We start from the raw sequence: 55,790 nt of genomic DNA on the forward strand, positions 1-55,790 counted from the left end.
GATATTGAATTTGGGCAAATTCTTTTTCTTCTTAACAGGAGGATTCTTTTTGGGGTAGATAGATAATTATTTTTTTCTATGCCACCATTGAGGGTATGATCTCTCGATCGCCCTATATATAACGTTGTTTCTCAGAATGCAAAAGTCGGTGAATTCAAGTTGCAAGTGTACCACTTGATGTCTGCCAGAACACTTCATGTGGAGACCGGTAGTTGAGGCACTTTCTTGGTCTATGATTAAGCTTTTTTACTGCAAATGCAAGATCTTCTTCAGTGATCTTTCGTAAACTGGGAAACTAAAGGACATCCCCATTCGCGCGTCCTTTTGCAAAAAATTTATCCAATTGATTGGCGAAAGCCTGCCGGTCTTTGAGGTTAAACGTGGCGGGGCCACCCGTGTTGGCGCCTTGGCTGCGCAACTGATCCATGAGATTCCGCACCGCAAGGCGGTGTTTGATCGTTTCCTCGGTATAGAAGTCGCCTCTCGGATCCAGGGCCACGGCGCCCTTGCTGACCACCCGGTCGGCCAGCGGAATATCGGCGGTCACCACGAGATCGCCCGCTTCCACCAGCTCGGCAATCTTATCATCCGCGGCATCCGGGCCGCCGGGCACGTTGATGCCGCTGATATTGGAAGCGGCCGGAACCTGCAGATTCAGATTGGAAACCATAATCAGCGGAACCTTGACCCTGGCAACCGCCCGGTAGAGTATTTCCTTAATGGCTCTGGGACAGGCATCCGCGTCGACATATAAGCGCATGAACCGGCGGCACTCCCTTTCCTCCGAATAGGCATGGGTTAGACACATATATATAACCCATACGAACCTCAAGTAAACCAATTATTACCGGTTAAAAAGCGAAGATTGTCAACGGAGATCAATTTGGATAAGATATTGGGGACAATCCTAAGCTTATAAGTTACTATCAATACTGCGCGCCAAGAGCTGACAAGGCCTGTTCGGCCAGGTCGCTTACCCGGCGGACGGTAAGCTCATCATCCAGATAAAGAGCGATTTCGGCATTATCTGCCAGAAGACCTTCGAGCAGTGGGCGGGCCGTTTCCGCCCGAAGCAGACCCATAGTCCATACGGCCAGTCCCCTGACCGTGTCATCTTTGGATTCCAGGTAAGGCAGGAGGTGGGGGATGCAATCCTGTATCAAGTCCGGCCTTGCCTGGGCCAGCCTCCCTAACGCCCAGACGGCGCCGCGTTGCAGTAATTCATGCTCCAGGAAATTTCCGTCCGGCCTGACATAGGATACCAGCATATGGGCATATTCCCTGGCCGGACCGTCGTGGCGGGCCATAATCTCGGCCATGGCCTCGGGTGCGCCCCATCCGATGCCCCCGGATTCGTCGTTCAAACTCCACATTAGACGCCGCATTATGACGCGGGCCCCTTCCATATCTCTTGCGGCCATGCGGGCTACAACCACCCCCATGGCTGTAACGGCGTGCCATCTCACGGCCGGGTCAGTGGCGGACAGGAAGGAAAAGAGAGGGTTTATCACCTGGCGGGCCGGCAACCGGCAGAGTTCAACAAGCGCCGGGTTAATATCGGTAGAGGCGAGGAGTTCCATAAGCCGACGCTTGAGATCTCTGCCTTTTTGTTTTGTAGTATCCACAGCGCTCCCTCAGGTTAACACTTATTCATAACTAATGCGGCAACGTAACACTTTAGGCGTTTGAAACCGTCCTACATTCAGAAAAGGCTATTAATCTGGAACTCATGAACTCATGAAAGAACAGAGCAACTAGGAGCCGAACTGCTGAAAATCAATTTTCCAAAATACTTTCCTGATTTTCTGAGTTCCTGATTCAAACGTCTTTCTGAATTCTTTCAAGCCCTCTCCTTCCTGATTCCCTGATTTGATATGCTTCCTTGCACTTGTTATCATGCATTTTCAAAATGCTGAATTGTTAAGTGGCAACAAGTGAGTAGTATTGCCTACTGTTTTTTAAACTGGTCCTTTGCAGCCCCGCAGACCGGGCAGGTCCAGTCATCGGGGAGGTCTTCAAACCGGGTGCCGGGCGCTATTCCGTTATCCGGGTCTCCGATGTCCGGGTCATACACATAGCCGCAGACTGTGCATTCATACTTATCCATAGCCGTAAGCCTCCTTTAAAACTGATTAGGACGCAGATTTTCGCTGATACCCGCAGATGTCATTCCTGCCCCCCATAAACAATCTTATGGATTCCCATTTCCCGATCAGGTCGAGGATAGGTTTCGCGGGAATGACAAAAACGGCAATATAACATCTGCGTAAATCTGCGTTCATCTGCGTCCAAAATAGGAACGCATCCATAATCTCCTCAGGCGCAGAGAGTTCCCCACTACGGAGACCGAGCTCATGGCCATGGCCGCCGCCGCAAACACAGGATTCAAGAGTATTCCAAAGAAGGGATACAATATCCCGGCTGCGATGGGGATCCCGAGGCTATTGTAGAAAAATGCCCAGAAGAGGTTCTGTTTGATTACCTTCATGGTCTGGGATGACAGCTTGATGGCCGTGGGCACCAGCCGCAGGTCGTCAGTGATGAGCGTGATGTCGCTGGCCTCTATAGCCACATCCGTCCCGGCGCCGATGGCAATCCCGATGTCTGCTGTAGTCAGGGCCGGGGCATCGTTGATGCCGTCTCCAACCATGGCCACTACCTGGCCTTGCTCCTGCAAACGCCGTATCTCTCTGGCTTTGTCGGCAGGCAGTATCTCGGCCATAACCTGATCGATGCCCACGGCCCGGCCTATGGCGCGGGCGGTCTTCTCATTATCTCCGGTAATCATGGCCACATGCAGCCCCATACGCTTAAGGGCCGAAACCGTATCCCGGGCAGATTCCCTGGGGACATCGGAAAGGGCAATAAGGCCGGCCGCTGTTTCTTCTTCGACCACGAAAACACAGGTCTTTCCTTCGCCAGCGAGCCTTTTGGCGTTCTGATCCAAACCTTGCATCGCTACTTGCTCTTTCTCCATGAGCCGAAGGTTCCCAAGGGATACATTCTTGCCGTTAAAGGTGGCTTTAGCCCCGAGACCGGAGAGGGCCTCGAAGTCATGGACAGGGTAGGGGGACACCTCTTCCCGCCGGCCTCTTTCCACGATGGCCTGGGCGAGCGGATGTTCGGAGAGGGCCTCAATGGATACCGCGATCCTGAGAACGTCTTTTGGTTGCAGGCCCCCTGCCGGTAGTATATCCGTGACCTCCGGCTCTCCCTTGGTCAATGTCCCTGTCTTGTCAAAGACAATCGTTGTAAGCTTGTACGCCTTTTCCAGGCTTTCACCGCCTTTGAACAGGATGCCGTTTTCAGCCCCTAAGCCGGTTCCCACCATGACCGCCGTGGGTGTAGCCAGGCCCATGGCACAGGGGCAGGCAATGATCAGGACGGATACAAAATTCAGGAGGGCGCGGCTAAGGATCGGTTCCGGGACAAGAAAGTACCAGATAATAAAGGTGATCACGGCTATAGTGAATACCACCGGGACAAAGACAGACGCCACCTTATCTGCGAATCGCTGGATGGGCGCTTTAGAACCCTGGGCCTCTTCGACCAATCGGATGATCTGGGCCAGGGCAGTCTCCGCGCCCACTTTAACGGCTTTGAAGGTGAAACTCCCGCTCTTGTTCAACGTGCCGGCAAATACTTCGCTCCCGGCCTGCTTGGTCACAGGCAGGCTTTCTCCGGTAAGCATGGATTCGTCTACCCCGGAGGCCCCGGAGATAACCATGCCGTCCGTGGCGATCTTTTCTCCCGGCCGCACCAGGACAATATCCTCTTTCACGAGGGCCTCAATAGGGATGTCCATCTCCTTGTCATCCCGGATAACACGGGCCGTCCTTGGCTTAAGCCCCATCAGCTTCTTTATAGCGGCAGAAGTCTTTCCTTTGGCCCGGGCTTCCAGAAAGCGGCCCAGGATAACCAGAGTAATAATCATGGCTGCGCCGTCAAAATAGATATGTGGCGCGATACCGGCACGCGTAAAAAAATCAGGCCAGAAGGTAGCCACGGCAGAATAGAGGTAGGCGGATAGGGTGCCCACGGCCACCAGGGTATTCATATCCGTTGTTTTTTGTCTGGCGGCCTTGAGGGCGCCCACATAAAAGCGGCTCCCTACCCAGAACATCACCGGCGTGGCAAGGATAAGGAGAGAAAAGAGCATGGTCTGTCTGGGAATGGATTGAAGGAATGGGAACCAATGTTGCATGGAACCCGCATGGATAAGGATGCTGAGAACCACGCCCACGTATAATTTTACTTTAAGTTCTTTTATCTCTTTTTTTCGGGCCGCCTCGGCCGGGTCTCCAGATATCTCACCCAGGACACCTAAGAACTCGTATCCTGTGTCAGAGAGTATTTTTCTTAGTTCTTCTACTCCGGACCATTCCGGGCTGTGGGTTAAGGTAGCCCGTGCTGTGGCCAGGTTTACATTGGCTTCTGTGACGCCATGGGCTGATTTCAAGGCTGATTCTACACGCCGTACGCAGGCGGCGCAGGTCATGCCGCCCACAGAAATAGTGGTCTTTTCGTCGCCGCTCTTGTCTTTGGTATGGACCATGACCTGGTCAGCCAACCTCGTACCCTGCTTTTTTTATCTGCTCTTTGATCATGCTTACGTCGACTGGTTTCTCTTCAATAAAAGTAGCTTCACCCTTAGCCAGATCGACTTTGACATTCTTAATGCCTTCGATGCTGTTCAATACCTTGGATACAGCTCTTACACAGTGATCGCAGGACATGCCTTTTATCTTGATCGTGGTCATAATCTCGTCTCCTCCTGCATCTATATAGATAAAACCGTTTAATACCTGTAAGGTCGGGTGGTACCGGTTCGCATTGGCGTTGCCACCTTTTCGAAAGCCAACACCAAGGTCTGTTGCCTTAGATTTTTGAGCCTTTAATTTAATCTTAAAGCAAGCTTGTGCCTTTTTTCAACTCCTTTCCTGTTTTTTCCACCCCATCACTTCTAAATGACAACAAGAAGATGTCCCCGTGTGGACTTCAGATATTAAAAAGAGGTGGAAAAACATTTACCTGCAAAAGGAAATGATTTTCCACTGAGTTGGTATTTTGGTTCTCTTTTTCTATTGTCTTGACGCTCCTTCGCTATCCCGGTAAAAATATAACCATCGGATATAACGGATATTTTTCTTTTTTAAGATTATTCCGCAGGTTACGGCACAGGTTTTGCTTTTGTCTAGCCAGACAGGATAGAAAAGAATGGCCTCGGCTCATAAATTAAAGAGTTAGCCCGAACATGCCGATAAACACAATAAGCCAGAGTGCGGAAATTTGGTCTCTGGCCAGTGTATTTTGCCCAATTTTACTAGACAATGAAACTTACATGTGCTACGAGAACAAAAGAAAAAATTCTGCCATTAAAAGTTGGGTATGGAAATTTAGTTCCAGCTCCGCTTGGAGGTATGAAAAATGGTAGGTAATCCAGCACCGCAGGCTACTTTAAGAATACCCCTTCAGGGGATAAATATATCGTCACTGTCAGCTACGCTGGCGTTGGTTGTTTTCTTGATATTGTCTATTCCGGTGACTGCTATTGCCGCAGTCACCGGCCCCTGTGTCAACTGCCACACTATGCACAACAGTCAGGGTGGGGCAGCCATGGCTACATATGGGGGTGAAACAGGCCCTAATTCTTTGCTTACTCGCGGAAGCTGTATAGGTTGCCATGCCCAAGGCACCGCTAGCAAGATTGTAACTATAGGTGGTAGCGATATTCCCCAGATTTATCACACGGATGGGTCCGGGGATTTGGCTGGTGGAAATTTTAAGTATCTTGATACAGATGATAACAGGGGGCATAATGTCAGTGATTTCGGCAACCCCGATGGCACCTTGAATAGTGCGCCAGGTCATCATTCTACTACTGAGCCCACAACAAATACACTTACCTGTGCCGGACATAACGGCTGCCATGGTTATCGCAGATTTAACTACGGGAGTGGTTTGTCCACGTTAAAAGGTGCTCATCATGGGAATGTGGATGGCAAGTGCGACTCTGCCACTACTGTAGCAAACTCATACCGGTTCCTATACAATGTTAAGGGCTTTGAAAACATGGGAGCAAATAAGTATCAGAACCTGAATGCCACTGATCATAATGAATATTTTGGCACAACCAGCCCGGGGGAGACCGGGTGCCTTGACTGTCATGACATGGCCGATGACATGAAAATAAAGTCTCCTAATAACACAATAAGCGGTTTTTGCTCTACCTGCCATTACAATTTTCATAAGTTAAGCGGGATAGGGGGTAGCACCACGGGGCCCTTCACGAGACATCCAACTGATGTTGTTTTACCTGACGATGTTGCTAAAGAATACAAGGACTATACAACTTACAGTGTAGAAGCCCCAGTTGGCAGGACAACAGTCCCTGATGCACCAAGTGGTACCGTCACGCCGGGAACAGATGTTGTCACCTGTCTTTCCTGCCACGCCGCCCATGCCACGAATTACCCTGACATGCTAAGGTGGGACTACACAACTATGATTGCAGGCGGGGGATCTAATACTACCGGATGCTTCACCTGCCACACGCAGAAGGACGACTGATCTACCTTATTTTCCTGGACAGGTCTTTATCTTCTGTATTTTTCACGAAGCCTCTGGGATAATGCGCGGATCGTTGCAAAGGCCTTTTCCACTGTTTTTTCCACATCCGGGTTGACAAGACAGCAGGTAGCCGGGGAGAGCATACTCCTGGACAGAAGAAATTCGCGGTCGATACCGGCCTTAACGAGGGCAGTCCATAATTCAGCGAGGCGTGCCTCAAGCGAATCAAGGCCCTCTTTTTCAAACGGTTCGACATTAGTCGGCACCATCCCCCAGACAATGACCCCGCCGCGTTCCAGGAACTTACGGATAGACCGGGCATAAGACACAAAGACTTCTCCGTTGGAGTAGGTGTCCAGAGACAACACGTCCATATCCAGCCCTAATAAGAAGTCCCAATCCGGGTTGCCGCAAAGATGCACGCCACGGGGTCTTTCCATCATGGAGAAAAAGGTCTCCATATCTTTTTTTGCCGCCACATCTCCGTAGCCGGCCATACCGCTGAATATAAACTGTAGCCCCGGCTCGTCCACAAACATGAAGGCATTGGCATTTAATTTTTTGAGGCGGTTCAACTGGGCGTTTATCCGCCTGGCCAGTATCTCAAGCATAAGCGGGCGGATGGTGTCGTTAAACAGAATAGGGCGGTTGTCCTGATCCAGTACGTTTAACCCGAAACTGATAGGGCCTTCGAGTTGCCCCCGTATGGCCGGACGATCTGACAGATCCATGGCCAGGAAACGGCTATAGACCTGTGAATAGGTGTCGCTGATATCGAAATATCCCGGCTCATTGAAATGGGCTATGGCCCCCTCAAACTCACTTACAAATTTTTCCATAGAAAAACGGAGGGTGCGCCTTTCCAGATCAAGCACGATACCCGGGAAGTGCTCCGAGGCCTGGACGTACATGTCTTCATAGTAGCTCAGGCGGGGAAGTTGAGGCCAGAAGGGCACGTCTAAAGACAGGGCCATCTGAAGGGCCCGGTCCACATCCTTATGCGGCATGACCGCCATAGCAGTAGTGAGCAGGTTACCGGGGATAGGCACGGTTTAGTTTTTCCATCTCCTGGATAAGGACCCCGAGGTCCGGCCTTTGATTGATATCATGTACGTCTATATAACGAATGGCGCCTTTTTTATCGATTATAAATAAGGCCCTTTCCGAGACCCCGTCAGAACGCAGCACACCATAACTGTTTGCTACTGCTCCATGGGGCCAGAAATCAGAAAGGACCGGGAACCATAGCTCCCCCATCTGTCTGGTCCAGGCATAGAGCGTAGGTATATTGTCTACGGTAATCCCTATAATTACGGCATCGTTTTGGTCAAAAATATCCTTTACGATGCTGTACCCGGGCCACTGATCTGAACAGACCGGCGTCCAGGCAGCAGGAACGAATGAGATGACCACGTGCTTTTTCCCCCGGTAATGGCTAAGTGATACCTTTCCTCCGGAGACGGCCGGCAGGGTAAAGTCAGGGGCAGGGTCGCCCACCTTGAGTTTGGGCACGCTGTCCCGCGGCTTTAAGTCTCCGACCTGGTAAATATTCTCCCTGTACACATCTGAGAGCCCGTAGGCCGGCGAGATAAACGAAAATAGGGTAAATCCAATTACGAGTATGAACCAGGTTCCTTTTTTACCGGACATATTAATCCTCCTGCTGCAAGCCGGATAATTTAAGCATCATCTCCAGGAATTCGTCGGCCTTTTCAACCCCGCCAAGGTTAGAATAGAAGACCTTGTACGTGCCGTCTTTATTGTTTTTGATCCCAATGAAATAAGGAGTTCTGACTTCACCCAGGGCCTTGTGGACAGAATAATCAATATCTGCGAAAAGGGGAAAGGATATGTCATATTTTTTTCTGAATATTTCGACTTCGTAAGAAGAATTCCCTGCCCCGATGCCAATTAATTTGATCTTGTCTTTAACATATGGATTATCTTCAATAATCCGATATAGTTTATTTACTTCGGGGGCATTTTTTTGACAGTGGGGGCAATACATGCTGAAGACTTCAACAATTACAACCGGGGCCTTGATTTGTGATATCTTGAAATGCCCTGTCCCGGAAAGTCCCAAATAACTCCTTTCGTGAGGGCGTTGCGGTACCGGGAGTTTGATCGCTGCCGGGGTATCGTCTCTTATCGACGGGGCACTGGCCGCTCGCGCCGGATGATCGAATATTGGAAAAAAGACAACAAAGATTCCCAGGTATATCAAGATCTTTTTTATCATCTTGTCCTCCAGCCAACGTCTTATGGCCACTCCCTTTCCCTGTGGCGGTAGGCAGTATGGGAGCGGCCTGGATTATTTTCTTGTTATAAAAATTATTGCACAGATGATTAGAAATTGGCAAGCATTCTCATTCTGAAAATAAAAGCGGGAGGCGGTCTGCTACCGCAAATCCTTCACGGGTAGGTAAGGCCCGGTTTTGTAGGACCCTTACCAATCCTGATTCTTGCAGCCGGGACAAAATCCGGTCTGCTTGAGGGCTGCTATTGTGGAGGATTTCCATAGACACCCCGTCCCTGGTTCGGAAGCCCAGGTAAAGCGCCTCCAGTCTGAGCTGTTCCGTAGAAAGTGTCTCAGTCCCATCAACCGGTGGCTTTCCTTCTGCGAGCGCCCGGCAATACTTGCGGATGGACCTGTAATCCCACCAGCGGACGCCGTCCTGGAATGAATGGGCAGAAGGGCCAAGCCCCAGATAGGGGACGTGCTGCCAGTATTTCTGGTTGTGGCGGGAAAAGAATTCCTCACTCCTCGCAAAATTAGAGATTTCGTAATGTAGGTATCCGTGCTCCTCAAGGAACCTGGAGGTAAGAAGGAAGAAATCCCTTTCTTTCTCTTCTTCCAGGGGTTTGATCCGGCCCTCTGCCAGCATTTTGCCAAAAGGTGTCCCCTCTTCGGGCGTCATCTGATAGCAGGAGAGGTGTTCCGGTTCAAAAGCAAGGGCGTGTTTCATGGTCTGCATCCAGTCTGCCTCAGTCTGGCCGGCAAATCCATACATCAGGTCCACCCCTGCATTGGTAAAGCCGGAGACCCTGATCCACTCCAGCGCCTTGTCCGTCTGCCGGGCAGTGTGTCTCCGGCCCAGGTATTGAAGCTCCCGGTCATCGAAAGACTGGGCACCGAGGCTGATGCGGTTTACTCCCAGATCCCGCAGGAGCGTCAGCTTTTCCAGGGTGACGTCGTCAGGATTGGCCTCTATGGTTATCTCTGTATCGGGTGAGAAGGTAAAATACCGGAAAAGGCCATCCATCAAGGTGGCGAGTTCATGCCCGGCGAGCAAGGTCGGGGTGCCGCCTCCCAGATAGAGGGAATCGAAGGCGGTAAAGCGGTCTTTATAGATAAGGGCCTCTCTGCGCAACCCATACATCCATTCAGAGACAAGAGAAAGGGAGGTCACCGAATAAAAATCGCAATAGGGACACTTTGTCCGGCAAAAAGGGACGTGTATATAAAGACCAGGGTTTTTGCTGTCACTCATCATCAAATTGTCCGAATAATATATTACCACGATGAAAACAGCCGGGGAAGAGGAGAAGTGAACCCCCGGTCTCTTCGCTTCACGGCTTGCGCAGCGACCCTTTCAGAGTTCGCAGGCGGGGAATGCTTGCCCCTTCCAGCCACTAAAGGGCTGGCTTTCCCCTTCCTGCTCGCTCTCGAAGGGTGCCCCGCTGCTCCAGCAAGTTTCGCTCAGAACCATAGGGGTTCCCTAAGGCTCAGGAAATTACAATCAACTCAGACCTTGTATTTTGGCCGTAGAAATAGTAGTAATCGGATGAATTTTAAGGCGAGGTTTAATATAGGCGGACTTGGTTCCGGGCACATAGGCATGACTTTTTATCCGGTAAGGGCCAGGACTCATCTGAGGTATGCGCAGAAACTCCTGGCTGAGGCCGTGGAGGCAGAACAGTCGGGGCATACGCAGAGTTTTTAAGAGATGCCTGGATGCATCGGAACATGCCTTAAAGTCCATTTTTAACATCACCGGCGTTGATATGGAAAAGTACAAAGACCTGGAAGAGGCGGTGACTCGGGTGTTAAATACGGTCTTTGATAAGGCAACACTTAACCGGATAAAGAATTATTATTCAACCCTTAAGCTATCCGCCTCTCCAGAGGCGGATGCGTCCGAAGCCATAGAAAAGGCGTCGTTTCTTATAAAAAAGGCCGCGGAATTTGTCCAACCGCAATAAGCGGGGAGGAATTGACTACTATGTCTGTTTCGACCAGGATGCATGATTTTATGACCAGGGTCTCGTGGATACGCAGGATGTTCGAGGAAGGACTGGCCTTAAAGGCCCAATATGGCCCCGATAATGTCTATGACTTCAGTCTGGGGAATCCGGACCTTCCGCCGCCGGCCTCTTTCCGTCAATCGCTCCTGGAGGCCGTCAATAATGAAACACCCAACTGTCACAGCTACATGCCCAATGCCGGTTACACAGAGGCGCGAGCGGCCGTAGCCCGCCATCTATCATCTGAACACGGCCTGATGTTTTCTGCGCAGGATATAATCATGACCTGCGGCGCGGCGGGGGCTTTGAATGTGATCCTTAAGGCCATACTCAATCCTGGAGATGAAGTTATAATCCCGGCCCCCTACTTCGTCGAATATAATTTCTATGTCGATAACCATGGCGGCAAAGCGGTCATAGTCAGGACGAAAGAGGATTTCTCCCTCGACCTCCCTGCTATCGAGGAAGCGATTACTCCTCGTACTAAAGCGGTACTCATTAATTCGCCTAATAACCCCACGGGCCAGGTCTATGATCGGGATTCCATCCGGAGACTGGGCGAGCTTTTGGCCGATAAGACGCAAGGCCGGGGCCAGACTATTTATCTTATCGCCGACGAACCTTACCGCTACATCGTCTATGACGGCATAGAAGCGCCCAGTGTCTTTGCTGCCTACCGGGAGAGCATTGTCGCTACTTCTCACTCTAAAGACCTTTCCCTCCCCGGAGAACGCATCGGCTATATCGCCGTCCATCCGGAAGGCATGGATAGGGATGACCTCGCCTCCGCCATGACCCTGGCCAACCGCATCTTAGGATTTGTGAATGCGCCGGCCCTGATGCAGCGTGTAGTGGCCGGGCTCCAGGGACAGACCGTGGATGTCTCCATCTATCAAAAGAGGCGGGACATGCTCTGCGAGGCCCTGGCCGGCTATGGTTATCAGTTTCTGAGACCTAAAGGGGCCTTTTATCTCTTCCCCAGAGCCCCCCTGCCTGACGATACAGCATTTGTAAAGACCCTCCAGGAAGAAAATATCCTCACCGTGCCCGGCAGCGGCTTTGGATGCCCGGGATATTTCCGCATCGCCTTCTGTGTGCCTGAAAAGACTATCGAGCGGGCGCTCCCGGGTTTTGAGAGGGCTATGGGACGGTATCCGGATAAGTAGTGACCGCTTCATGAAATTGTCACATCCTGCCCGTAATCACGTCACATTTTCCCGGTATTCTCCCTCCAAAAATAATCGCAGGAGGTAGTAAATGAAAAATCGTTTAGTGAAAAAGGCCGTTATGATCCTGAGCTTGATGCTGTTTGCCATTACTCTGAAAGGCCCTTTGAGTTATGCGGCAGATCCTTTGCTGGAAAAGCTGAAACAAAAGGGCGTGCTGACCGAAGAGGAAGCAGCGCAAATTGAAAAAGAAAATGAAAAAAAAGAGGCAAAGCTACCCAAAGGCCTCGAAGGAGTAAGCCTTGGCGCCCTGGCCTATATCGATTATTCGGCCGGTAATAGCCTGAGCAGCGGGAGTCAGAGCAGCTACAATCAATTCGCGGTCACGCGCGGTTACATTAATTTCACAAAACAGGTTACTCCCTGGTTTTCCGTACGCGTCACGCCTGATATATTTCAGGAAACCGTAAATGATGGTTCTAAAGCTTATGGTAGCTGGCTGCTCAGGTTCAAGTATTACTACGCCCAGTTCAATCTGCCGGACCTGGGATTGGTTACCAATAATAAAACGGAACTTGGGATGGGCCATATGGCCTGGCTGGATTTTCAGGAACACGTCAATCCCTACCGGTGTCAGGGGACCATGTTTCAGGAAAGATTCGGTAACTTTAACTCATCGGATATAGGCATAGGCATTATGGGTTATTTCGGCGGTGAGATGGATGAAGACTATAAGAAGGACGTCAGTAAATATTATGCGGGTAAGTATGGCAGCTATCACCTCGGTGTTTACAATGGGAGCGGGTATCATGCCACGGAAAACAACAACGACAAGGCGGTGGAATACCGGGTTACGGTGCGGCCCCTGCCCGATGTGTTGCCCGGTCTGCAATTGAGCTATTTCGGCGTCACCGGAAAAGGTAACAGCGCTACCTACACGGACAGTAATGCCCCGGACTGGCATATAAATACAGGTTTCATCAGCTACGAGTCCAAATATTTCACGGTTACCGGTGAGGTCTGCCGAAATAAAGGCAATCAGGCCGGGACCTGGCTTACTACCGGCAGCAACCCAAAGACGGTCGAAGGCTATTCCTTGTTCGGGTTTGTGAGGGTTCCGGGCCTGGAAAAACTGAGGGTACACGGCCGTTATGATTATTTTGATCCGAATGTGGATATCTCAGATGACTCTGCGCGCCTGCTTATCGCCGGGTTGAGTTATGACGTCTACAAGCATAATATGGTCATGGTGAACTACGAACGTTACAACTATGACGTTAACAATAGCAAGGTCGGAGGCCTGGCGAACGCAGACGATTACGAGCACAAGGTTCAGTTCGTCTATCAGATAAGCTTCTGATGCAGAAAACAGCCATCGACGCTTGGCAAGATATAAAAATCTTGACAACAGCGCATCCACGGTTTATTTTCGAACCCGTAACAGTCAGTTATAGGTCCCATCGTCTAGCGGCCTAGGACATCGGCCTCTCACGCCGAAAACACGGGTTCGAGTCCCGTTGGGATCACCAGAAAATATAACCCCTTGACTTTACTTAATAGAGTCAAGGGGTTTATTTTTTCTCTCCAACTCTTAAGGTATTACTTATTTCCCTTTGCCGCATTATGATCGAGGCTGCGATAGAACGTCTTGACCATAACTGAGGAGATATGCTGGTGGGATATCATGGATAAGATACGAGGATTGACCGACGACTTAACCAGTCGTTCATAAAGGTTGGTATTTACAAGTTTATTAAATAGGTTCGTAAGGATCAACTCCTGGTGTCGCTATCCTTCGCTCTCTCAAGTCCTCCGGCACGCGGTACACATATCCATCTATTGTACTTTTCGGCACTTTCTACTGATAAGATGAATAATTTGTGTTCGTTCGGGTCGCTCAAAGGGCGGTTAGACAGTATCCAGAGCCGATATACGCACTTGGTGAAAAAAAGCTGGCTTTTTCGTGCATTGTTATGTATAGTAACAAATTCCTATCAGGAGTAACGTTTCGTCTCTGACCTTCCCCGCTGTTCTTTACCGCAGGTTTTCTGGTTGGCGACGTCCATGCCGTTGGCTTACAACGGCTTGGGGAACCTGGCGGTAATCCCTGCCACAAACTGCCCAGCAAAACGGTTTATCCTTGGTAATTTTTATTCCGCCTGTGGCGGGCGGAGAAGGGTATTACTTTGTCGTTTCAAAGATTCAATCTCGATCCACGTTTGTTGCGCGCTGTCGCAGCAAGCGGTTACACCATTCCCACTGAGATCCAGAGCCAGGCTATCCCGGTAGCCATGGAAGGCCGCGACCTGATGGCCTCGGCACAGACCGGTACGGGAAAGACAGCGGTGTTCGTGCTGGCTGCGCTCCAACGGCTGGTCGCGCCCCCAACGCTTCGGGGCCGTGGCGCGCGGGTGCTGGTGCTTACGCCCACCCGGGAACTGGCGCTTCAGGTCACCCAGACTGTCCATCAACTCGGTCGTTTTACCCAACCACGGGCCGGCGCTATTGTTGGCGGTGTCCCCTACGACGCTCAGGAAAAATTGCTCCGCATGCCCCTGGATTTTCTTGTCGCTACCCCGGGTCGTCTTATTGACCACATGCAGCGCGGGCGGGTGGATTTTTCCCGTGTAGAGCTCTTTGTTCTGGATGAGGCCGACCGGATGCTCGATATGGGCTTCATCGACGATGTAGAACGTATTGCCTCGGCAGTCCCCAAGTCCCGGCAGACAATGTTGTTCTCGGCAACGCTTGAGGGCGGTGTACAGGGTATTGCCCCCCGGCTCCTTCGGGACCCGGCGCGCATCGAATTGGCGCGGGTGAAGGAGAGGCATGCCTCCATCGAACAGCGGATGCACTGCGCCGATGGTCTTGGGCACAAACAGGCCCTGCTGGCTCATCTGCTTGGCGACCGGGAGGTTTCACAGGCCATTGTCTTTACTGCGACCAAGCGGGGCGCCGAACAAGTGGCGGCGATTCTTGCCGCCCAAGGACATGCCTGCGCCGCCCTTCACGGCGACATGAGTCAGGGCGCGCGCAACCGCACCATGGAACGTATGCGGCGTGGAGGAGTGAGGGTTCTGGTGGCTACCGACGTGGCCGCACGAGGCCTGGACATCAAAAGCGTGAGCCATGTCATTAATTTCGACTTGCCCATGAGGGCGGAGGACTATGTCCACCGTATCGGGCGGACCGGCCGTTGCGGGTTATCGGGAATTGCCGTATCCCTGGTCAGTCCCCAGGACAGGGACAAGCTGGCGTGCATCGAACATTACACGGGCCAGCACCTGGACCGGCAGGTGATTCCGGGTCTGGAGCCGGTTATCCCGGAGCCGCGCAAAGGCCAGGGGTCTAGCTGCGGCCGCGCCTTTAAAGCGCAGGGTACACGCAGAAACTATAGAACGTCCGGGCGCTTCGCGCAAAAGGCGAAGTCCCGGCATTAAGGCCGGGTATGACGCGCCGGAAAAATCGATTAAAACACTCATCCGCCGCGGCGGACAAAGAACAATGAAAACAATTCCCCGGCCCCCTTTTTTTGATGAAGAGGGGGTACGGGGATTTTCAGGTGAACATGAGTAGCAAGCGTATTCGCCGTCCGCCCCAGGCGGACTGCGGGGAGCTTCAAAACTAAAAGCGGTAATTTTCCCCGGCTGAAATCTGCAATCTTGACCGTCCACTCGCCCTCCGAACAGGATGACCGGCTTTCCCGGTAATTTTTGCTTGTACATCATAATTATTGAGTGCTAATATTATAATTATACGCTTTGTGTTCATTCGGCGTCTCCTGCGGGATTCTCAAGAAGTAATCGGGCGCGCGCTGTACGTCTCTCTCCGACCGTTGACTCCGGGGTTCGACACGATATTCCTCCTCTTTCTGCGTTATAGCGTTTACACCAGCCTATAGTCTGCTGACAAACAGCTTATTTTCTGTCTTGCTATGCAGCGGTGCGTTTCAAGATGTGTGTCGGGAAGCCGTCAAACTTTGATTTTTTACGAGATCATCAGTCTTGAGATAAAATGCTTATGAAGGCAGCGAAAGCCAAAGAAATTCTTCAGGCCGTCCTGGCCCAGGCCGGTATCGTCATAGACGGCAAGGGAGATTCTGATATTAGGGTCAGGGATGGACGTTTTTATGAGCGGGCGCTTGCCCGCGGGGCTTTGGGCGTGGGCGAGGCCTATATGGACGGCTGGTGGGAGACGTACAGACTGGATGTCCTGGCAGAGAAGGCGTTAGCGAAGGACATAGAGTTTAGTATAAATGATCTCAGCCTGACCAGCAGGGCAGCGCTCGCATGGGGATGCCTTTCGGCCCGGGTTCTTAATCAGCAGAACGAGAGACGCTGCCTCTGTGCCGCTGCCCATTATAATCTGGATAACGAGCTGTTTCGCTCCATGCTCGATAAACGGATGGTCTATAGTTGCGCCTATTGGAAAAACGCAAGGACATTGGACGAGGCCCAGGAAGCCAAACTGGAACTGGTTTGCAGGAAACTCTATCTGCGTCCGGGCATGCGGGTTTTGGATATTGGCTGCGGGTGGGGCAGCTTTGCCAGGTTCGCTGCCGAGAACTACGGCGTTTCAGTCGTGGGGATAACTATCTCCAAAGAACAATGTGCGCTGGCCGAAAAAATGTGCGCCGGATTACCGGTCCAGATCAGGTTGCAGGACTATCGTGCGCTCCGTAGCGACGGCGCTTTCGATGCCGCAGTTTCGCTGGGGATGCTGGAGCATGTCGGCTTCAGGAATTATCGCAGGTACATGAGCGTCGTCAAGCGCAATCTCAGGCCGGGCGCGCTCTTTCTCATACAAACCATTGGCGGTAATATTTCAGTAACCGATATGGACGCCTGGTTCAACAGGTATATCTTCCCACGCGCCATGTTGCCCTCCGTATCCCAGATTGCCAGGGCGTGCGAAGGGATATTTGTGATCGAAGATTGGCACAATTTTGGGCCTGACTACGACAAGACGTTGATGGCCTGGTTTCAAAACTTCGATAAAAACTGGAACAAGTTTCACGGGAAATACGGGGAGACATTCTATCGAATGTGGAAGTACTACCTTCTCACCTGCGCAGGGTCGTTCAGGGCCAGAAAGAACCAGCTTTGGCAGATTGTGCTCTCTGATTCCGGGGTCAGGGGAGGCTATGTGCCTGTCCGGTAATAGCCGGATGGCCGGTTTTTTTGCCTCCGGGCGCTTTGGGCCTACTCCTCAGAGGGGTGGATTAGTCGTCGCATGCGTTTGGTCTGACTGCGCCGCTGTTTTGCTTCTATGCGGCGTCTCCGTGACGCAAGGGGGGCCATGGTCTTACGGCGAGGCTTCGGTATTTCTGCCGCTCTGCGGATCAGCGCTGCCAGTCGATCGATTGCGTCCTGGAGATTTCGTTCTTGCGTGCGAAAGCGTTGAGCCTGGATAATGAACATCCCGGACTCAGTGACCTTCTTCCCGGCGATGCGCAGCAGCCGCTCACGAATCTCGGGCGGAAGTGAAGGGGAGCGGATTACATCGAAACGGAGCTGAACGGCAGTTGCTACCTTGTTTACCTTCTGCCCGCCGGGTCCGGAGGAGCGCACAAACCTGAAGTGAAGCTCGTTATCGTCCAGCATAATTTTTGACGAGACCCGAATCATATCTTACTCCGCTTACTCACTATGGGCTTATCTTCCCCAGCCATTCGAGGATGTAACACTTTAGGTTCTTGGAAAATTGCCTTGGGCAAGGCGCTATAAGGTCCAAAATCCCCCTCAATCCCCCTTTTCCAAAGGGGGAAGCGTTTTTCCTCCCTTTGAAAAAGGGAGGTCGGGAGGGATTTTAAAATACTTTTTCAAACAGCTAACCCGTTACTCGATGATTATGCGACGCGTAAGGGAATTAACAGAACTAACACGACTGCGTTCCCCCTTATCCATAATACTCCCAACCGGCCGGCGTCAGGTGCATTGACTACTTAAGCTACCCGCCTTACAACAATGGAACAGATGTGCCACTCAATTATGAGAACGTTCTCTCGAATAACTCGGCGATTGCCTTCTTGCCGTTTTCTTCGAGAAAGCGCGTCCCTGTTCCTGCGAAATGAACATGGGTGATGACCGGCTCATTTCCCCTCTCGCGCTCAACCCAGTCTGTCTGAGTCCAACTGAACCACGCATTACGTTTCTGGTCGAATACGTATAATGGTTTGTTGCATAGTTTGGCGAACTCGGCGCCCCATCCTGTGCCACCCTTTACGGTTTTGTCCTCCAGTATCTCTCCAATCACGTAAATTTCCTGTCCGTTGTTAATCTGATACCAGATGCTTTGCAGAATTTTGCGAAATATCGGGCTGCTGGTGTAGCGGCGATTCATCAGCCGCGAAACGTATTCCAGGCTCACGTCCCCATTTTTTAGCTCTTCGTGGTTCAGTACCCGCAAGCCTCGTTGGCGAACGATGTTGTGTCCTTCAAATGTGAAGTTCACTTCTTCAATTCCAAAACGCTCCGCATTCGCCCCAAATTCCGCCTCAGCCCCTTTAACGCCGCCACTAAACAGAATAAACCCTTCCTTCTTCATGCTCGTTCCTTTCTTCAAATCCTGTGTTTTTATTTGTGCGCTGAATGAAGCATAGGTATGGCCTCACACGACTCAATTTATAACTTACCATGCCAGGGTTGATTCTTGAAAGGACTTTTCGTGGCACAGGTCGTACTTTATTCGATAATCATAAGGATATATAGGATAGGGACGTTGTGCATAACCCCTCACCCCGCCTTCTATCCAATTGCTTGCGCGATATCGGCGAGATTTACTTCTTTTGCACTCTTTTTCAAATCAAAAGAAAAGCAATGTGAGAAACAACGTTACTCTCTTACTCCCTCTTAAAAAGAGGTAGGGAGAACATTTCTCTACAAATGGAAACGATTTTCCACTGAGTTGGTATTTTGGTTCTCTTTTTCTATTGTCTTGACGCTCCTTCGCTATCCCGGTAAAAATATAACCATCGGATATAACGGATATTTTTCTTTTTTAAGATTATTCCGCAGGTTACGGCACAGGTTTTGCTTTTGTCTAGCCAGACAGGATAGAAAAGAATGGCCTCGGCTCATAAATTAAAGAGTTAGCCCGAACATGCCGATAAACACAATAAGCCAGAGTGCGGAAATTTGGTCTCTGGCCAGTGTATTTTGCCCAATTTTACTAGACAATGAAACTTACATGTGCTACGAGAACAAAAGAAAAAATTCTGCCATTAAAAGTTGGGTATGGAAATTTAGTTCCAGCTCCGCTTGGAGGTATGAAAAATGGTAGGTAATCCAGCACCGCAGGCTACTTTAAGAATACCCCTTCAGGGGATAAATATATCGTCACTGTCAGCTACGCTGGCGTTGGTTGTTTTCTTGATATTGTCTATTCCGGTGACTGCTATTGCCGCAGTCACCGGCCCCTGTGTCAACTGCCACACTATGCACAACAGTCAGGGTGGGGCAGCCATGGCTACATATGGGGGTGAAACAGGCCCTAATTCTTTGCTTACTCGCGGAAGCTGTATAGGTTGCCATGCCCAAGGCACCGCTAGCAAGATTGTAACTATAGGTGGTAGCGATATTCCCCAGATTTATCACACGGATGGGTCCGGGGATTTGGCTGGTGGAAATTTTAAGTATCTTGATACAGATGATAACAGGGGGCATAATGTCAGTGATTTCGGCAACCCCGATGGCACCTTGAATAGTGCGCCAGGTCATCATTCTACTACTGAGCCCACAACAAATACACTTACCTGTGCCGGACATAACGGCTGCCATGGTTATCGCAGATTTAACTACGGGAGTGGTTTGTCCACGTTAAAAGGTGCTCATCATGGGAATGTGGATGGCAAGTGCGACTCTGCCACTACTGTAGCAAACTCATACCGGTTCCTATACAATGTTAAGGGCTTTGAAAACATGGGAGCAAATAAGTATCAGAACCTGAATGCCACTGATCATAATGAATATTTTGGCACAACCAGCCCGGGGGAGACCGGGTGCCTTGACTGTCATGACATGGCCGATGACATGAAAATAAAGTCTCCTAATAACACAATAAGCGGTTTTTGCTCTACCTGCCATTACAATTTTCATAAGTTAAGCGGGATAGGGGGTAGCACCACGGGGCCCTTCACGAGACATCCAACTGATGTTGTTTTACCTGACGATGTTGCTAAAGAATACAAGGACTATACAACTTACAGTGTAGAAGCCCCAGTTGGCAGGACAACAGTCCCTGATGCACCAAGTGGTACCGTCACGCCGGGAACAGATGTTGTCACCTGTCTTTCCTGCCACGCCGCCCATGCCACGAATTACCCTGACATGCTAAGGTGGGACTACACAACTATGATTGCAGGCGGGGGATCTAATACTACCGGATGCTTCACCTGCCATACGCAGAAGGATGACTGATCTACCCTATTTTCTCTTCAGAATCCCCTTTATTGCCCCAGCCATTTCTCTAACTTCTGTATTTTCCTCTCAGCCGCCGGCATAGCTCACGGGTCATGCGAAACGCCTTTCCACTGTCTTTTCCACATCCGGGTTGATAAGACAGCAGGTGGCCGGGGAGAGCATACCTCGGGACAGAAGAAGCTTACGGTCGATGCCGCCTTTCCTTTCGCTATAATGTTTGTCCAAATTCAACTGAAATACCATACATTAAAATTGCGGTTCCCAAAAACCTATGATATGCATCCCATATCGGTAATGGATTTGTCAAAATGGCAAGGCTCAGGATGGCAAGCTATACATAATTTTTTAGCTGAAGGAATAGCCCTCTTATTACTTTTCGACCAGGTAACCCTTACGTAGGACGAAATGATTGTGTAAGTGTGAACCCTGTAGAATGTTGACAATCTCGCCGATATTATGGGAGTTATTTAAAACCGAACCCGCCTGGGAATAGCAAGGTAAAATTGTCGGTTAATCTGGGAGTTGCAAGATGAAAGATGAAGATAAGACAAAAAAGCAACTGCTGAATGAATTATTAGAATTGCGGCAGCGGATATCTGAACTGGAAGCATCAGGAGAGGAGTGCAATCGGGCAGAGCAGTCATGGAGAGAAAGCGAAGAACGATTTCGGACTATTGTAAATTCCGCACTGGATTCAATTTTCATTAAGGACGGTTCCTGTAAGTATCAGTTTGTGAATACTGCCATGGAGAGGCTATTTGGTGTTCCGGCTTCGGAGCTATTGGGAAAAACCGATGAGGAACTCTTCGGGAAAGATGCGGGAAAACATATAAGTGAAATAGACCGTCGTGTACTCCAGGGGAAGGTTGTGGAAGAGGAGCACACGAAACCTGTGCATAATGTTTTGACAACCTTCCACGTCATAAAAGTACCGATGAAGGATACTGACGGTAACATTGTTGGCTTATGTGGCATAGCCAGAGACATCACCGAGCGCAAGCAGGCCGAGCAGGCGCTGAGAAAGGCCCATGAGGAGTTGGAACGTCGTGTGGAGGAGCGTACCGCCGAGCTGGCCGCCAAGAACGAGCAGTTAGAGTTGGAAATCACCGAGCGCAAGCGAGCTGAGGAAGCTCTGCGGGCCTTGTCCGGCCGCCAGGAAGCCATGCTGGCCGCTATTCCTGACATTATTATGGAAGTGGATGCCGACAAGGTCTACACTTGGGCGAATGAAGCGGGTTTTGGTTTTTTTGGCAAGGACGTCATTGGTAAAGATGCCGCTTATTATTTTGAAGGGGAACAAGATACTTACCAGGTTGTTGACCCGCTTTTTAGCGGCGAAGAGAATGTGTTTTATGTCGAAAGCTGGCAGAGACGCCTGGATGGAGTACCGCGATTGCTGGCATGGTGGTGCCGGGCGGTTAAGAATGAAGCGGGGGTAGTGACGGGCGCGATATCGACGGCGCGTGACATCACCGAGTGCAAACGGCAGGAGGAGGCGCTGCGGGCAGCAATCAGGACAGCAGAAAATGAGCGGCTCAAAGCCGAATCAATTATCGAAAGCATAGGGGAGCCGCTGGGCATCATAGATACCGACTTCAGGTTTGTGTATCAGAACAAGGTTCACAGAGATTCTTATGGAGAACATGCAGGCCAGATCTGTTACAAGGCAATTAAGAACAGAGATGAGATCTGCGAAGGTTGCCAGATGGCCAAGTCTTTCAGTGACGGCAATATCCACACAACCGAAAGAATTGTGCCGAGGAGAGACGGTCCATTATACGTCGTGAATACCGCTTCTCCCTTAAGAGATTCGACCGGAAAAATCGTAGCAGGTGTTGAAATCATAACTGATATTACCGATTGGAGGCAGGCCGAGGAGGCGCTGCGAAAGGCGGAAGAAGAAAAAAGGATTATTTTGGAAACCATGTCAGAACTTGTAATTTATGTGGACACGAACATGAATATCTTATGGGTAAATCGGGCCGCAGCTGACTCGGCCGGCTCAACAGCCGATGTACTGGTGGGGAGTTATTGCTATAAAGAGTGGTTTCAGAGAAGCGAACCCTGTCCCCACTGCCCGGCCCAAAAAATCTTGGAAACCGGCCAGCCGCAGGAAGGGGAAACATATAGTCCCGATGGGAGGGTGTGGCATTTTCGAGGTTATCCGGTTAAGGATGACAACGGAGAGATCGTAGCGGTTGTAGAAGTAGTGCAGGAAATTACCGAGCGAAAGCGCATGGAGGAAGAAAAAAAGAAACTTGAAGCCCAACTCCAGCAAGCCCAGAAAATGGAGGCCATCGGTACTCTTGCCGGTGGTATCGCCCACGACTTCAATAACCTCCTCATGGGCATTCAGGGATATACGTCCTTGATGTTGCTGCACATTAACTCCAACCATGCTTATTTTGAAGATCTCAAAAGGATAGAGGCTGCGGTTGGAAAAGGAGCAGATCTTACCAGGCAACTCCTGGGGTTCGCCAGGGGCGGCAAATACGAGGTAAAGGCAACAGACCCAAATATGTTCATTGAGAAGAATCTGGGCATGTTTGGCCGTACCCGGAAAGAGATAAGGATTCATAAGAAATACCAGAAGGACATTTGGCCGGTCGAAGTGGATCAGGGGCAGATTGATCAGGTGTTGTTAAACCTTTGTGTCAATGCCTGGCAGGCCATGCCCGGTGGAGGAGACCTCTATATCGAAACAAGCAATGTTGTGCTTGACAAAGACTATGCCAGTCCGTTTGGTGTGAAAGCCGGCAATTATGTGAAGATATCGCTGACCGACACCGGGGTGGGCATGGATGAGGCCACCCAGAAGAGGATATTTGAGCCCTTTTTTACCACCAGGGAGATGGGCCAGGGAACAGGACTGGGTCTTGCCTCTGCCTACGGGATCATCAAGAATCATGGCGGCATCATCAATGTTTACAGTGAGAAGGGCAAGGGGACTACCTTCAACATCTACCTGTCGGCCTCAGGGAAAAAGGTCGAGACAGAAGATAAGAATCCGGCCGATGAGATGTTAAGGGGCGCAGAGGCTGTCCTGCTCGTTGATGATGAGGATATGATTCTTGGTGTTGGCGAAAAGATTCTCAGGGCAATGGGCTACAAGGTATTGCTGGCCGCATCCGGGAAGGAAGCGGTAGAAGCTTATAAGAAACACAAGGATGAGATTAATCTGGTTATCCTGGACATGATCATGCCGGACATGAGTGGCAGTGAGGTCTATGACATAATTAAGGAGATTAACCCTGCTGTAAGGGTGCTTCTTTCCAGTGGCTACAGCATAACCGGCCAGGCAGCCGGGATATTGGAACGTGGTTGTGATGGTTTTATCCAGAAACCCTTTGATATCAAAGCACTGTCGCATAAGATAAGGGAGGTTTTGGAGAGGCAATAGGCTAAAGTGCTCCACTATCCTTCGTGGCCGCGGGCTTAGGCTTGCATATAACCTGACAGGTGCTGCCTGAAAACAGGCAGATTCACTTGCTATGCGCTTTTTTATATTCTTCCTTCTCTTAACATCTTTAGTCAATTACGTAGAAAACTCTTTTTAAATCCCCCCAGCCCCCCTTTTTCAAAGGGGGGGTAAAGATGTTTCCCCCTTTGCGAAGGGGATAGGGGGATTTTCATCGTTCGAGGGTGCTTATATGAGCATGGAAATTTGTATGGAAATTGTGGCCGGATTTTTGTCGCAAGAATGTCCTTCCGGCAAAGGAAGGCAGCCATAGTTGGCTTTAATTGACTTTGTTTGTGGATGGTGGTAATAAAAAAGCGCTTTTCTGAGCGTAGGGAGCTAACTGATGGACTTTCAGACCTTGATTTTTTCGTTGCAGCAGTTCTGGTCAGACCAGGGCTGTGTGATCCAGCAGCCTATAGATATTGAGGTTGGGGCGGGGACATTTCATCCCGCCACATTCCTCCGCGTCCTGGGACCGGATCCCTGGAAGGTGGCCTATGTCGAGCCGTCCAGGCGTCCGGCGGACGGCCGCTATGGCGAGAATCCCAACCGCCTCCAGCATTACTATCAGTTTCAGGTGATTATCAAGCCCTCTCCCCTGGAGATTCAGGACATCTATCTGAAGAGTTTAGAGGCCCTGGGGCTGAATCCTAAGGAGCACGACATCCGTTTTGTAGAGGATGACTGGGAATCGCCGACCCTGGGGGCCTGGGGCCTGGGCTGGGAGGTGTGGCTGGACGGCATGGAGGTTACTCAATTTACTTACTTCCAGCAGGTAGGGGGTATAGACCTCCAGCCCGTTTCTGTAGAAATTACCTATGGGCTGGAGAGGCTGGCCATGTATCTCCAGGCCATAGACAATGTCTATGATATCGCCTGGAGGAACGGGGTCAAGTACGGCTATATCCACCGCCGCACTGAATATGAATTTTCCAGATATAATTTTGAGGAAGCCGATATCCGGATGCTCCTGAAACTATTCGACACCTATGAGGCAGAGGCCCTTCGCCTGGTTGATAAGGATTTGGTCTTGCCTGCCTATGAATATTGTTTGAAGTGTTCGCATACCTTCAACCTTCTCGAGGCCCGCAAGGCCATCAGCGTCACAGAGAGGACGCATTTCATCGCCCGTGTGAGGAATCTGACCAGGGCCGTGGCCGAAAAATATGCCGGTCAGACATAACTGGTTTTCGTCCGGAAACCTTAGGGTTCCGGACGAAGCGATCAGCAGTCAGCTATCAGCTTTCAGCTTAATGTTTTGTTTTCATAGATTTTTGCTTACAGCTAATCGCTGATCGCTGAAAGCGTGAAGTTCGCCCCGGCGGATCTGCCTCTGGCACGACCGGAAACTGTAGTTTCCGGATGAACATTGATTAAATTGGAGTCATAGTATGGTTCACGAATTGCTCCTGGAAATCGGGACAGAAGAACTCCCGGCCGGTTTTATTTCTGATGCCCTGGCCCAGATGAAAGAGATAGCCGCCCGTCTATTAAGTGAAAAAAACATCTCCTTCGGGAGCGTAAACGCTCTGGGAACTCCGCGGCGCCTGGCCCTGGTTGTATCCGACCTGGCCGCCCGTCAGCCCGACCAGTCCAGGGAGATTACCGGCCCGCCCAGGCGGGTGGCCTTTGACGCTGACGGCAACCCTACCCCGGCCGCCATAGGTTTTGCCCGGTCTCAAGGGGTGGATGTCTCCGCCCTCGCCACGATCCAGACCCCCAAGGGGGAATATCTGCTCATAAAGAAAGACGAAAAGGGTGAGGAGACGGCTGTTCTCCTGAAGGCCCTTTTGCCGGAAATCTGCCGCACCATTTCATTTCCCAAGTCCATGCGCTGGGGTTCGGAGACGATAAGTTTCGCGCGCCCTATCCACTGGATACTGGCTGTCTATGGGGGAGCGGTTATCCCTTTTAATTTTGGTTCGATCAAAAGTGGCAGGTCGACCTATGGCCATCGCTTCACAGCGCCTGACTCTGTAGAGGTCACAGACTTTGCCGACTATAAAGACAAACTCTCCCGGTCCGGCGTAATCGTCGATCCTGAGGAACGCAAGTCGATAATCATAAGCGGAATCGCTCAGGCGGCGGCCGCAGCCGGGGGCCAGGTTTTGCCGGACGAAGACCTTTTAAACACCGTCACTAACCTGGTAGAGTATCCGGCCGCGGTCTGCGGCTCCTTTGCCGCGGAATATCTCTCTATTCCCAGGCCCGTGCTCATAGCCGCCATGCGGGAACACCAGAAATATTTCGCGGTGGTCAATGCCGAAGGGGAACTTCTCCCCTATTTTATTGCGGTCAATAATACCCCTGTCGCCAACCCGGCTATGATTACCAGGGGCCACGAAAGGGTCTTGAGGGCCAGGCTCCAGGACGCCGGCTTCTTCTTCGCGGAAGACCGGAAAGAGTCCCTGGCCGCCCGGACCGAGAGATTAAAAGGGGTTATTTTCCATTCCAAACTCGGCACCTCCTATGAAAAGGTTATGCGCATCAAGGAGCTGGCGGTTTTTCTGGCCGAAAAGATTTGCCCGGACAGGTTGGCTGACGTGGAAAGGGCGGCTTACCTCTGCAAGGCCGACCTGCTCACGGCCATGGTGGGCGAATTCCCCACCCTGCAGGGGATAATGGGCCGTGAATACGCCCTCCTCTCCGGCGAGAAAAAGGAGGTGGCTGAGGCCATCCTCGAACATTACCGGCCCGCTTTTGCCGGTGACGCCCTTCCGGCCGGTCAGATAGGCTGCATCCTCAGCGTCGCAGACAAAATGGACACTATAGCCGGCTGCTTCGGCATCGGGCTGACGCCCTCGGGCACGGCCGATCCCTATGCCCTGCGCCGGCAGGCCCTGGCCATATTGCACATTATCCTGGGCCGTTCGTTCGATGTCTCTCTGAAAGAATTGATAGCCCGCAGCACGACCCTCCTGGCCGGCAAGATTACCGGGGATATAGATAAAACCGGGGAAGATGTCCTCTCCTTCTTCCGAACGCGTTATCAGCATCTTCTAAGCGGCCAGGCGGATGCAGACGTCATAGAGGCCGTCACATCTCTCCACTTTGACCGTCTCCGGGAGACCCAGGGCAGGATAGAGGCCCTGCAGCAATTCAAATCGCGGCCTGAATTCCAGGACCTTTCGACCTCCTGCAAGCGGGCAGTGAATATCTCACGTGATAATAAAGAAACAGACATTGATCCCGGCCTTTTTGTCCATCCGGCGGAAGGCCGCCTCTATACCGGCTATGGTCAAATAAATGAGAAGGTCCGGGCACAGATGGAAAGGCGTGACTACCCGGGCGCATTACAGGAGACCGCTGGGCTGAAAAAGTCCATAGATGAGTTCTTTGATGCGGTCATGGTCATGGATAAGGACGAACGGCTGCGCCGAAACAGGCTGAACCTCCTTACTCTCATCACAAATCTGTTTAAGAACGTCGCTGATTTTGGTAAATTGCAATCCGCGTCGTGACCTTATAGCAGCCTACCCAATATATAGTATATAGCCCTTGAGACTATACCCCTTATTGTACTTTATCCTTTACAGATTGCCACATCTTTGCTATTATATAAAATTAAGGTAATGTGTCATATATCCGGCCTGGGTACAGGCAATCAACAGCCGAAGGCGGGTGCTTATCGATGAAAATAAATCGTGTGGAGATGTTTGGCTTTAAATCCTTTGTCAACAAGACGAGTGTCTCCTTTAGCGAAGGTATTGCCGCTATTATTGGCCCGAATGGTTGTGGCAAGAGCAATATCGTCGATGCCATACGCTGGGTTTTAGGCGAACAGAGCCCAAGGCAGCTCCGTGGAAATGCCATGGAGGACGTCATCTTTGCGGGCAGCGAAAGCCGGGCCCCTTTAGGGGTGGCGGAAGTAACCATAACCTTGGCCAACGGCAACGGCAGCGCCCCTCCGCCCTTTGAAAATATGAGCGAGATCGCCGTAACCCGCCGCCTTTATCGTTCCGGAGAGAGCGAATACCTGATAAATAAGGCCCCTTGCCGGTTGAAAGACATCGTCTATCTCTTCATGGACACCGGCGTGGGGACAAGGGCCTATTCCATTATCGATCAGGGGCAGATCGGGAGCTTTGTAGAGGCCAAGCCGGGAGAAAGAAGGATATTGGTAGAAGAGGTGGCGGGAATCAGTAAGTTTAAATTCAAGAAAGACGAGGCCCTTCGAAAGATAGAGCACACCAGGCACAACCTTCTGCGCCTTGAAGATATCCTGGGCGAGATAAAGAGGCAGATGAACAGCCTGCACAGGCAGGCCAAAAAGGCAGATCGATACCTGGAGCTTAAGCAGAATCTAAAGGGGCTGGAGCTATTCCTGGCCTCTGCCGACTATGCTAAGTGGCAGGATATCCTCACCCGGAAGGAGGAGGTTATCACCCTCGAGAGTGAGAAGGAAAACGCCCTGGCCGCCCGGATAGCGCAGTTGGAATTACAGACGGAGGAACTGGAGCTGGCGAGCCTGGAGCAGGAGAAGCTCATCGAAGAGCAGAGGAGCAAGACGCATCATTTGGAAAAACTTATTCAGGACAAAAAAAATCGTATTGAATATCTTAACCATAGCCTGGAGGAGATAAAGCGCCATCTGGCCGAGACGGCCCAGGGCCTGGAACGTGAAGAGCAGCACAAAGAGGAGATCGCTGCGCAGAAAGAGAGGTGCATAAAGGAGTCCGAGTCGCTAAACAGCACGGTGGCGGAAAGGCATACGGAGCTTGCCGGGGCGGAAAAGCGACTGCAAGAACTGCGTACAGAGCAAAAGACCATATTGGATGAGCTTGAAGATCACAAGATGGAGATGGTCGGCCTTCTTTCCCGTGAAACCCACTACCGAAATCGGATACGAACCATAGAGCAGACCATGGCCGCTCTGAATCAAAAGCGCCGGAGAAATCAGGAAGATCGCCGGGAGGTCGCATCCGCCCGGGAGATAACCCGTCAGGAACGCGCGGCCAGGGCCAATGAACAGGCAGAATTAGAAGGGGAAATTAATGCCATACCCCCGTTTATTTCCCGCCTGAAGGCCCGGGAAGAGACCCTGGAAGAAAGGCTTCAGGCCCTGCAAAAAAAACTGCGGGAGATTACGCAGGCCCATACCCAAAAAACGGCCAAACTGGATCTCCTGAAAAACCTGCAAACCAACCTGGAGGGTATCCCGGCGGGAACCAGGACCTTGCTCCATAATAATCAAGGCGGCCACGGGATACAGGGGCTTCTGGCCGACTTCCTGGAGACTGAACCCGGGCTTACCATGGCCATAGAATCTGTCCTGGGCAGCAAACTGCAGTCGCTGGTGGTAGAAGATGTGGATCGGGCTATTGAGGCCATAACCTGTCTAAAGGACCGGGAAGGCGGACGGAGCGGGTTCCTCAGCCTTGCCGGGGAAGAGGCCGCTGCGCCGGCGGAGCCGGGTCATTTGCTCGTTCACCGGATCAAGGCCCTTCCTCCTTACCATAACCTGGTCAGGCAGTTACTGAGGGATGTCTATTGGTTTGAAACCATTCAGGAGGCCCGGACGTTCTGGGAAGGTCGGGGCGGTCGATGTACGGTAGTCACGCGCGATGGAGACATGATAGATCAGTCCGGCTTTATCGAAGGCGGCAGCCGCCAGGGAGCGCCCGCCGGGTTCTTCTCACGCAAAGAAGAGATACGGCAATTGACCGGGGAAGTGGATGAGCTGCGAAGCGCCATAGAGGAGACGAAAAAAGACCTTAAAGAGACGGAAACCAACTTTGCTGATATACAGACCGAACGAAGACAGAAAGAAGGGGAACTGGCGCAAAAGCAATTCGAGCATCGCCTCAAAAAGCAGAAACTGGAACAACTGGCGCAGACGGAGGAGATACATAAAAAGAGGCTGGCCCTTTTAGAACAGGAAGAGGCTGAATTTGACCGGGAAGGGGCCGCGCTTACGCGGGAACTCGCAGAGGTCAGGGAAGAGCTTGAGGAAATGCAGTCTGCAAAGTCCTCACTCCAGGCGGAGATAGACCTTCGGGAAAATGACGCGGCGGCCATGGAGAGCGAGATGGAAGGCAGTCATGCCCGTGTTACAGAGGCCAAGATGGAACTGACCGCCCTGAAGGAAAAAATCCGCCATCTGGAATCCGAAGCGGATCGCCTCGGTCAGGAATATGAAAGGCTGGGTGCGCTGGGTCAAAGATTGCAGGCCAAGATGGAAGAGTTTGTCGGTCAGCAGGACAAAATAGCCGGGGAGATCGCCGGCGCCGAAGGCAGCCTGACCATCGATACGCAAAAACAACAGGAAGCGGGTGAATTGTTACAGGATTACCTCCGGCAACATCAGCAAAAAAAAGAGTCCCTCATGCAAATTCAGGCCGCATTAAAGGCCGGGCAAAAGGATTTAAAGGAGGTTCAGACCGGCCTGAATTCCCTCTCGGTAGAGAAGACAGAGGCACAGTTAAATATACGGCATCTTGAAGACAAGATACAGGAGACCTATCATATCTCTTTGCGGGAAGAATATTCTGCCCATGCAGATTCAGCGCTTTCTACGGACGAAGCCCTGGCCGAGGCACAGCAAATCAGAGAAGATATCGCCAGGATCGGAGAGGTAAACCTGACCGCCATCCAGGAGTATAAGGAGCTGGAGGAACGGCACGCCTTCCTCTCCACCCAACAACAGGACCTTGTCTCCTCTATACAGTCCCTGGAACAGGCCATCCAGAAGATAAACCGGACCTCAAAAGAACGCGTCTATGAGGCCATCAAGGCCATAAATGAAAAGCTCTCTCTTACATTTCCCACGCTCTTGGGAGGCGGCCAGGCCGAGCTTGAATTGACCGACCCGGATGACCCGTTAGGCGCCGGTATTGAGCTATATGTCCAGCTCCCGGGCAAAAAACTGACCAATCTCAACCTGCTTTCCGGCGGCGAAAAGGCCCTGGCTACCCTCGCCTTACTTTTTGCGGTCTATATGGTCAAACCCAGCCCGTTCTGTCTCCTTGATGAGGTGGATGCCCCTCTGGATGAGGCCAATACAGAGCGCTTCAATAGTATGCTCAAAGAGATCGGGAGAGAGGCCCAGATCATACTCATCACCCATAATCAGAAGGTTATGGAGGCAGCCGACGTCCTCTACGGTGTGACCATGGAGGAGAAAGGCATATCAAAACTGCTTTCGGTGCGTTTAAACTAGTTTTCATCCGGAAACTCAACGTTTCCGGCCTACGGTCGGCCTAAGGCCGGATGGAGCAGCCAGCAGTCAGCTATCGGCATGAAGCCGGTCTACCGTTCACTGTTGACTGTTTACCGAAAGAAAATGTCGGATAACGGATAACGGATAACAAACATGCTGACGGCTGACAGCTGATAGCTGAAAGCCTGAATCCGGATGAACACTAATCTAAGAAAGGCATAAATTACCATGTTCAAATGGTTTCTAAAGAATAAAGAAAAACCGGTAGAAAAGGCGGAGGAAGAGCGCGGCCTTTTTCAGCGCCTTAAGGACCAGATAGCCAGGACCAGGGAATCCTTTGTCAAACAGGTGGACAGACTCTTCCTGGGTAAAAAGGAGATTGACGCCGATCTCCTGGACAGGCTGGAAGAGATATTGATCACCGCAGACCTTGGAGTATCCACCGCTACTGAACTCATAGAGCGCATCCGGGAGAAGGTAAAGCGCAAGGAACTCTCCGATGCCTTTGCCCTTAAGAATTATCTCCGGGAAGAGATACTCACCTTGCTGCGTTCTCCGCAAAAAGAAGGGGAAGAGATCACGGCAAGCCCGTTTGTCATACTCGTTATAGGTGTAAACGGCACAGGAAAGACCACTACCATCGGGAAGCTGGCCCACAGATTCAAAGGCCTGGGGCAGAACGTCATGCTTGTGGCGGCGGATACCTTTCGCGCCGCGGCCATTGAACAACTGGAGATATGGAGCAAACGGGCCGGTACCGATTTTATTAAACAGAAAAGCGGTTCCGATCCTTCTGCGGTGGTTTATGATGCCCTGGAGGCCGCGCAATCCCGGAAAACAGACGTAATGATTATAGACACGGCGGGGCGGCTGCACACCAAAGTAAATCTCATGGAGGAACTGAAAAAGGTACAAAGGGTTATTCAGAAAAAAATGCCCGGAGCGCCTCATGAAATCCTTTTGGTGCTGGATGCCACTACCGGTCAGAATGCCATCTCCCAGGCCAAGCTATTTAACAGCGCTTTGGGTGTTACCGGCATGGTCTTGACAAAACTGGATGGTACCGCCAAAGGAGGGGTTGTGGTGGGCATCAGCAATGAACTCAATATCCCGATCCGTTTTATCGGCATCGGAGAGAAGATAGAAGACCTAAGAGAATTCGACCCGGATACCTTTGTCAGCGCCTTATTCGACTAACCTGCCTAATACCTTACAATAAACGTCAAATACCGCCCGGCTGAAGAGTACAAAGCGAACCGTGTTGATCTCCGGGTGCTCTCTGAGGTAGCTGATAACTGTGGTCAAGGCAATCTCTGCGGCCTCCTCCACCGGATAACCGTACGCCCCGGTGCTTATAGAGGGGAAGGACAGGCTTTTAAGTCCATAGCGGGAGGCCAGGCGCAGGCTTTCCCGGTAGGCGCCGGCCAGAAGCTGGGGCTCATGTCTGGCGCCTCCCGTATAGATGGGGCCCACGGCGTGAATTACAAACCTGGCCTTAAGGTTACCTGCGGTGGTAATTACGGCCTGCCCGGTCGGACAGCAGCCGATAATCCGGCATTCTGCCATAATTTTCGGGCCGCCGGCCCGGTGTATGGCCCCATCCACTCCACCCCCGCCGGCCAGGCGGTCATTGGCCGCATTTATCAGCGCCTCGGTCTCTTCGCTTGTGATGTCCCCTTGCACCAACACCAGAGTGGATTTATTAACAGATACCTTCACGGCATCACTTCCTTTCTATTCGTATCCGGGGCAATTCCTGTCCAACTTGCTGATTCATGTGCTGTTGCCTTCAAATCCCCCTTGATCCCCCTTTTCCAAAGGGGGAAAATACCGCTAATCCCCCTCTTTGGAAAAGAGGGGGCAGGGGAGATTTTAAAAATCTTATTTTGGACAGATGTGATCCGGGTTAATTCCTGCGCGCTTTTTGACCAGGAAAAACAGCCTTCCCGTGTGTTTAAGGTTGCCGGCGGCCGCCTCTGCGTAAGGACCTGACCCCCAGAAGATATCCACACGCCCCGGTCCCTTTATGGCCCCTCCGGTATCCTGGTTCAGGACAAGGCGTGTAAATGACGTCCATCCCTCAATACAGCCATTATTATTCAACGCTGGTTTTTCGGCTGTTATCAGGGCAATAGCCCCACGTGGAAGCATTTGGGAATCCGTGGCAATAGAACGCCCCGGAGTCAGCATCTCGCCTAAACAACCGCGTGGTCCATCCTCCGCCAACTGGAAAAATACATAACTCTCATTATAGCATAAAATTCTCTCCTGTTCCTCCGGATACTTCTTCAGATAATCCTTCAGGCTGAACAGGGACACCTCTGAAGGCTCCATCTTGCCTTCTTCAATAAACAAGTTGCCGATGCTGCGGTACGGGCGCCCGTTTTTGGCCTGATACTGGGCAAACAGCGATTTGCCGTCTTCCAGTTCAATACGCCCGGAGCCCTGGATCTGCAAAAAGAAGGCCTCAATAGGGTCTGCGAGATAGAGTAGTTCAAGGCCCTTCCCCTGCAAGGCCCCCTGATAATCTATTTCACGCCGTGTATAATAGGGCACCAGCCTCCCTTTGCACGGCCTTCCCACCAGTGTCTTTGCCGGGTAATCAAGGCCAAAATCCTGAAGGTTTACGTAAAGCATATCGTCGGGCCGGCGATAAAGCGGATAAACGTATCCACCGGCACGCAGCCGGCTTCCCTTGAGAACCGGCAGATAGTAGCCGGTAAAAAGTACATCGCCCTGGCCGGTGCGGCCGCTGGATTGGTAAAAAGAAAATTTTTCTTTTACCAGGCGGGTGAAATCTTCCGGCGCAGCGCCGGTATTTATTATCTCCACGAGTGTCTTGACCGAATCGATGACCTCATCACGGCTGTAAATATCATCCCCGAACTGGAAACTTTCCTTGACCGGCAACCGTTCTAAATAGCCAAGGCTTTTTAGAGCGGCCTGACGCAGGGAGTCCAGATCCATATCATCCTGGAATGGAGGTATATCCCCTTCCGGCGTAAGGACGAGCGGCGGAGGTGGTGGGGGAGGTACAGGTGCCGGAGGAGGCGCAGGCGGCGGTACGGCCACCTCTTTTACCGCCGGCATACACCCGCCAAGTATAAGGATAATAACCGATAGCAGATAAATGAGGTTACGGATTTTTCCGGTCTTCATTTTTTCTCCCTTTATTCCCCGAGTACTGCCAAGAATCTTGCCACAGAGGGCACAGAGAACACAGAGTTATCAGTAGGTTAATACAGAATTTGGTTCCTTCCCTCCCCAGCTTCTCCAATGTTGTTGTTTGTCCCCAGAAAATGACTTAATCATAGCTCTGGAGAGTGCACAAGTCCCGGAGATACCAATAAAACTATCTCGTTCTTAACTGCTCTGTCTTTTTCTTTTGATTTCTTTACGTGGCTCTGTGTTCTCTGTGGCTTATTTTTTGTGAAACTTTTGGCACTACTTTGTTCTGGACACGCCGGTCTTGCGTGCGGCAATAATGGCGGCCTCAGCCACTTTCCCGGCTACCTCCGGGTCAAAAACACTGGGGATGATATACTCCGGGCCCAGTTCATCCTTTTTTACCGCGCCGGCTATGGCCCGGGCCGCCGCCAGCTTCATTTCTTCGTTTATGTCTTTCGCCCGGCAATCCAGGGCCCCTCGGAATATCCCCGGGAAACAAAGCACGTTATTGATCTGATTGGGGTAGTCAGAGCGCCCGGTGGCCGTCACCGCTGCATACGAGGCAATATCCTCCGGCATGACCTCCGGGACGGGATTGGCCAGGGCAAAGACGATAGCCTGAGTCGTCATCTTCTTTATATCATCCGGCGTTACAATCCCTGGAGCCGAGACACCGATAAACACATCCGCTTCCTTCAGGACGGCCGCAACACCCCCCTTTTCCCGCGCAGGGTTGGTCCGCCTTGCGTATTTCTCCTTGACGGGAGACATGTGTTTCCTTCGACCCCGGTAGATAGCCCCGGCCCTGTCACAGCCGATGATATTTTTGACCCCGGCGGCCAGCAGGATATTGGTCACGGCCACGCCGGCCGCGCCTACCCCGCTTATGACCACTTTAATATCCGGCATCTTTTTGCCCACCACTTCAAGGGCGTTCATCATGGCCGCCAGCACCACCACCGCCGTGCCGTGCTGATCGTCGTGGAAGACAGGGATGTCCAGTTCCCTCTTAAGACGCTCTTCTATAGTGAAACACCGGGGGGCTGAAATATCTTCCAGGTTAATGCCGCCGAAACCAGGGGCTATGGCCTTGACCGCCGCTACTATCCCGTCTTCATCCTTTGTATCCAGACAGATGGGGAAGGCATCCACCCCTCCGAATTCCTTAAAAAGTATGGCCTTACCCTCCATGACCGGAAGCGCGGCCCGGGGCCCGATATCCCCCAGACCGAGCACGGCGGTGCCGTCCGTAACCACGGCCACGGTATTCGCCTTGGTCGTGAAGTCGAAGACCTTGTCTTCATCCTCATTTATTACCTGGCAGACCCGCGCCACACCGGGGGTATAGGCCATAGAAAGCTCGGTCTTGGTTTTCAGTTGTATGCGGCTTTTTATCTCCAGCTTGCCCCTTTCGTGCAGTCTTAATACCTCATCCACTACTTCCAGAATCCGCACCCCTTCTATTTTGCCTATTTTTTCCAACAGGGCCTGGGCATGTTGTTCGTCACGGGCATGGAAATTGGCCTGCGCCTGGACAGCATTCCGGGCCTCACTTAAGATGTGAATATCTATGAGACGGCCGGCACCACTTTCAATGGCCGCCGCGACCTTTTCCGGCCCGGAGCGATCCGGTGACTTCAACCGGACCGTAAAATTATAGGCAGGGCTTAACGGCTTTTTCATACTTATAAAGTTAACAAAAGGGGCTAGTTATGTCAATTTTGTTTTCCCTCCTCGCTTGTTGACAGCCCCACGCTCATTTGGTAAAAGGTAACACCATAATTAAGACAGCTTCGTAAAAAAACCTTTTCACCGCTGAGCACGCAGAGTCCGCAGAGAAAAGCCGTAAACTATTCAATATGTTATCTCAGCGTCCTCTGCGGTAAAATTTTACTTTTTACGAGATCATCGATTATAATTATTTGAGACACGCTGGCAAAATGGGGAAAAAATCACAGGGCTGGGAGCCCAAGATCATCGCCTTTCTTTGCAATTGGTGCAGCTACGCCGCGGCTGATCTGGCCGGCGTCAAGCGGCTCAAGTATCCGGAAAATGTGCGCATCGTGCGCGTCCCCTGTATAGGCAGCGTAAGCCCCTATTTCATACTGTTTGCCCTGCGGCAGGGGGCAGATGGCGTAATTGTATCCGGATGCGCCCCGGGAGATTGTCATTACCGCAGCGGTAACCTTTACGCCCGCCGCCGGTTTCAACTATTCAAAAATCTGTTTAATTTTATGGGCATGGAGGAGGATCGCCTGCACTTTGCCTGGATTTCTGCGTCAGAAGCAGAACTCTTTGTAAAAACCATGCAGGAAGTTACCGACCGGGTAAGAACCCTCGGCCCGTTAAAATATCTCAAAAAAAGCCGACCTTGATGGTTTGTAACACTTTAGGTTTTTGAAAAATATGCCTAAGCAAGGCGCTATAAAGGCCGAAATCCCCCTCAATCCCCCTTTTCCAAAGGGGGAAGCGTTTCTCCTCCCTTTGAAAAATGGAGGTTGGGAGGGATTTAAGAATACTTTTTCAAACAGCTAAACTGATACGATGGTTTAAAAGTCAATGCCTACCGAAGCCATACGAAGCATAGCGGCGAAGGCCCTGGAAGAGAAAAGGGTTGACCTGGTTATAGGTTTCACGCCGGGAGCAACCACGCTTATTACTCAGCCGGCGTTTATAGAAGAGTCTTCCGCAGCGGGAAAGCTCATCTGGAATGACTTCTGTGTGAGCAACCTGGCCAAGCATCTGCTCAGGCGGGATAAGAAGATCGGCATTATCGCCAATGGCTGCACCTCACGCAATATCGTGGTTTATATCGTAGAAAGTCAAATCAGAAGGGAAGACATCTATATTATAGGCGTTCCCTGCCAGGGGATGCTGGACAGGCATAAGATTAAGGCGCTCTCAGGCAAAAAAAAGATAAAAGACATCAGGACGGAATCCGACCGGGTGACATTGTCCGGTGATGCCTTCACCAAGGAATATCCGCGCCGCGAGATCCTCCGTCAGAGTTGCCTTTATTGCCGGCATAAAAACCCTGTCATCTACGACATCCTGGTTGGAGAGCCGGTCGGTAGATCCGCCGAGAGGAGGGGGGATGAAGATAAAGAAACGGCCGATCAGGATATAGAGGTGCTGGAGGCCCAATCTGCAGAAGAACGTTTAGAATACTTCCGAACTCTATTTGACCGCTGCAAGCTGTGTTATGCCTGCCGTAATGCCTGTCCGGTCTGCTATTGTCCGACCTGTTTTACGGATCGAACCGATCCCAAGTGGTTTGATAAACCGCCCGCCTCCGGAGACGCCTTTACCTTTCACCTTCTCCGCGCCATGCACTCGGCTGGCCGCTGCACAGACTGCGGGGCCTGTGAGAGCGCCTGTCCGGTGGGCATACCAATAACCAAACTCACCCGCAAGTTGAATAAGGACATACGCACGCTTTACAACTTTGAGGCGGGATTGAGCATCGAGACGCCCTCACCCCTTTCTGTGTATGATCTGGAAGACCCGCAGGATTTCATACTCACCGAAGAACTCAAAAAGAAAGCCAAAACCAGCGCCTCCTAAAAGTGAAGACCCTACCGCCCATTCTTTCTTGATATCATTACAAAATTGCATGATATTGGCTCATAATATTCAAGAAAATATCAAGAATAAAAATTGATTTTATATGACAGGCTTGATAATAGGTATGATATACAGAAACTATACAATAACTTGTTTCCCCCTCCGCTACGCTCCGGTGGGAATGCGGCAGTTAGGTGGCTGAACGAGATAGTTTTATGAAGCAAGGCACAATATGAGTAGTCCCTACCATACCGATTTGCAAAGGCAATTGGACGCAATCTGTGATGCATTGGAGAAGACGAACACAATCTCAAAGATTCTCGACAAAGAATGGTGCGAAACAATACGAGGTGAAATAGTCAATTTTAAGACAGATGGCGTTTTCTCGAGTGATTCAGCGCTCATGTTTTTTCACCTTAAACACCCTTTCCGAGGAGTTCCATGGTTTGAGAATGCCCAGTCGCTTGTCTTAAGCGGCAGAGTAGAAAAGCTGAATTCTAACGAGAGATTAGCTTTGGCTTTTATTGGCTTGGATCCTCTTAAGGTCTTCTTGCCTATCTGTGACGAAAGACTCACTGCGCTTGCAAAACTGCCTTTTCAAACTGAGAAAATCGCGGGTAAATTCCATCAGCTAAAGGAACGTCGATTCGCCCCTGATTTTCGCAATCATCTCTTCGAATTGCTCGTTTTGGGCTTTTTTGCGAAAGAAGGCGTCCTCATTGACATAGAGCCAGCAGACACCATGGTTGATGGTGTCATAAATATAGACAACCGTCAAATAATTCTGGAGGTTACCTTCACTTCCCAGGAGCTCTTGTCCGACCAGCCTGGGGTGCACTGTGGTGACATGGATGCCTTAATCGGTCAAGTGGTTTATAAGGCCAGAAAAAAGGCTGCGAATGGATGTCAGCTTGCTCTTGCTAAAGGTGTACCTGCCATTTTGATTCTCGGGTTGAATCGGCTTGGTGCAGATGATGTAATTTCAAGAATTGGAATAGAAATGTGTTTTGATGATTCTGACTTTTTTAAGCTTTCTGGCGTGGTCGTGTCGGATACCTGGAAAGTAATGACAACACGATTTTATAGAGGAAAGAGGCCTGAAATATCTTTGTCTGAGGCTGAATCTAAGGCCTTAACTACTTGGTTTGGTGAGCAAATCTAGGATTCGGACCATCTAACCTGTCGCTCCATCTGACAGCGAAAGCCTTGCGGTTTCGCTGTCGGTGAGCTTTTCATTCTCCCTATAATAAGAGGCCATACAAAATGAAAAAATGCCCATTCTGTGCCGAGGAAATTCAAGATGATGCTATTAAATGTAAGCATTGTGGGGAATGGATCAATAAAACAAACATTCCGCCCGTCAGTAATAAAGATGAAGAAAAGAAGATTGATAAAGTAACTCAGGCAATTATTAATGATGCACAGACTAAACAAAAAGGGTTTGGTTGGGGTAATTTTTGGATATTTATGGGATTTCTTCAGGGGGGAATTGCATTAACTTTTGGTTTCATCTTTGGAGTGACAACGGAATACATTCCAAATAGATGGACAGGATTGATAATAGGTATTTTAGGTCTTGGTTCAGTTTTTTCTTAATGAAAAGAAAAAAGATCGGTCTTTATTTTGTGTATTTGATATTGTTTATTACTCTTATTGGTGGTTTGTTTGATACATTTAATTCCGATCCAGTCGCTCAAACTGTAGATTTTGTGAAGGGGTTAATTTTTATTTTAATTCCACCGCTATGGTTTCTTTATTTTTGGCGTAGAAGGCAACGGTTCAATTAAATGGGGACAAAGGGCACGTTGTTGACGATGTTGAATAAGGACGAGGCCGATAACGTTGGTTCTTACGTTGCATAACTTATTTATTCCTTTCCATTTTCTCAATGATACGGAAGCGCCAGGCAGGGCACTGTTTGGGTGTCAACTCAGCAGGGTCGCATGGGATTCAGATCAACAAATAAACAACACTGATCTGCTCCTTCATTACAATTTGCCCGATGCTTACCATGGGTTATCCCCAGCGAAACAAAAATCCTGGGGAAAGTTTCTATCCTTGTTAGTCTTGACAATTGTATATAGATAATATAGTATTTGTATATACAAACAGGAGGAGGTAGACAGTGTGAAGCCCTCGGTGAAAATGACATCAATTAGGCTGGATACCAAGCTTGCCGATGACGCAGCGAAGGCGCTAGGTGTAAAGAGCAGAACCGAAGCGGTTCATATAGCCTTACGCGAGATCGTAGCCCTTAATAAATTTAAAAGGTTAATGTCCAGGCACGGCGGAAAATTAAAGTTTGAGGCTCATGGCGGGTAAGATTATCATCTTCGACACATCAATTTTTATCGACCACTTAAGGACTAATAGGTTCAGTAATAACTTCCAGAACCTGAACGGTATTATAAGAAACTCTGCCGTCGTCTTATCCGAATTGGCACGCGGTGCTACCAAAGAAGCGGAGAGAGGCTTTGTAAGTGCGCTGGCGAAGAATCATCCCATACTTATCCCTACAGAGAAAAACTGGCTCGAATCCGGTGAGATACTATCAAGGATTTATAAAGATAAAGGATTTTCTCCCGAGAAACTGAGAGACTTGCATTTTGATGTCCTGATAGTGCTTACTGCCAGAAACTACGGGGCAACCGTAATCACTTCAAACAGAATGGATTTTGAACTGATAAAGGCATACAGAGGATTTAATATCGAAATCTGGTAAAAACCCAGGAATATAGAACGGCCAATGGGGACAATTTTTTTGGTATCTGAATCACGGCTGTCCGGTTAACTGTTGAACAAATTCAATCGGTTACTTACAATTGGTTCCAATTCTTGCAGGCGGATTGAGGGGAGCTTCAAGCTTTCATTATCAGGGGTAAGTTTGTCTGTAAAGCGAGGAGAAAAGATCGCGCACAATTACGGCTATGAACTTAGCGATCCTTAAACTGCAAAAGTAAGGGGCGTTTTTTGCCATATTGAATTAGGCTGCGCCCAACTCAGCATAGAATCTTTATCGTTAGGCGTAAATGAGTCTATGGAAATTGACATAGGAAAAGTAATATCAGTTATAACGGCCATGATTGGATTGGCGTCAACGTGGGTTGCTTACAAAATGACGGTGGCCAAATGGGATAAAAACTTTGCTGATGCTAGTGATCTTGTACGACTCGACAACCCCAATATTTCAATCTCTCGTTGGTCAAAATCCACTGTATGGTGGCTCTGGGGGCCTGCGATATTACTCCATGTGTTTAATGGCATTATTTCACTGAAACTAGAAATTGATGTGCTTCCGGTTGTTAGCTTTATTGCGGTCGCTATTGGGTTATTTTTTGTATTGCCCATGTATTTTCAAGATCCCGACGCTTCGACAAAGAAGGCGGAATTTGAATTGTTAGCAACCAAAGATGATGTTATTAGAAAGGTTATCAAAGCACTAAGTATGTCAGGCGTGAGAATAGGAAGCGTGTCGGTAGATGATGGATTAGTACAAGGCAAAAGAGGGTTAACTTGGAGGAGCTGGGGGGAAATAATCAAAATTAACATAGAAGAAGTAAACGGTGGCAAGTCAAGAATCCTGATACAATCATCGCCGGTGGAACCAGGTAGGCTGATTGATATGGGGGCTAGTCGTCGCAATATTTCAGATTTTCAAAAAAATCTTATAGGTCTAAATTAGATTTTTTTTCGGTGAATTCTACTTCAAAGTGCACCATTTGAGGTGCCCAGATATAACCCTGCCCAATAGTCCCGTTACTGTGTATAATATGGGCGATTATACACATAGGAGGCAAGAAATGAGAACGAATGTAGTTCTTGATGACGATTTAATGGAATCCGCCCTCAAGGTATCCGGCCTAAAGACAAAAAAGGATGCCATAGAAGAGGGGTTAAAATTGTTAGTGCAATTGAAAGGCCAGAAGAAAATCAAGGGCTTTCGAGGAAAACTCAAGTGGACTGGTAGTCTCGACGCGATGCGGTTAGACAAATGATTCTCATTGATTCGTCCGTCTGGATCGACCACTTCAACGGCAATAAAATGGCGCAGACGGATTGGCTGGATTCTTCTCTTGAACAAAGTTCCCAGGCACAAACAGCCCGTATATCGCCGGACCTGTCAAGCCGAAGCCGACTCGTTCGCCTTTATTTTCACAATCTTCGTGGGCTGACCTTCTTCACCTTCCAGCCGGTAACCGTAGGCAGACAGCGTCTGGAGGGCAGGGCGTCCAAAAAGGAAATCCATATCCTCCTTCTTTATGCCTAACGTTTCCTCCATAAACATGCGGACGTGCAGGTCGTAGAGAATTATATCCAGGGCCTTATCCTCAGATGTATGATCCAGTTCCTGACCTTTCTCCAGGATGGAACTCAATAATTCGTGAGAACACCGTTTTTCATGCGCCGCGATCACTTCCCACAGGGGGTTGTCTTCGGGGAGAATGGCCTTTCTGTCCAGGGGGGTAAGTGATGAAAATACCTCAAAACTTTCCGGATTCCAGCATTCCAACGTCCGGCATTGCCGGGGACGGTTTTCATAAATGCCGCACCCCTTATCTTTGTAAAATATACACGGACCTTCGTCGCCTTCCTCTTTTACTTTTATCAGTTCCTCAGTCAATATCACCGTGCGCCCTTCCTTGGGTGAATAGCCGATCTCGCCTTTTCTGAGCGTCATAATATCTTTCTTATCCAGGACGCCGTTCATCAAAAGGGCTAAATCCTCTTCGTAGAGAGTAGGGCTGCTTTCCTGGCAACAATCGCCGCAGCGTACACAATAAGGCCGGGTGGCATAAATCGCCTTGGTCATCAAGGTATTCGTCTTTTGCCAGGCCTCGGCCATTTCTTCCGGGGTAAGGCCGTCCCATTTTTCATAAATCTCTTTGTAAGCCGGATCCTCCTCCACAGCCTTTATTACCTCGGTTAATTTGGCCTTGGAATGCGCCGCTTTTAAAAGACTGGACATGATCTGCCGCCACAATATACCGAATTGGTCTCTATCGATTCTTTCAGTTAACACTTTGGTCCTCCCGGATGATTCTTTCTTTGATGTGTTTTTTACATCACAAAGGCTGCCAATGCCACCTTTTTTTGCGGAGGGTGTAAGATCGCCCGTCTCTACCTACTCTTAAGGGAACCCCATGTCCAGAAACTAATTGCATTTTTTGCGACTTCTATATATTAATTGTAACCGTTTACTGTTCACTGTTGACCGTTCACCGGAAAGACGTTCCTCGTGCTTTTCAGGGGATATTAGGCTCATGGACTCTGGTCCAGGGTCTTTTGGACCAAGGACTGGAGGCCGAAACGGAATACGCGATCACCGTTACTCTTTGCCAAAAAGACGCTTTTCGGGTTCTTGCGGACAACGGTGAACAATTACTATTAATTGCTTAAAAATAGTTCTTGCATAAGGGGTTATATGAGAAGGCATTTTGGTTTCTATCTATCATTTATGGTTGTACTTTTCCTTTTGTCGGCGTGCAGCGGGACGCCGGTAAAATACTATGCCTCAGATGCCTGTCTGGTCAAAAGGGGGGAAACGACCAAAAAGGATATCATGGCGCTATTTGGCCAGCCGAACAGCGTGGAAAATCGGCCGGACGGTTCTGAATGCTGGTATTATAGTAATGTGAAAAAGGACCTTATGGGTAAGATACCCTATCTGGGAGAAAAACTGTCAAAGAAAGAGATAGAGACAATTAAAATCGAATTTACAGGTGAAGTGGTCTCCAATTGTTATTACACGGTGAAAGAAGACGTGCGGTAAAGTGGTCTATCCCTGGTTTTTCCCGAGACAAGCCAGATTAAAACCAGGTGTAAAATTATGCTCCTTGATATCCCCATAGATTACGATAAGGCCCGCCAGAGGATGGTGGAAACCCAGATTATAGCCCGTGGTATAAAAGACCCGCGGGTTATCGGGGCCATGCGTAAGGTGCCGCGCCACTGCTTCATTGAAGAGGGCCTATACAGCCAGGCGTACAGTGATTATCCCCTGCCTATTGGTGAAAAACAGACTATCTCCCAACCTTACATAGTGGCCCTAATGACCGAGGCCCTGGAACTGAAAGGCACTGAACGGGTGCTGGAGATCGGCGCCGGATCAGGCTACCAGACTGCTATCCTGGCCGAGTTAGCCCATAAGGTTTACTCCATAGAACGCATAAATAATCTGGTCATACGGGCCCGCCGGACCCTGGATGCACTGGGATATCGGAATGTCATTATCAAGTTTTCAGACGGGACTCTGGGCTGGAAAGAGGAAGCCCCCTTTGATGCTATTATCGTCACGGCGGGCGCTCCGGCCATCCCTCCCCCTCTAATCGGCCAACTGGCCAGTCCGGGAAGGCTGGTCATTCCGGTGGGAGACCGCTGGTCCCAGTCGCTTATAAGAATCATAAAAGAGGGCGATAAGATCAGAGAAGAAGACCTGGGTGGAGTGCGCTTTGTAAGCCTCATCGGAGAATGCGGCTGGGAAGAAAATAATCATGATCGCTGAGCTGATTGAAATCTTAAGCCGGTTTATTATTGATACAATCAATGTCCTGGGCTATTGGGGTATTGTCTGTCTCATGGCTATTGAGAGCGCCTGTATTCCTCTGCCCTCGGAAATCATTATGCCCTTCTCCGGCTATCTGGTTTTAACGGGGAGGCTCGATCTCTGGGTTGCGGGCCTCATGGGCGCGTTGGGCTGTGTAGCCGGTTCGGCCGTGGCCTACACAGCGGGTATTTATGGCGGCCGTCCCTGGTTGGAGAAATACGGCCGTTATATCCTTATCTCACACCGGGACATCAGAATGGCCGATCAGTGGTTCAGCCGTTATGGAGAGGCGGCTATCTTTTTCAGCCGTCTTTTGCCTGTAATCCGCACCTTTATTTCCCTGCCCGCGGGGATAGCCCGCATGCCCTTCTGGCGTTTCATTATATACACCTTTCTGGGCTCATTTCCCTGGTGTCTGGGATTGGCCTACATAGGACTGCAACTTGGACACAACTGGCCTTCTCTGCGGGACTACTTCCATAAATTCGATGTGGTAATCGGCTTGGCGGTCGTAGCCGCTGTCGTATGGTACGTCCATCGGCACCTGCGGCATTTAAAAGAAACAAAGGCCGATTTACGCGATGAAAGAAGGGCCGAGTAGTGATTGACCGGGGCAGAGATACAACACAACAACGCCCGGTCACAGTCATCCCCAGGTCAGAGCACCCCATCTCGCGCAAAGACATTGACCCGGAGGCATTAAGGGTGCTTTATAAGCTAAAAAACCATGGCTATCTGGCCTATCTGGTGGGAGGAGGCGTCCGGGACCTTTTCCTGGGCCGAAAGCCCAAGGATTTTGACGTGGCTACCAATGCCCGGCCCAGCGAGATTAAAGAACTATTCCGTAACAGTCGCCTTATCGGACGCCGATTCCGGTTGGTACAGGTATTCTTTAAAGGGGGTAAGGTGGTGGAGGTTTCGACCTTTCGATGCCGTTCGGAATTTGACCCTGCCGATGAGGCCCTGCAGGATAATAATACTTATGGAATGCCGGGGGACGACGCCTTACGCCGCGATCTGACTATAAACGCCCTTTTCTATAATATCGCGGATTTTTCGGTGCTGGACTATGTGGACGGGGTAGAAGACCTCAAACACGGGATCGTCCGGGTCATCGGAGAACCGGAGGCCCGGTTTCTTAGAGACCCGGTGCGCATGATGCGCGCCATACGGCATGCGGCGCGCACCGGCTTTACCATAGAAGAAAATACCTTTCGGGCCATAGAGAAAAACAGGGACAGGATCTGGCTCTGCCCGGTATCGAGGATACGTGATGAATGGCTCAGGGACTTCACCGGCGGCAGCGCTGCCGCGTGTGTGGAATTAATGATAAGAACCGGTTTCTTTTTCTCCCTCTTTCCCTTTTACGAACCGGCGTTTAAGAAAGAACCGGAGAATTTAACCCCTTTCCTCCTGGCGCTCCTGCGCAGACTGGACAGGCTTTGTTCCGAGGGTACGCCGGTTAGCCAGGCATTTATGTTTGCCCTTTTTCTACTCCCCTGGTTCCGTGCATCCGGCCTGGCCTGGTCGCCATCAGCTCCACCGCCCAACCCCTGGTTTACAGAAGATATACGGCAGGCCGGACACGCGGCCTTAGGAATATTTGATATTAAGCGATCTGACCGGGAAAACGCATCCCACCTTCTTGCGGCGCAGCCTGTCCTTTCAGAAATAGCGGCCAGCGGACAGATTCCCCGGCGTATCAGGCCGCGCCGGTATCCCCTTGAGGCCATAAGGCTCTTCTTGCTGGCGGCAGAGGCCGAAGATAAATCAGTTTCACTATCTACCATAAGACTCCTTTATAAACCCTCACGCAGCACAAAGAAGCAGCCATGGCGCAGGCGTAAAAAACGCCGGCCACAGCCCCAATTACCTTCGTAAAATAGATCAATTCGTAAAAGCCTTTTCACCGCTGAGTACGCAGAGCCCGCAGAGAAAAACTTTAAACTCGTGTAACACTTTAGTTGTTTGAAAAGAGCTAGTCGTCCAGAAAACAGCGCTTCAAAAATCCCCCTCAATCCTTCTTTCCCAAAGGGGGAAGCGTTTTTCCTCCCTTTGGAAAAGGGAGGTTGGGAGGGATTTAAGAATACTTTTTCAAGCAGCTAAACGGATACTACTTTTTTAATCTCTTTTTCTTTTTGGCCCTGATGTCCGGGATGGAGGTCTTTTTTATGGCCGGTTCAATTTCTTTCTCCAATCCCAAAAGGGCAGAGCTCAACCTTTGGCTCTCTTCCAGGACCGCCGGATATTCACCCCTTTTAATCTGAAAGTCAGACTCGGCCAGGGCCAGCTCTATATCCTCCAGCCGGTAATTGAACTTGTCTCTGTCCTTGTCCCGGAGATTAGATGCCCCGGCCAGCATCTTTCTTGCTTTGTCTAGATTGACTTTTAATTCAGCCAATGCTTTTTCAGCCTGAGCCTTCGCTCTGGACTTATTCTCTTTGGCTGTCTTTAATGCTGCTTCTGCCCGGGCCCTGGCCAGGAGTGCGGCCTCTTTCGCCTCCTTATGCCTTCCCTCTCTTATCTCTGTTTGGATACGCGCAAGGGCCTTTCGCGCTGAGCCAAGCTCTTCCTTGGCATAAATCTCAGCCCGGGCATTGAGGGCCGCCTTATAGGCCCTATCCGCCGCCTCTATCTCTTTTTGGGGCGGCTCGGAGCAGGAAGCCAGGACTACCAGAGCGACAAAGGTCAACAAAAAATAACGGGTCAGAAAGTACATGATGATCTTAATGCCTTATGATACTGCATAGTTTTTAACAAACAGAATATCTTATACCCTAAAAATCAGGTATATTGGAATATTATTTTTGATAACAGTCTTCGGCGACGTGGGGTGGGCTCCGCCCACCAAAACTGCGCTACGCCTCCAATGATGGTGGGCAAAGCCCACCCTACGTCTTCCCCTTTCCTGCTCGTCCTCGAAGGGTGCCCCGCTGCTCCAGCAAGTTTCGCTCAGGAACAAAGGCTTCCATAAAATCTTTGGGGAAATCCATCTATTTTTAGCTTGCCTGAGGATAAGGCCATTTGTTATAGGTAAAAAAACAGCTATCAGCAATCAGCGCTTAGCTGTCAGCATGTTTGTTAACCGTTGTCCGACATTTTCTTTCGTAAACGGTCAACAGTGAACGGTGAACCGGCTTCATGCCGATAGCTGAGTGCTGAAAACACATCTATACTGAGGTGATACATGCGGAAGATAGGCCTGGTGATAAAAGAGGATAGAAAACCAAAGCAGGTGGCTCGCAGTCTGAAAAAATGGCTCAGGCAACACGGTGTCGAGGTTTTTACGGACATTTCCAGACCTGACCTGGACGCCGTAATCGTCCTGGGAGGCGACGGGACTCTGCTTAGGGCGGCCCGGGTGCTTGGTAACAAAAGGATTCCAGTGTTGGGGGTCAATCTGGGCAGCCTCGGTTTTCTGACCGAAGTCAGCTATGATACCCGCCTTTACACGATGCTGGAGCGGTTTCTGGCCGGTGATTTCACCGTGGGGAAAAGGATGATGCTCCAGGCTACGGTATTTTCAGAAACTTCCGAGCGCTGGACCGGCAGCGCCCTGAATGAGATAGTCATCAGTAAAGGGGCCCTTTCCAATATGATTAAGCTTTTCGTTTGGGAAGATGACGAGCTTATCACCAGCTACGAGGGTGACGGCCTGATCATCTCCACGCCCACCGGTTCAACGGCTTACAACCTTTCGGCCGGAGGGCCTATCGTCCATCCGGAACTAAAGCTGATTATAATGACGCCTATTTGTCCCTTTATGTTGAGCAGCCGTCCGATCATACTTCCTGATTCGGCAAATATAAAAGTAAAAGTAACTGCCAGGTCTCCGGATGTACACCTGATCCTGGACGGGCAGGTCAACTATGAGTTGGGCCGGGGTGAATCCATAACTGTGAATATCTGCCGGGCAAAGGGGCTGCTGCACATAGTAAAATCACCGGCGAGAGGTTACTTCTCTATATTACGTAACAAACTGAAGTGGGGGGAACAGGAGATTTAGTTTCCCCTTCCCCCCTCTTTATGGGGCCTAAGCCGGAGCTCTTCGTCTAATCTGTTGCGGTAGTAGTCTCTGATTCTGTCGCAGAAAGCCTCGACTTTTCCTTTTCCATGGCCTCCCTGCCGGCTTCAATGGCCGAAGACAATATATGTTTCTTTTGTTCGTAATATTCTTTGCCATGTTCAAAAACATGCGCGGCCTTCTCTTTCAGCTCTCCGCCGAGGCCGGCGATGCGGTCTTTACCGGTGTCGGCCCATCCCTTGATCTTTTCCCGCGTTTCTCTCCCTGAAGCGGGAGCCAGGAGAACCGCCAGGCCCGCCCCGACCAGGCTGCCGATAAAGAACGAAAGAACTACCGCCCCTGCGCTATAACCTCTGTCATCACTCGCCATGTTTGCCACCTCCCCTGCCTATGCGTTTGGATAAGAAATCAAAGACGGCCTCGAAACCGGCAGCCGCACTTCTAACGTATGTGGTTGTGGATGCCACCCCTTCTCTGATAAGGTGGGAGACCATGGCCATTGCCTCGCTCGTGTCTTTTATGACGGCAAAGAGGGCATCGGTCTGGTTAAGCTTTTGATCTACATTCTCCGACAGTTGCGAGATCTTCTGCGAGGCATTACTCAAGTCCGTAATGAGTGGCGCCAGGTCTCTCTGTATATTATCAAAAAAGTTTTCCAGGGCTGCGGCCATGCGCTTGGCTTGCCGGAATATCAGCACAAAAAAAATGGTCCATATAGTGATTACCAGGGCCAGAATCCCTAAGATGATGGTGGTGGTGTCAATCACGAGACGACCTCCAACTTTATGAATTTATTATATTCTATGCGTATTTTCTGTCCAAAGCAAGCAAAAAGAAGACGAGCCTTTCCCCTAAAACATTAACGAATTTTACTTAACATACTGATTTTTATTAGGATGCTTCATTCCAGAAATGGAATTCTTCGTTCCTTCGCTTCATGGCTTCCGCAGTGACCCTATCGGGATTCGCAGGCGGGGAATGCTTGCCCCTTCCTGCTCACCCTCGATCCGCCTGCGGCGGACTGCTCCAGCAAATTTCGCTCAGGAACGCCGGATTCCATAAAAAATGGGAAAAGTCCAGAAAAGAAGACCCCGCAACAATAAATTTAGTGGTCGTGATCGTGGTGGTCACAAGGCGGTTTTGTTTCAGCCAGCCTTTGTTTAATCCAGGTAAGGGCCTTGTCAAATTCCTGTTTAAGTTCGGCCAGGGCTCTGCCCCGGTGGCTTACCGTATTTTTCTCTTCGATAGACATCTCGGCAAAGGTCTTTTTCAGGGGCGGGTAATAGAATACGGGATCGTATCCAAAACCATTTTCCCCGGAAGGGGTTTCGGCAATGAGACCTTCACAGCGGCCTTCATAGGTAAGGGCCGGGCCGGAAGGTACGGCTACGGAGATGACGGAGACAAAATAAGCGGCCCGGTTTGTTTTACCTTTCATTTTTTTTAAAAGTTTGGCAATATTTTCTTCGTCCGTAGCCTGTTCGCCGGCATAGCGGGCGGAATAAACGCCCGGAGCCCCATCCAGGGCCTCGACCACAAGCCCGGAATCTTCCGCGACCACCGGAATACCCAGCACCTTGGCCGTAAAGGAGGCCTTCTTATAGGCATTGTCATCAAATGTCTCGCCGTCTTCTTCCGCCTGAGGGATGGAACCAACATCGTTCAGGCTTTTTATCTCTACCGGGAATTCCCTGAACATCTCACGGAATTCAGCGACCTTCCCTTTGTTGCGCGTAGCCAAAACCATCAATATCTTTCCCATGATATCAGTCTCCGCTCATAAAATTCAGTTTATTAAGGTATGCTTAAATTACAATCTTGAACTTAAGTAGTAAAGGGAAATGTGGTGAGTCGGATATGGGGCCGGATAGATTGTTTGCTTTGTGGACAAGTTTTATAAGGCTTTTCTTGCCATAAGATCATCCTCTGTGCTATCCTTCCCCATAAAGACCCCATCGAGAATAATAGCCGGTTGAGACCTAAATGAAAAAAAGCTCCTCTAAGCGTTTCATCTGTATACACGGGCACTTTTATCAGCCGCCCCGGGAAAATCCGTGGCTGGAAGCCGTTGAAATTCAAGATTCCGCCTTTCCCTATCACGATTGGAATGAACGCGTCAATACTGAAGGCTACGCACCCAACAGTCGATCCAGGATGCTTGATAATGAAGGCCGCATAATAAATATTGTCAACAACTATGATTTTATAAGCTTTAATTTTGGCCCCACTCTCCTTTCATGGATGTCTGAGTATGCCCCGGAGACTCTGCGATGGATAATAGAAGGTGATTGTCTTAGCTGCGAGAGATACAACGGACACGGTAACGCCGTAGCCCAGGCCTATAATCACGTTATCATGCCGTTAGCCGGCAGTAGAGATAAGGAAGCGCAGGTTAAATGGGGCATAGCTGACTTCCGATATCGCTTTGGCCGCCAGCCGGAAGGAATGTGGCTGGCGGAAACGGCTGTGGATACCGCGACACTGGAGGCACTGGCTGCTGAAGGCGTCCGTTTCACCATACTGGCTCCGCGGCAGGCCAAGCAATGCCGGCCACTTGGTAAAAAGATGTGGACCGCGTTGGATGGTAATATTGATACCCTGGTTCCTTATCTTTGCCGTTTGCCATCAGGAAGAGAGATTGCTATTTTCTTTTACCATGCCGCTATCGCTCACTCTGTGGCCTTTGAAGGGTTATTGAATAATGGTGACAACTTCTATAATCGGCTTCTATCTGCCTTTGACTGGAAAGAGGACAATGTCCAGTTGGCCCATGTCGCTACGGATGGTGAGTCATACGGCCATCACCATCGCTTCGGCGATATGGCCCTGGCCTATGCCTTGAACCAGATCCACAAGGACCCCCGTGTAGAAATAATCAATTATGCCGCTTTTCTTGAACAGCATCCTCCACAGTGGGAAGTAATGATTCATGAAGATTCATCATGGAGTTGTGTCCACGGTGTCGAGCGCTGGCGGGCGGACTGTGGCTGTAATGCCGGACATCCGGGATGGCACCAGGGGTGGCGGGCGCCCCTTCGCCTGACATTGGATAGTCTTAAGAAGAGGCTTGACCGGCTTTTTGTGTTGAAAGGTGCAGGGTATTTTGCTGATCCCTGGGCCGCACGCAATGCCTATATTAATATTATCCTGGATCGCAGCCCTGAATCCATAAACAGGTTTTTTAAGGAGCAGGGCAGGGGAGTGATGAGTCAGGAATCCAGGGTGAGCGCCCTCAAACTACTTGAAATGCAGCGCCACAGCCTGCTCATGTTTACCAGTTGCGGCTGGTTCTTCGATGAAATCAGCGGTCTTGAGACGACACAGATTTTAAAATACGCCTGTCGCGCCATCCAGTTAGCGCGTGCTTTTGGAGAGGACCTCGAAGGTGAGTTCGTTACGTCTCTGGAAAAGGCTCCGAGTAATGTCGGGGAATACAGTAATGGCAGGGGTGTTTGGGAGAAAATAGTAAAACCGGCCATGGTAGATCTGGAAAGGGTTCTGGCGCACTATGCCGTAAGTTCCATTTATCATGAGCGCCTCGATCAAGATAGGATTTACTGTTTTGACATAACCTGTCATGATATACAGGTAGATTCACACGGTTCGTCCGACCTGGCCGTAGGCAGGCTTTCCGCCTTTTCCCGATTGACCTTGGAAGAAAAGGACATGACCTATGCTGTTCTTCATTTCGGCGGACTTGATTTTCACTGCGTCCTCTGTCCATCCAGATCACCTGAGGAATATGAGGAATTAAAGAGGCAGCTTTTCAAAAACTTTAAGGACGGTTCTCCAGGGAATGTTTACGCTGTTATGCTTAAAGAATTTCCGGAGAGTACCTATCGATTAGAAGATATCTTTATTGAGGAACGGCGCAGGCTGATCGAGATAGCCCTGGGGCCTCGCCTTGAAGAATATAACGAGACTTTCGAACGGCTGGCCAGGCAGGATGAAGGTACGATTCGCTCATTGGCAGGTTTATCTTACCCTATTCCCAGGCAGATGCTGGTTGCTATCTCCAATGGCCTTGACTGGCATTTGGTGCAAGCAGCACAAACACTGCCTTCTACCGGGACCTTCCAGGAGATAAGCGCCCTATGGGAGTATGGCCGGAGATGGAACTATCAGCCGCACAGGGAGAAGCTTAATAGGATATTAACCCTGAAATTAGAAGAGGTTTTAGAGAAACTTAGGCAACTAGATTCCAAAATGGTATTGGCGTCGGCGCACGAGGTACTGGAGGTGGCCGGGATGTTCAATATTTCATTAGATCTCTGGCGGTCACAGAATCTTTTCCTGGATTTTTGTTCTGAATGCGCAAGACCTGAGCCTGCCCTCCGAAAAAGTTTTGAAGATTTTGCCCTAAGGATAGGATTGTCTAAAGAAATATTGAAATGGCCGGGTTGGGCGTAAAAATTTCGGATGAGCTGTCAGTGCTCAACAATCAGCGTTCAGCTTAATGTGTTGTTTGTCTTAGGGTTTTGTAAAAGCTGATCGCTGTAAGCGTGAAGTTCGCCCCGACGGATCTCCGACATGAAAACCGGACATTTCTATTTTGACTTGACAATGTCCTATTTTTTAGTTGCATAATATATAATTCGTGTTAAGCTACAAAACTTTATATAATTTTATTCCTTTACAAGCCGGCAGACAGTGATTAAAATTTAACATAAAACAAATACATATCTGCCGGCCACAGGCCGACCGGGGGCCGGATATTTTAATGGATTTAGCAATCGGTGAGCCGTACGTGCATATGAATAAACTGGACAAAGTAAGATTACTGAAAGCTGTCGGTAAAAAAGAGCAGATTACGTATGAGGATCTGAACGAATTGCTGCCTTCAGACGTCAACGATCCCCACGAGATCGAAGAGATTTTCGAATTTTTGAGTAAGAACGATATCGAGGTGGTTGAAGAAGCACCCGCAATAGAGGATCTCGATTCTGCCGAAGCCGAATGGCCGAAGGGCAGGGATAAGGAACAGGTGGAAGAAGTGGTGGAAGCCGCCGAACTTGTTGAAAAGGAGACAGAGGAGTTTGAGGAACCGTTTGAGGTGACGACGACCTACTTGCGGGAGATGGGGCGGTTCCCCTTGCTTACACCTGGAAAAGAGGAGGAGCTGAGCCGCATTATTCAGTCGGGCTACGAAATGCTTCTCCATGTAGTGCTCAAGACCCGTGGCAGGGAACCGGAATTAAAGGCCATCCATGAGCGAATTAGCACCTGGAGGGAACGGGATCCCTCGCTTAAACCTAAAAAACAGCATCTCAATTACCTTCTCAAAAATGTCAGAGAATTGGCCGCCCGGTACCCTGAACCAAAAAAAATTAAGAAGTTGTTGGCCGGTGTAACCAAAGAGATTGAAGCCATTGAGAAGGCCAAGGATGAGATGATCAGGGCTAACCTCCGCCTGGTGGTGAGCATTGCCAAGAAGTATATGTACCAGGGTTTAAATCTTGCCGACCTTATCCAGGAGGGAAACCTGGGTCTTATGCGGGCAGTTTTCCGGTTCGATTATAGTAAGGGCAATAAATTCAGCACCTACGCCAGTTGGTGGATACGGCAGGCCATAACCCGGGCTATCCTGGACAAGACGAGGACTATAAGGCTGCCGGTGCATTTCCTGGAGTTACGCAGCCAATTTTTTAAGGCTTATTACGCCCTTCTCAAGGAATTGGGAAGAGATCCTACGCCTTATGAGCTGGCGGAGAGGACTGCTCTTCCCATGGACAAGATTATTTCTATCCTGGAAGCGTCCCGGGAGCCGATTTCATTAGAGACTCCGGTAGGCGATGAAGACAGTACTCTGGGAGATTTTATTGAAAATCAAAAATCCTTATCTCCTTATGATACAGTAAAAGAACAGGAACTGTCGGAGAGTGTCAAGAGTATTTTGTGCACTCTCAGCCCTCGTGAGGAGAAGATCATCCGTTTGAGATTTGGGATTGGAGAGGATGCTGAATATACACTTGAAGAGATTGGAAAGCGGTTTAACGTCTCGCGTGAACGTATAAGACAGATCGAAAAAAAAGCGCTCAACCGGCTGCGTCATTCTACCCGTAGGGAGAAGTTGAGACATTTCCACGACTAGAGATTAACGGCCACTGCGTTGTCTGCCGTGCTCCTGTAAAGGCTGGCTATTCCTGATATGGATGGCCGGCCTTTATTTTTTCTTATCTTTGAGCGCCTTGCCTTTCGCAGATGCGCCAAGGCGCGCCCCTCGCCAGATATAGACAATAGGGCTGGCTACGAATACCGAGGAGTAGGTGCCCACCATAACGCCGATGAGGAGGGCCAGTGCGAAATCACGGATGACTATACCGCCCAGGCTGAGAAGGGCCACCAGTACGATAAAAACGGTGGCGGTAGTAATGATCGTTCGCGCCAGCACTTCGTTCACACTGAGATTGACAATGTCTGCAAAGGACATCTTGACCTGTTTTGTCATATTTTCACGTATGCGGTCAAAGACGACTACCGTGTCAGTCAAGGAATAACCGGCCAGAGTAAGGAGGGCCGTAACGATCAGCAGGGTAATTTCCTTGTCCAGGATATAAAGAATGCCCAGGACGGCCAGGACATCATGGAACGTGGCTATAGCCGCCGCTACTCCAAACTTGAGGTCAAAGCGTATGGCCAGATAGACGATGATTCCAGCCAGGGATATGGCAATGGCAATAAGGGCCTTTCCCCTTAATGCCTTGCTGACGGATGCGCCGATTTCTGCCCGGCTTTCCAGGGCAAATTGTTTCTGCGGCATCTCCCGTGCAAGGACGCTGCTGATAGTTTCGGCGACGTTACCCACCACGTTTTCAGTTTTTTTTACCCGCACCATGAGGATATTGTCCCCGGTCACCTGTTGAAGCTCACAATCTTTGAGATTGTTTTTGATAAGAATTTGCCGTACCTCGTTAAGATCGAAAGGCGCCTTGGCCTTGAGCTGCAGCATTGTCCCGCCGGCGAAATCAACCCCTAGGTTGGCCTGCCCCCGCCAGATCTGAATAAAGGCTATCGCCCCCAGAAGCATAAAAACGCCGGACAGGATAAACGCATAACGCCGCAGGCCGATAAAATTAATGCTTGGCTTTTTTAAGAAACTGACAAAATTTAGTTTTTTAAGCAGGCGGTTGAAGTTCAGGTAGTCATAGACGATTTTGGTGCCAAATAATGCCGTGAAAAGATTGAATATCACGCCTACGCTCAGGGTCACCGCAAAGCCTTTGATCGGGCCGGTGCCAAAGAGAAAGAGGGCAAAGGCCGTAATCAGAGTAGTTACGTGGGAGTCAATGATCGTCCATAATGCCTTGTCAAAGCCGCCGTCAATGCCTGCCTTGAGGGGTTTTCCCAGGGCGAATTCTTCACGCATACGCTCGAATATAAGGATGTTGGAATCGAGGGCCATCCCAATAGAGAGGATAATGCCGGCGATGCCCGGCAACGTAAGGGTGGCATTAAATAAAGAGAGGGCGG

The 55,790-nt window shown here is 50.2% G+C and carries 49 protein-coding genes and 1 tRNA gene; 29 read left to right on the top strand and 21 right to left on the bottom strand.

Annotated features, from left to right (window positions below):
• Positions 1-295: 295 nt before the first annotated feature.
• The 5 genes from PHT49_10345 to PHT49_10365 all read right to left on the bottom strand — a co-directional run bounded on the left by PHT49_10345 (position 296) and on the right by PHT49_10365 (position 4,760).
• Positions 296-760, bottom strand: a complete 465-nt coding sequence (locus PHT49_10345) for a YaiI/YqxD family protein (GenBank protein ID MDD5452282.1) — start codon at positions 758-760, stop codon at positions 296-298.
• 166 nt (positions 761-926) lie between these two features.
• Positions 927-1,625: a HEAT repeat domain-containing protein gene (locus PHT49_10350; GenBank protein MDD5452283.1), complete on the bottom strand. Its 699-nt coding sequence runs from the start codon at positions 1,623-1,625 to the stop codon at positions 927-929.
• A gap of 323 nt (positions 1,626-1,948) precedes the next feature.
• Positions 1,949-2,107 carry a rubredoxin gene (locus PHT49_10355; protein ID MDD5452284.1) on the bottom strand — a complete coding sequence of 53 codons (159 nt, stop codon included), beginning with the start codon at positions 2,105-2,107 and terminating at the stop codon, positions 1,949-1,951.
• 171 nt (positions 2,108-2,278) lie between these two features.
• Positions 2,279-4,570, bottom strand: a complete 2,292-nt coding sequence (locus PHT49_10360) for a heavy metal translocating P-type ATPase (protein ID MDD5452285.1) — start codon at positions 4,568-4,570, stop codon at positions 2,279-2,281.
• Complete coding sequence (locus PHT49_10365; protein MDD5452286.1) at positions 4,563-4,760, bottom strand: cation transporter; 198 nt, start codon at positions 4,758-4,760, stop codon at positions 4,563-4,565. The genes PHT49_10360 and PHT49_10365 overlap by 8 nt, the downstream gene beginning before the upstream one ends.
• Before the next feature lie 667 nt (positions 4,761-5,427).
• On the opposite strand from PHT49_10365, the gene PHT49_10370 reads away from it, so the two are divergent.
• On the top strand, positions 5,428-6,570 hold the full coding sequence (locus PHT49_10370) for a cytochrome c3 family protein (protein ID MDD5452287.1): 1,143 nt from the start codon (positions 5,428-5,430) through the stop codon (positions 6,568-6,570).
• A gap of 26 nt (positions 6,571-6,596) precedes the next feature.
• Here PHT49_10370 and PHT49_10375 read toward each other — a convergent pair whose 3' ends face one another.
• The 4 genes from PHT49_10375 to hemW form a co-directional block, all read right to left on the bottom strand.
• Positions 6,597-7,619, bottom strand: a complete 1,023-nt coding sequence (locus PHT49_10375) for a hypothetical protein (protein ID MDD5452288.1) — start codon at positions 7,617-7,619, stop codon at positions 6,597-6,599.
• Complete coding sequence (locus tag PHT49_10380; protein ID MDD5452289.1) at positions 7,603-8,220, bottom strand: peroxiredoxin; 618 nt, start codon at positions 8,218-8,220, stop codon at positions 7,603-7,605. The genes PHT49_10375 and PHT49_10380 overlap by 17 nt, the downstream gene beginning before the upstream one ends.
• 1 nt (position 8,221) lies before the next feature.
• Positions 8,222-8,809 carry a TlpA disulfide reductase family protein gene (locus PHT49_10385; protein ID MDD5452290.1) on the bottom strand — a complete coding sequence of 196 codons (588 nt, stop codon included), beginning with the start codon at positions 8,807-8,809 and terminating at the stop codon, positions 8,222-8,224.
• A gap of 127 nt (positions 8,810-8,936) precedes the next feature.
• Positions 8,937-10,061 (bottom strand): radical SAM family heme chaperone HemW, encoded by a 1,125-nt coding sequence (hemW, locus tag PHT49_10390; GenBank protein MDD5452291.1) that lies wholly within the window; start codon positions 10,059-10,061, stop codon positions 8,937-8,939.
• 294 nt (positions 10,062-10,355) lie between these two features.
• Here hemW and PHT49_10395 point away from each other — a divergent pair, with 294 nt between their 5' ends.
• The 7 genes from PHT49_10395 to cfa all read left to right on the top strand — a co-directional run bounded on the left by PHT49_10395 (position 10,356) and on the right by cfa (position 17,141).
• Complete coding sequence (locus tag PHT49_10395; GenBank protein MDD5452292.1) at positions 10,356-10,514, top strand: hypothetical protein; 159 nt, start codon at positions 10,356-10,358, stop codon at positions 10,512-10,514.
• Between the two features lie 61 nt (positions 10,515-10,575).
• On the top strand, positions 10,576-10,773 hold the full coding sequence (locus PHT49_10400; GenBank protein MDD5452293.1) for a hypothetical protein: 198 nt from the start codon (positions 10,576-10,578) through the stop codon (positions 10,771-10,773).
• A gap of 20 nt (positions 10,774-10,793) precedes the next feature.
• On the top strand, positions 10,794-11,981 hold the full coding sequence (locus tag PHT49_10405; GenBank protein MDD5452294.1) for a pyridoxal phosphate-dependent aminotransferase: 1,188 nt from the start codon (positions 10,794-10,796) through the stop codon (positions 11,979-11,981).
• Positions 11,982-12,072: 91 nt separating this feature from the next.
• Positions 12,073-13,341, top strand: coding sequence for a hypothetical protein (locus PHT49_10410; GenBank protein ID MDD5452295.1), 1,269 nt, complete (start codon positions 12,073-12,075; stop codon positions 13,339-13,341).
• Between the two features lie 93 nt (positions 13,342-13,434).
• Positions 13,435-13,510, top strand: a tRNA-Glu gene (locus PHT49_10415).
• Between the two features lie 657 nt (positions 13,511-14,167).
• Positions 14,168-15,421 (top strand): DEAD/DEAH box helicase, encoded by a 1,254-nt coding sequence (locus PHT49_10420; protein ID MDD5452296.1) that lies wholly within the window; start codon positions 14,168-14,170, stop codon positions 15,419-15,421.
• A 580-nt stretch (positions 15,422-16,001) separates the two neighbouring features.
• Entirely contained in the window at positions 16,002-17,141 is a 1,140-nt protein-coding gene (cfa, locus tag PHT49_10425) for a cyclopropane fatty acyl phospholipid synthase (GenBank protein ID MDD5452297.1), read from the top strand.
• 41 nt (positions 17,142-17,182) lie between these two features.
• On the opposite strand, the gene arfB is transcribed toward cfa, so the two are convergent.
• The gene (gene arfB / locus PHT49_10430; GenBank protein ID MDD5452298.1) at positions 17,183-17,608 is read right to left on the bottom strand and encodes an alternative ribosome rescue aminoacyl-tRNA hydrolase ArfB; all 426 of its coding nucleotides are present in this window, start codon (positions 17,606-17,608) and stop codon (positions 17,183-17,185) included.
• Positions 17,609-17,969: 361 nt separating this feature from the next.
• Complete coding sequence (locus PHT49_10435; GenBank protein MDD5452299.1) at positions 17,970-18,527, bottom strand: hypothetical protein; 558 nt, start codon at positions 18,525-18,527, stop codon at positions 17,970-17,972.
• Positions 18,528-19,255: 728 nt separating this feature from the next.
• Between PHT49_10435 and PHT49_10440 the strand changes: the two genes are divergently transcribed.
• The gene (locus PHT49_10440) at positions 19,256-20,398 is read left to right on the top strand and encodes a cytochrome c3 family protein (protein ID MDD5452300.1); all 1,143 of its coding nucleotides are present in this window, start codon (positions 19,256-19,258) and stop codon (positions 20,396-20,398) included.
• Between the two features lie 93 nt (positions 20,399-20,491).
• On the opposite strand, the gene PHT49_10445 is transcribed toward PHT49_10440, so the two are convergent.
• Positions 20,492-20,632 carry a hypothetical protein gene (locus PHT49_10445; GenBank protein ID MDD5452301.1) on the bottom strand — a complete coding sequence of 47 codons (141 nt, stop codon included), beginning with the start codon at positions 20,630-20,632 and terminating at the stop codon, positions 20,492-20,494.
• A gap of 298 nt (positions 20,633-20,930) precedes the next feature.
• Here PHT49_10445 and PHT49_10450 point away from each other — a divergent pair, with 298 nt between their 5' ends.
• From PHT49_10450 to ftsY, 5 genes are all read left to right on the top strand, one after another.
• Complete coding sequence (locus PHT49_10450; GenBank protein MDD5452302.1) at positions 20,931-23,801, top strand: PAS domain-containing protein; 2,871 nt, start codon at positions 20,931-20,933, stop codon at positions 23,799-23,801.
• 403 nt (positions 23,802-24,204) lie between these two features.
• On the top strand, positions 24,205-25,044 hold the full coding sequence (locus PHT49_10455) for a glycine--tRNA ligase subunit alpha (GenBank protein ID MDD5452303.1): 840 nt from the start codon (positions 24,205-24,207) through the stop codon (positions 25,042-25,044).
• Between the two features lie 208 nt (positions 25,045-25,252).
• On the top strand, positions 25,253-27,322 hold the full coding sequence (glyS, locus tag PHT49_10460; protein ID MDD5452304.1) for a glycine--tRNA ligase subunit beta: 2,070 nt from the start codon (positions 25,253-25,255) through the stop codon (positions 27,320-27,322).
• A gap of 170 nt (positions 27,323-27,492) precedes the next feature.
• Entirely contained in the window at positions 27,493-31,020 is a 3,528-nt protein-coding gene (gene smc / locus PHT49_10465; protein ID MDD5452305.1) for a chromosome segregation protein SMC, read from the top strand.
• Positions 31,021-31,248: 228 nt separating this feature from the next.
• The gene (ftsY, locus tag PHT49_10470) at positions 31,249-32,217 is read left to right on the top strand and encodes a signal recognition particle-docking protein FtsY (protein MDD5452306.1); all 969 of its coding nucleotides are present in this window, start codon (positions 31,249-31,251) and stop codon (positions 32,215-32,217) included.
• On the opposite strand, the gene PHT49_10475 is transcribed toward ftsY, so the two are convergent.
• The 3 genes from PHT49_10475 to PHT49_10485 form a co-directional block, all read right to left on the bottom strand.
• Positions 32,206-32,739 carry an O-acetyl-ADP-ribose deacetylase gene (locus tag PHT49_10475; protein ID MDD5452307.1) on the bottom strand — a complete coding sequence of 178 codons (534 nt, stop codon included), beginning with the start codon at positions 32,737-32,739 and terminating at the stop codon, positions 32,206-32,208. The two genes, ftsY and PHT49_10475, sit on opposite strands and share 12 nt — an antisense overlap.
• 162 nt (positions 32,740-32,901) lie before the next feature.
• On the bottom strand, positions 32,902-34,179 hold the full coding sequence (locus PHT49_10480; GenBank protein MDD5452308.1) for an MltA domain-containing protein: 1,278 nt from the start codon (positions 34,177-34,179) through the stop codon (positions 32,902-32,904).
• A gap of 285 nt (positions 34,180-34,464) precedes the next feature.
• Positions 34,465-35,871, bottom strand: a complete 1,407-nt coding sequence (locus tag PHT49_10485) for an NAD-dependent malic enzyme (GenBank protein MDD5452309.1) — start codon at positions 35,869-35,871, stop codon at positions 34,465-34,467.
• A 257-nt stretch (positions 35,872-36,128) separates the two neighbouring features.
• Here PHT49_10485 and PHT49_10490 point away from each other — a divergent pair, with 257 nt between their 5' ends.
• The 8 genes from PHT49_10490 (at position 36,129) to PHT49_10525 (ending at position 41,747) form a co-directional block, all read left to right on the top strand.
• Positions 36,129-36,563, top strand: coding sequence for a hydrogenase iron-sulfur subunit (locus PHT49_10490; protein ID MDD5452310.1), 435 nt, complete (start codon positions 36,129-36,131; stop codon positions 36,561-36,563).
• 184 nt (positions 36,564-36,747) lie between these two features.
• Positions 36,748-37,752: a 4Fe-4S binding protein gene (locus tag PHT49_10495; GenBank protein MDD5452311.1), complete on the top strand. Its 1,005-nt coding sequence runs from the start codon at positions 36,748-36,750 to the stop codon at positions 37,750-37,752.
• A gap of 232 nt (positions 37,753-37,984) precedes the next feature.
• Positions 37,985-38,914 carry a hypothetical protein gene (locus PHT49_10500; protein ID MDD5452312.1) on the top strand — a complete coding sequence of 310 codons (930 nt, stop codon included), beginning with the start codon at positions 37,985-37,987 and terminating at the stop codon, positions 38,912-38,914.
• Positions 38,915-39,015: 101 nt separating this feature from the next.
• Positions 39,016-39,348: a hypothetical protein gene (locus PHT49_10505; protein ID MDD5452313.1), complete on the top strand. Its 333-nt coding sequence runs from the start codon at positions 39,016-39,018 to the stop codon at positions 39,346-39,348.
• A gap of 531 nt (positions 39,349-39,879) precedes the next feature.
• Positions 39,880-40,074: a type II toxin-antitoxin system VapB family antitoxin gene (locus PHT49_10510; protein ID MDD5452314.1), complete on the top strand. Its 195-nt coding sequence runs from the start codon at positions 39,880-39,882 to the stop codon at positions 40,072-40,074.
• The gene (locus PHT49_10515; GenBank protein MDD5452315.1) at positions 40,064-40,474 is read left to right on the top strand and encodes a type II toxin-antitoxin system VapC family toxin; all 411 of its coding nucleotides are present in this window, start codon (positions 40,064-40,066) and stop codon (positions 40,472-40,474) included. Before PHT49_10510 ends, PHT49_10515 begins: the two co-directional genes overlap by 11 nt.
• Before the next feature lie 315 nt (positions 40,475-40,789).
• The gene (locus PHT49_10520) at positions 40,790-41,434 is read left to right on the top strand and encodes a hypothetical protein (GenBank protein MDD5452316.1); all 645 of its coding nucleotides are present in this window, start codon (positions 40,790-40,792) and stop codon (positions 41,432-41,434) included.
• Between the two features lie 118 nt (positions 41,435-41,552).
• On the top strand, positions 41,553-41,747 hold the full coding sequence (locus PHT49_10525) for a type II toxin-antitoxin system VapB family antitoxin (GenBank protein ID MDD5452317.1): 195 nt from the start codon (positions 41,553-41,555) through the stop codon (positions 41,745-41,747).
• 125 nt (positions 41,748-41,872) lie between these two features.
• Here PHT49_10525 and PHT49_10530 read toward each other — a convergent pair whose 3' ends face one another.
• Entirely contained in the window at positions 41,873-42,772 is a 900-nt protein-coding gene (locus PHT49_10530) for a YkgJ family cysteine cluster protein (GenBank protein MDD5452318.1), read from the bottom strand.
• Positions 42,773-43,174: 402 nt separating this feature from the next.
• On the opposite strand from PHT49_10530, the gene PHT49_10535 reads away from it, so the two are divergent.
• The 4 genes from PHT49_10535 to pcnB all read left to right on the top strand — a co-directional run bounded on the left by PHT49_10535 (position 43,175) and on the right by pcnB (position 46,177).
• Positions 43,175-43,522, top strand: coding sequence for a hypothetical protein (locus PHT49_10535; GenBank protein ID MDD5452319.1), 348 nt, complete (start codon positions 43,175-43,177; stop codon positions 43,520-43,522).
• 69 nt (positions 43,523-43,591) lie between these two features.
• Positions 43,592-44,254, top strand: coding sequence for a protein-L-isoaspartate(D-aspartate) O-methyltransferase (locus tag PHT49_10540; GenBank protein ID MDD5452320.1), 663 nt, complete (start codon positions 43,592-43,594; stop codon positions 44,252-44,254).
• A complete protein-coding gene (locus PHT49_10545; GenBank protein MDD5452321.1) occupies positions 44,244-44,897 on the top strand; it encodes a DedA family protein in 654 nt (217 codons plus the stop codon). Before PHT49_10540 ends, PHT49_10545 begins: the two co-directional genes overlap by 11 nt.
• On the top strand, positions 44,897-46,177 hold the full coding sequence (gene pcnB, locus PHT49_10550) for a polynucleotide adenylyltransferase PcnB (protein MDD5452322.1): 1,281 nt from the start codon (positions 44,897-44,899) through the stop codon (positions 46,175-46,177). The genes PHT49_10545 and pcnB overlap by 1 nt, the downstream gene beginning before the upstream one ends.
• A 232-nt stretch (positions 46,178-46,409) precedes the next feature.
• On the opposite strand, the gene PHT49_10555 is transcribed toward pcnB, so the two are convergent.
• Entirely contained in the window at positions 46,410-47,015 is a 606-nt protein-coding gene (locus PHT49_10555; protein ID MDD5452323.1) for a DUF4398 domain-containing protein, read from the bottom strand.
• Between the two features lie 468 nt (positions 47,016-47,483).
• Between PHT49_10555 and PHT49_10560 the strand changes: the two genes are divergently transcribed.
• The gene (locus PHT49_10560; GenBank protein MDD5452324.1) at positions 47,484-48,302 is read left to right on the top strand and encodes an NAD(+)/NADH kinase; all 819 of its coding nucleotides are present in this window, start codon (positions 47,484-47,486) and stop codon (positions 48,300-48,302) included.
• A 46-nt stretch (positions 48,303-48,348) separates the two neighbouring features.
• Here PHT49_10560 and PHT49_10565 read toward each other — a convergent pair whose 3' ends face one another.
• The 3 genes from PHT49_10565 to PHT49_10575 all read right to left on the bottom strand — a co-directional run bounded on the left by PHT49_10565 (position 48,349) and on the right by PHT49_10575 (position 50,082).
• Positions 48,349-48,690 carry a YtxH domain-containing protein gene (locus PHT49_10565; GenBank protein ID MDD5452325.1) on the bottom strand — a complete coding sequence of 114 codons (342 nt, stop codon included), beginning with the start codon at positions 48,688-48,690 and terminating at the stop codon, positions 48,349-48,351.
• The gene (locus PHT49_10570) at positions 48,680-49,087 is read right to left on the bottom strand and encodes a DUF948 domain-containing protein (protein MDD5452326.1); all 408 of its coding nucleotides are present in this window, start codon (positions 49,085-49,087) and stop codon (positions 48,680-48,682) included. Before PHT49_10570 ends, PHT49_10565 begins: the two co-directional genes overlap by 11 nt.
• Before the next feature lie 338 nt (positions 49,088-49,425).
• Entirely contained in the window at positions 49,426-50,082 is a 657-nt protein-coding gene (locus PHT49_10575; GenBank protein MDD5452327.1) for an XTP/dITP diphosphatase, read from the bottom strand.
• Between the two features lie 392 nt (positions 50,083-50,474).
• Between PHT49_10575 and PHT49_10580 the strand changes: the two genes are divergently transcribed.
• Positions 50,475-52,730: a DUF3536 domain-containing protein gene (locus PHT49_10580; GenBank protein MDD5452328.1), complete on the top strand. Its 2,256-nt coding sequence runs from the start codon at positions 50,475-50,477 to the stop codon at positions 52,728-52,730.
• 310 nt (positions 52,731-53,040) lie between these two features.
• Positions 53,041-54,411 carry a sigma-70 family RNA polymerase sigma factor gene (locus PHT49_10585; protein MDD5452329.1) on the top strand — a complete coding sequence of 457 codons (1,371 nt, stop codon included), beginning with the start codon at positions 53,041-53,043 and terminating at the stop codon, positions 54,409-54,411.
• Positions 54,412-54,483: 72 nt separating this feature from the next.
• Here PHT49_10585 and secF read toward each other — a convergent pair.
• Positions 54,484-55,790, bottom strand: a 1,307-nt coding sequence (gene secF / locus PHT49_10590; protein MDD5452330.1) for a protein translocase subunit SecF, incomplete at its 5' end; no start/stop codon positions are given.

The organism is Desulfovibrionales bacterium, assembly GCA_028715605.1.
Classification (GTDB): domain Bacteria; phylum Desulfobacterota; class QYQD01; order QYQD01; family QYQD01; genus QYQD01.

What these genes read in the sequence shown, in the direction of transcription:
- PHT49_10345 (MDD5452282.1), bottom strand. Translation starts at nt 760, where the DNA reads ATGCGCTTATATGTCGACGCGGATGCCTGTCCCAGAGCCATTAAGGAA.
- PHT49_10355 (MDD5452284.1), bottom strand. Translation starts at nt 2,107, where the DNA reads ATGGATAAGTATGAATGCACAGTCTGCGGCTATGTGTATGACCCGGAC.
- PHT49_10365 (MDD5452286.1), bottom strand. Translation starts at nt 4,760, where the DNA reads ATGACCACGATCAAGATAAAAGGCATGTCCTGCGATCACTGTGTAAGA.
- PHT49_10370 (MDD5452287.1), top strand. Translation starts at nt 5,428, where the DNA reads ATGGTAGGTAATCCAGCACCGCAGGCTACTTTAAGAATACCCCTTCAG.
- PHT49_10380 (MDD5452289.1), bottom strand. Translation starts at nt 8,220, where the DNA reads ATGTCCGGTAAAAAAGGAACCTGGTTCATACTCGTAATTGGATTTACC.
- PHT49_10385 (MDD5452290.1), bottom strand. Translation starts at nt 8,809, where the DNA reads ATGATAAAAAAGATCTTGATATACCTGGGAATCTTTGTTGTCTTTTTT.
- hemW (MDD5452291.1), bottom strand. Translation starts at nt 10,061, where the DNA reads ATGAGTGACAGCAAAAACCCTGGTCTTTATATACACGTCCCTTTTTGC.
- PHT49_10395 (MDD5452292.1), top strand. Translation starts at nt 10,356, where the DNA reads ATGAATTTTAAGGCGAGGTTTAATATAGGCGGACTTGGTTCCGGGCAC.
- PHT49_10400 (MDD5452293.1), top strand. Translation starts at nt 10,576, where the DNA reads ATGGAAAAGTACAAAGACCTGGAAGAGGCGGTGACTCGGGTGTTAAAT.
- PHT49_10405 (MDD5452294.1), top strand. Translation starts at nt 10,794, where the DNA reads ATGTCTGTTTCGACCAGGATGCATGATTTTATGACCAGGGTCTCGTGG.
- PHT49_10410 (MDD5452295.1), top strand. Translation starts at nt 12,073, where the DNA reads ATGAAAAATCGTTTAGTGAAAAAGGCCGTTATGATCCTGAGCTTGATG.
- cfa (MDD5452297.1), top strand. Translation starts at nt 16,002, where the DNA reads ATGAAGGCAGCGAAAGCCAAAGAAATTCTTCAGGCCGTCCTGGCCCAG.
- arfB (MDD5452298.1), bottom strand. Translation starts at nt 17,608, where the DNA reads ATGATTCGGGTCTCGTCAAAAATTATGCTGGACGATAACGAGCTTCAC.
- PHT49_10435 (MDD5452299.1), bottom strand. Translation starts at nt 18,527, where the DNA reads ATGAAGAAGGAAGGGTTTATTCTGTTTAGTGGCGGCGTTAAAGGGGCT.
- PHT49_10440 (MDD5452300.1), top strand. Translation starts at nt 19,256, where the DNA reads ATGGTAGGTAATCCAGCACCGCAGGCTACTTTAAGAATACCCCTTCAG.
- PHT49_10450 (MDD5452302.1), top strand. Translation starts at nt 20,931, where the DNA reads ATGAAAGATGAAGATAAGACAAAAAAGCAACTGCTGAATGAATTATTA.
- PHT49_10455 (MDD5452303.1), top strand. Translation starts at nt 24,205, where the DNA reads ATGGACTTTCAGACCTTGATTTTTTCGTTGCAGCAGTTCTGGTCAGAC.
- glyS (MDD5452304.1), top strand. Translation starts at nt 25,253, where the DNA reads ATGGTTCACGAATTGCTCCTGGAAATCGGGACAGAAGAACTCCCGGCC.
- smc (MDD5452305.1), top strand. Translation starts at nt 27,493, where the DNA reads ATGAAAATAAATCGTGTGGAGATGTTTGGCTTTAAATCCTTTGTCAAC.
- ftsY (MDD5452306.1), top strand. Translation starts at nt 31,249, where the DNA reads ATGTTCAAATGGTTTCTAAAGAATAAAGAAAAACCGGTAGAAAAGGCG.
- PHT49_10480 (MDD5452308.1), bottom strand. Translation starts at nt 34,179, where the DNA reads ATGAAGACCGGAAAAATCCGTAACCTCATTTATCTGCTATCGGTTATT.
- PHT49_10485 (MDD5452309.1), bottom strand. Translation starts at nt 35,871, where the DNA reads ATGAAAAAGCCGTTAAGCCCTGCCTATAATTTTACGGTCCGGTTGAAG.
- PHT49_10490 (MDD5452310.1), top strand. Translation starts at nt 36,129, where the DNA reads ATGGGGAAAAAATCACAGGGCTGGGAGCCCAAGATCATCGCCTTTCTT.
- PHT49_10495 (MDD5452311.1), top strand. Translation starts at nt 36,748, where the DNA reads ATGCCTACCGAAGCCATACGAAGCATAGCGGCGAAGGCCCTGGAAGAG.
- PHT49_10500 (MDD5452312.1), top strand. Translation starts at nt 37,985, where the DNA reads ATGAGTAGTCCCTACCATACCGATTTGCAAAGGCAATTGGACGCAATC.
- PHT49_10505 (MDD5452313.1), top strand. Translation starts at nt 39,016, where the DNA reads ATGAAAAAATGCCCATTCTGTGCCGAGGAAATTCAAGATGATGCTATT.
- PHT49_10515 (MDD5452315.1), top strand. Translation starts at nt 40,064, where the DNA reads ATGGCGGGTAAGATTATCATCTTCGACACATCAATTTTTATCGACCAC.
- PHT49_10520 (MDD5452316.1), top strand. Translation starts at nt 40,790, where the DNA reads ATGGAAATTGACATAGGAAAAGTAATATCAGTTATAACGGCCATGATT.
- PHT49_10525 (MDD5452317.1), top strand. Translation starts at nt 41,553, where the DNA reads ATGAGAACGAATGTAGTTCTTGATGACGATTTAATGGAATCCGCCCTC.
- PHT49_10535 (MDD5452319.1), top strand. Translation starts at nt 43,175, where the DNA reads ATGAGAAGGCATTTTGGTTTCTATCTATCATTTATGGTTGTACTTTTC.
- PHT49_10545 (MDD5452321.1), top strand. Translation starts at nt 44,244, where the DNA reads ATGATCGCTGAGCTGATTGAAATCTTAAGCCGGTTTATTATTGATACA.
- PHT49_10555 (MDD5452323.1), bottom strand. Translation starts at nt 47,015, where the DNA reads ATGTACTTTCTGACCCGTTATTTTTTGTTGACCTTTGTCGCTCTGGTA.
- PHT49_10560 (MDD5452324.1), top strand. Translation starts at nt 47,484, where the DNA reads ATGCGGAAGATAGGCCTGGTGATAAAAGAGGATAGAAAACCAAAGCAG.
- PHT49_10565 (MDD5452325.1), bottom strand. Translation starts at nt 48,690, where the DNA reads ATGGCGAGTGATGACAGAGGTTATAGCGCAGGGGCGGTAGTTCTTTCG.
- PHT49_10575 (MDD5452327.1), bottom strand. Translation starts at nt 50,082, where the DNA reads ATGGGAAAGATATTGATGGTTTTGGCTACGCGCAACAAAGGGAAGGTC.
- PHT49_10580 (MDD5452328.1), top strand. Translation starts at nt 50,475, where the DNA reads ATGCTTGATAATGAAGGCCGCATAATAAATATTGTCAACAACTATGAT.
- PHT49_10585 (MDD5452329.1), top strand. Translation starts at nt 53,041, where the DNA reads ATGGATTTAGCAATCGGTGAGCCGTACGTGCATATGAATAAACTGGAC.